Consider the following 53,041-nt stretch of genomic DNA (forward strand, 5'->3'; position numbering starts at 1 on the left):
GGTGGCAGCCACTCGGAGACGAAGAGCACCACCGTGAGGAAGATGAGCGTGAAGACGAGGAACGTCCCGGTCGGCATCCCGAGGAATCCAGCGGACTCGGAGACGACCATGCCCCTCAGAGAACGTCAGAGGGCTTAGTGGTTCGTACCCGTCAGTTCGCTCGGTGTCGAATCCGAGCCTCCCGCGCCCGGGGCGACGACGCTCCACAGACTCGCGGGACTTAACTGCCGAAGTCGTCTATCCTCGGGTATGCGTGCATCGATGGGCATCATGGACACGGTTGGGCTGGCCGCCTCGCTCGTCTTCGCCATCCCCGTCGCCATCTTCGGCATGAACCGACTCCTCGACGGGCAGCAACTGTTCGGTGCCGGTCTCCTCCTCGTCGCCGCGCTGATGGTCTTGCTTCCACAGAAACTCACGACGCCGATGGACATCCCACAGAAAGTCGCCGGGAAAGCCGTCGGCAAGGCGGTCAAAGAACCTGACGACGAAAAGAACTAGGGAGTCAGCGACGTCGAACAGTCGGCGAGCAGTTCACAGCCCTCCTCGGTGACGACTGCGAGGTCCGAGAGCGCAATCGTCCCCTTTTCTTCCTCTGTCGCACTCGGTTCGAGCGCGACGACGGTGCCGACGACGGCGTCGTCTGCGAGCGACGGCGCTTCTCGTCGTGTGAGTCCGACGCCGTGCACTCGGTCGCCCGGCGTCGCCGTCAGGCCGAACGAGGACGCCTCGGCGACCGTCTCGGAGTGAATCCACCGGAGCGACTCGCCGGGTTCGAGTTCACCCAGTGCGACGCGGCGGGCCGACTCGACGCCGACGTGGGCGCGACGCTCCCACCCACCGTCGCTGTCGACGACGACGGTTCGGGTCAACGTCCCGTAGTAGCCGTGTGGCCCGCGCGGCGCGAGCGAAACGACGAGCGGGACCCCCACACGGAGTTCGATGGGTGTGTCAGAGCTGTCGGACACGTCAGGACCGCACCGAACCCGCGTGTGCGTCACGTCGACGACGCCCTCGGCCGCGAGCGTCGCGTTCACCTGTCGCCGCAGGCGCTCCGTCGAGAGGGGGGCGTCCTGCCAGTGGAGTACGTCGTCTCGAACGTCCGCCTCCCGCAGAATCGACCGCGCACGTTCCATTCCTCTGACGGCCGCCCGCTGGACGGCCCGCAGTCGGTCGAGTTCCCACTCGCTCTTCATCGCCCGCTGCTCTCGGACTGCCGGTGTCGACGTGACGGCGTAGCCCGCACGTTCGAGGTAGACGGCCGTGTCGTGTGGGAGATGTCGTGGAACGAGCACCGTCGCCCCGTCAGGGACAGTGGACCCGTCGAGGACGGCGACGACGCGCGTGCCGAGTGGGTCCCCGGCGGAGTCGCGACGCACCTCGCCCGTGAACGCCCCGACGCGAGCGTCCTCCGACACACAGAGCGTCGTCGCGCCGTCCGCGTAGACGAAGCCGTAGTCGGACGAACTCGTGGAACTCGTGGAGACGCGAGTGAGATATCGAAGGTCGGCGTCGGCGTCGCTTCCGACGTGGACGAACGCGTCGGCGTCCGCCGCGTCGAGCGCATCGGCGAGAAAGCCGTAGTCGGCGGGCGGTTCGGCTGGCATCACGCTGGCGTCTACGGTTCGGGTGCGAGCGGTTCCTGTGCCTCCGCCAGCATCTCTTCGAGTGGCTGGTCACGAACCTCGTTGTGCAGGAGGACACTGACGGGCAGTGTCGGCGCACCGTCGACGAGGTTCTCTAGGAGGACGAGTCGTTCCCGTGCACGCGACATGCCGACGTAGAAGACACGACGCTCGTTGTCCGTCAGGATGGGGACGGGGTTCGTCGACTTCGTGAACTCCTCGACGCCCTCGACGTCTTCGTTGTCGATGATGGCGGCCATCTGCTCGACGACTTTCTCGGTGAGGTCCGTCGCCACGAAGACGTGGTCGGCCTCGCGACCCTTCGCGGAGTGGATGGTGCCGATGCGGACACGACTCGGGTCCATGTCCTTGTAGTCGCCTGCGAAGTAGGCCTTGATGGTCTTGCGCTGGAAACTGGTGACCTTCCGCACCATGTCGGAGGCGGAGGCTCCGTCGGGCATGAACGGTGCGAAGTTCTTGATCTCGTCCGGCGTGACCTCGATCTCGGTGAGGTCGTCGGCGCCGGACTCCTCTTCGCGGTCGTCGATGAGGTCGTAGAGGTCGTCGCGTTCGTTGGACCCGAACGCCGAGTCCTGCAGCATGTCGGCGAGGCGACGCGCCTGTAGGCCGTTGACGTTCTCGCCGCGTTCCATCCGTTCGACGGCGCGGACGTACTGCGTCAGGCGGTCGGTCCACATCCGCTGGTCGGTGAGCACCTTGAACGGCATCCCCTCACCGATGTACTCGTCGATGAACTGGAACATCTGGTAGCGCGCCCGGAACAGCACCATGATGCTGCCGTCGTCCTGCTGGACGGTGTAGCGGACGTTACGGACGAGGTCCAGCATCGAGGGGCTGTTGACGCCTTCGACCGAGCCACCCTCTTTGCGGGGTTTGAGGTCTTTCTCCTGTCGTTTCTCGATGTGTCGAATCTCGCGGTTGACGACGTTGAGGACGTTCGACGGAAGACGGTAGGAGTTCGGGAGAACGACGTCCTCCTGTCGCTCGGCGTCCAAGAGGAGGTTCGGGTCGGCACCCTGCCACGCGTAGACGACCTGGTCGTCGTCACCGGCGATGAGGACGCCCTCCATGTGCGGTTTCCACTCCTCGTAGACGTCGTACTGCAGTGAGGTGATGTCCTGGAACTCGTCGATGACGAGGTAGTCGACGTTCGGGAGCAGCGAGCGCTGTTTCACGCGAACGAGCATGTCGGCGAAGCCGACGAGGTCGTTCTCGCCCTTGTAGGCACGCCAGCCACGGATGGCCTCGGGGATGTCGAGTCGGTCGTCCGAACTCGGCCACGTCGGCGTGTACTTGTTGCCCTCCTGTGCGTTGGGGTCGATTTCGGGTGGGAGGCGAACCTCTTCGACGTTCCACTGGAACGGGACGTCGTACCAGTCGGAGACGTCGCGACGGGTTCGTTGGAGCCACTGGCTCGTGGCGATAATCTTGTTCCCGAGCGTCGTCGAGCGGGCGGTTCGGCGGCCAGCGCCACCGTACTCGTCTTCGTACTCGATACCGAAGTCCTCACAGAACTCCTTTTTGTGTTTCTCGCCGACGACGTCGCCGCGCGAGAGATTCAGGAGTTCGTAGGCCTTCGCGTGCATGGTACAGACGTTCCCCTGCAGCGACCGAGGGGAGACGTCGAGTCGCTCGGCGAGTCGCTCGCGAACCTCTGCGGCCGCAGCGCGCGTGTAGGAGACGACGAGAATGTCTCGAAAGTCGACGTCGTCCTGTTCGAGGATTTCCTCGACGCGGTCGAGTAACGCAGTCGTTTTCCCGCTCCCCGGCCCGCCGAAGAGCCGGGTGATGTGGGCGTCCGAATCGCTCATTGTCCACGCTCACGCCCTGCCACGTGATAAAAAGCGTGGCTTGCGCTCAACCCTGTCAGCGTAGGTGAGAGACTCGAAAAAGAGGTGACAATCGAACGAAACCGATGGTTGGAGGGCGATACGAGTGACTACGTGCGTCTCGTCGAACGGGCCTGTCGAATCGACCCACCGTCTCGAATCATGTCTTCACAGCGGGGACAGACACGGGGGTGTTCGAGGCCGTCTGGAGCGAAGACCCGGACGTAGTCCACAGTGACGAAGGAACCGCAGTTCTGGCATTCGGGCATTTTTTCTCCGGTAGAAGGTGCAAAATTGTTTCCTATAGTTCTACCGGAAGGTTTGGGCAAAAGTCGCCGTCTACTGGTGGTTCAGGCGTCCGGATACCATCCGCACACCGAGCACTCTGTCGCGGCATCGTCGTGTAAGCCGCCACAGTCAGGACACTGTTTCTTGTTGTACGACTGGTCCCATCGTTGCGGTTCTGTCTCGTGTCCGCGGTCGGTGAGGAACTGGTCGAACAGTTCGTCGGTGTCGCTCGGTGCTGAGGCCATGCACGTCATGGTATGGCATGACACTATTTCAATGTGGTGGCTCGACAGGCCGACCAGTCGAGACGGGCGTATTAATACTGTGGCATGATACCGCCACTCAGTATCAATATCTAGGGCCGCGTAGGCTCACCAGGGGGTAGCAATGAGACACATCGACTACACCTACACGGCCGGGATGAGCGACGACGAAATCCACGAGCGACTGCGCTCACACGAGATGGGTGTCCTCTCGTTGCGACAGGGGGACGATGCACTCGGGTTACCGGTCGCGCATTACTACGACGGCAAACAGCTGTATCTTCGACTCTGCGAGCGACCCGGCGGGAGTAAGTCGGACGCCGTCGCGGCGACGGCAGCGGCGAGTTTCGTCGTCACGGGTGGTGAGACGAGCGAGGAGTCGTGGAGCATCGTCCTCCGTGGTCCACTCGTCGCCGTCGACGATGAGCTATCCGACGCGGTACTCAACGAGTGGTTCGCGCCGGTTCGACTGTTCGACGAAGCCGTCGAAGACGTTGTTCCGACCGTCTACCGGATGGAGATTCGGAACGTCGGCGGTCGTCGGTCCTGCGGCCCACTGACCGCGTGAGGGGTCACACTCGCACCGAGCGCGAGCGGACTTACGCCGAGTCGAGGTCGTAGAGCGTGCCGTACTTCTCGGTGACGTAGTCGAGGAAGTAGTCGGCCGTGAAGTCCTCGCCCGTCGCCTGCTTCACGAGTTCGTTGGTCTCGTAGCGCTGGCCGTGACGGTGGATGTTCTCGGTCAGCCACTCGTGGAGTGCGTCGAAGTCACCCTCGCGAATCTGTCCGTCGAGGTCACCGACGTCGTCCTCGGCGGCGGCGTAGAGTTGCGCGGCCATCACGCTGCCGAGCGAGTACGTCGGGAAGTAGCCGAAGTTACCGTAGCTCCAGTGGATGTCCTGCAGACAGCCTTCGGTGTCCGTCTCCGGCCGGATACCGAGATACTCCTCGTACTTGTCGTTCCACGTCTCGGGGACGTCGGCGACGTCGAGGTCACCCGAGATGAGTTCGCGCTCGATTTCGAAGCGGATGACGATGTGGAGGTGGTAGGTCAGTTCGTCGGCTTCGACGCGGATGAAGTTGTCCTCGTAGACCTGATTGGCGGCCTCGTAGGCTTGCTGCGCCGAGACGCCCTCGGTCTCCGGGAAGTGGTCGGTGAAGGTCGGGAGAAAGAGGTCCCAGAAGGCCTTCGAGCGGCCGACGTGGTTCTCCCAGAGACGCGACTGCGACTCGTGGACCGAGAGGTCCCGCGACTGGCCGAGCGGCGTGCCGTACTGCTCGTCCGGCAGACCGAGCGTGTACGTCGCGTGGCCGAACTCGTGAACCGTCGAGAAGAGCGCACCGAGCGGGTCGGACTCGTCGAAGCGAGTCGTCACGCGAGCGTCGAACATCGTCCCCGTCGAGAACGGATGCGGCGCGACGTCGAGGCGGCCGCGTTCCCACGGGTAGCCGAGCACGTCGAGGGCGTCGCGGACGAGTTCGTCCTGCTCGTCTTCGGGGAAGGTCCCCTCGAAGGCGTCGACGGCGAGGTCCACGTCGCTCTCGCGAATCTCGTCGATCATCGGGACGAGCGTCGCTTTCACTTCGTCGAGAATCTCCTCGGCCTGTGAGAGCGAGAGACACGGTTCGAAGTCCTCGAACAGCACCTCGTAGGGATCTCGGTCGGGGTCGATGTGCTCGGCGTACTGCTTCTTCAACTCGACTAACTTCTCCAGTGTAGGTGCGAACTTCGAGAAGTCGTCTTCGGCCTTCGCCTCTTTCCACGCCGGGAGCGCCTCGGAGGAGGTCGACGAAATCTCTTCGACGAGGTCGGTCGGGACGCGAACTTCGCGTTCGTACCCCCGGCGAACCTCGCGGACGACGGCGGCTTGTTCGTCGTCGAGGTCGGTCGCTTCGAGTTCGTCGAGCAGGTCACCGATGTCGTCGTCGACGAGCAAGTCGTGGGAGATTGCCGAGAGGGCAGAGAGCTGTTTCGAACGAGCGGGCGTCCCCTCGTCGGGCATCATCACCTGCTGGTCCCAGCCGAGGACGCCAGCGGCGTTCTGGACGTTCGAGATGCGCTGAATCTTCTCCAGAAGGTCGTGATAGGCGTCGGGCGCTTCGGTGGCGGGGGTCTCTGTCGACATACTATCACGGTCGACCCCTCGTATTATCAAGGCGGTGTTTTCGGTTATCGGGACGGCGACGGGCCGTTCGACTACGTCTCTCGGCGGTCACGCCACACGGCTTCGGCGTCGCGTGCAGCCGCTTCGTGGTCTTTGTGCCACACGGGAACCTCGTCGAGATGCCAGTACTGTACGTCGGTCGTCTCGTGAGAGGTGGTGAGTTCGCCACCTCGTCGTTCACAGAGATAGCGCACGCTGACCAGCGAGTGCGGGCCGAGATGACCCGGTGGACGATGGTACACGTCGACGAGTTCGACGGACTCGACGTCGAGTCCTGTCTCCTCTCGCGTCTCTCGCACTGCAGTCTCGGCGGGTGACTCGTTCGGTTCGACGTAGCCGCAAGGGAGTCCCCACGTTCCGTCGTCGGCACGCTCGACGAGGAGAACTCGCCCCGCGTCGTCGAAGACGGCCGCCCCGCCGCCGACTTTCGCCGTCGCGTGCCCGACGTCGGCGGCGAGTCGCTCGCGGACCGACTCGGTCGGGAGGTCTAGCAGGTCGCCGTAGCCCTCGCTCGTGAGCGTTAGCAGTCGGTCGTACCGTTCCCGGTCGTAGGGATTCTCCGCGTATTCGAGGCCGTTCTGCGCGATGACACGGAGTTCGTCGAGGAACGCGAGCGCACTCGGTTGTGGGTCGTCACTCATCGGTCGTCTCGACACCGACTCGCTCTGCCGCGTTCAGATAGAGCCGGTAACACCGGTCGAGCACGTCGAGACTGACGCTCTCGGTCTTCGTATGGGCCTCACCGGTCTCGGACGCGCCCGCGACGACGCAGGTCGTGCCGGCCTGTGTGAGCCATCCGGCGTCCGTCGCGTGCGGCTTCGTCGTCAGTTTCGGGTCGCCGTCCTGTGCGTCGCGGGCGGCGGCCAAGACGATGTCCGCGAATGCCTCGTCGTCGCACTCCATCGGCGGCAGGTCCTGGTCGACGGTCCACTGGACGCCGTCGACGTCTTCGACGGCTTCCAACTCGACGCGCACGCCAGGGACGGTTCGCTCGTCGACGGTCACTTCACACCGGTCGGGGACGACGTTCCACGCCGACCCACCGTCGATGCCGGTGACGGCGACGCTCCCGCTGAGTCGTTCGCCGAGCACCTCGGCTTCGGGAAACGGCATCTCGCGGACGAGGTCGACCGCGTCGCAAGCGCGGTAGACGGCGTTCTCACCCGACTCCGGGACGCTCGCATGGGCGGCCTCGCCGTGAGCGACGATGGTACTCCCGCGGCGGCCTTTGTGCGCGACGACGACGTCCGTCACGTCGTCACCCGTGTAGTTCGTCGACCCCTCGCCGACGAGCGCGTAGTCCGGGGCGAACCCGTCGTCGATGGCCGCACGAGCGCCGACGCCACCGATCTCTTCGCCGACGAAACTGGCGAAGGCGAGTTCACAGGACGGGTCGGCGTCGCGGAAGGCGCACATCGCGGCCGCGACAGAGCCTTTCATGTCTGCCGTCCCGCGGCCGTAGAGTCGCCCGTCGCGTTCTTCGACGACGTACGACCCGTCGTCGTCGACCTGCCGGTCTGCCGGGGGGACGACGTCGTGGTGGCCGACGAGTGCGAGCGAGACGTCGCCGTCGCCACGGCGAGCAATGACGTTCCCCGTCTCGTCTCGGTGGACCGTCGCGTCGGTCTCTCGGCGAAGCCACGACTCGATTGCGTCGCCGGCGGCGCGTTCGTCTTCGTGGCTAGGAATCGAAACGAGTTCGCGGGTTAGCTCGGCGACGTCGGACATGGTCGAACGCTCGCTCCGGTCGCTCTTAACCGTCCGGGATGGGGTCGTCTCCCGATTTAGCAGATATCCTTATCACAGTTCGTGGCAAAGTGTTCACGTGACTCCGGGCAGAGATAAACACGCACAGGACGAGTTGTCCGCGGAACTGCTCGAACAGGTGCTCGAGACGAGTCCGATCAACATCGTCGTCGTCGACCCCGCTGGAACCATCACGTTGGTGAACGGACGAACAGCCTCCTCTTTCGAGGACGAGACGAGCATGGTCATCGGAGAGAGCGTCTTCGCGCCGAAGTGGGAACTGACGGACCCGAACGGCGAACCGATAGCGCCGGAGGACCACCCCGTCTCGAGAGCACTCAACGGAGAGGAGACCTACGGGATGCGACTCGCCGTGACACTTCCGAGCGGCGAACGCCCCGTCGTCCGTACCAACGCCGCCCCGATTTACGACGAAGCGGGCAACGTCGTCTACGCCGTCGCCACGCTCGAAGACATCACCGAGATGAACCGGCGACAGCGCGAACTCGCCGCGAAGAACCGGCAACTGGAGTCGCTCGCGAGCGTACTCTCACACGACCTGCGGAACCCACTCGCTATCGCGCGCGGCTACACAGACTTGGCACAGGAGACGGGTGACCTCTCGTTGCTCGAAAAAGTCGACGCCGCTCACGACCGGATGGAGGAACTCGTCGACAGCCTCCTGTTGCTCGCTCGACGCGGCCACGCAATCGGCCCGAAAGAACCGGTCGCACTCGTCACCTCGGCGTACGCCGCGTGGGAGTCGGTCGAGACCGAGGGAGCGTCGTTCGACGTCGGGACCGACCTCGAAACCGTCGTCGCCGACCGTATCCGCCTCCAGCAACTGTTCGAGAACCTCATTCGAAACGCCGTGGAGCACGGCACTACGAGCACTCGGACGGGGAGAGAGGAACTCGCCGACACCGTAGACCACGGCGACGACGAAGCGTCGGTCACTATCACCGTCCGACCGCTCACGGCGACCGAGGGGTTCTCCGTCGAAGACGACGGCCCCGGCATCCCAGAACTCACTACCCCACGCGAACTCGCCGAGTACATCGACCAGTCGGACGACACGAAGGGACTCGGGTTGAAAATCGTCCACGCTATCGCCGACGCACACGGGTGGACGACAACCATCGGTCCCGGTACGGACGGCGGTCTGCGCTTCGAGTTCGACGTCAGCGAGGCCCCGGACGAGGACTGACTCGTCAACGCCAGTATACACCCTTATCAACGCGCCGACCCAACCGGGAGACATGAATATTGTGCCGGACACGAGCGCGGTCATCGACGGCCGTGTGTCCGAGCGAGTCGACGACGGCACCTACGAGGGCGCGACGATTCTCGTCCCCGAGGCGGTCGTCGGCGAACTCGAATCACAGGCCAACGCCGGCCGCGACAGCGGATGGGACGGCCTCGAAGAGTTGCAACGACTGACGAACCACGCCGACGACGGGACGATTACGGTCGACTACATCGGCCGTCGGCCGAGCAGTGGCGAACAGGACGCCGCCCACGAGGGCGACATCGACGCGCTCATCCGTGACCTCGCGGACGACCACGACGCTACACTCCTGACGAGCGACGGCGTGCAGGCGGAAGTCGCGAAGGCGAAGGGACTCGCCGTCGAGTACGTCGAACCCCGCGGTCGAGGGAAAGAGCATCTCGTCATCGAGGAGTTCTTCGACGACCAGACGATGAGCGTCCACCTGAAGGTGGGAACGAAACCGAAGGCCAAACGCGGCGAGTTGGCCGACATGCACTACGAGGCCATCCGAGAAGAAGTCTCGACGGAAGCGGACCTGAAAGAGTGGGCGCACGACATCGAAGAGAGCGCCCGCTCCAGCCCCGAAGGGTTCGTCGAGTTGCAGGAACCGGGGATGACCATCGTCCAGTTCCACGACTTTCGGATTGCTGTTGCCCGCCCGCCGTTCGCCGACGCACTGGAAATCACCGCCGTCCGGCCTATCGCCAAGACGGAGATGGAGGACTACGAGTTCGCCGACGAACTCAAATCTCGTCTCTCCGAGCGCCAGCGTGGCGTGCTCATCTCCGGCGCGCCGGGTGCCGGGAAGTCGACGTTCGCCCAAGCGGTGGCGGAGTTCCTCAACGACAGCGACTACGCGGTCAAGACGATGGAGAAACCGCGGGACCTGCAGGTCGGCCCCGAGATTACGCAGTACACCGCGCTCGGCGGGGAGATGGAGAAGACGGCCGACTCCCTCCTGCTCGTCCGTCCCGACTACACCATCTACGACGAGGTTCGCAAGACCAACGACTTCAGCGTCTTCGCCGACATGCGACTGGCCGGCGTCGGGATGGTCGGTGTCGTCCACGCGACGCGCGCCATCGACGCCCTCCAGCGTCTCGTCGGCCGCGTCGAACTCGGGATGATTCCGCAAGTCGTCGACACCGTCGTCTACATCGAGGCCGGAGAGGTCCATACGGTCTACGACGTGACGACCGAGGTGAAGGTTCCTGCAGGCATGACCGCCGAGGACCTCGCCCGCCCGGTCATCCAGGTGCGCGACTTCGAGACGAAGAAACCCGCCTACGAGATTTACACCTTCAACCGACAGGTCGTCACCGTCCCGCTCGACGGAGACGGCGAGGGTGGCCAAGACGAGTCCAGCGTCGGGCGCATCGCCCGCCAGGAGATAGAGCGCGAGATTCGCTCTATCGCCCGCGGCCACGTCGACGTCGAGCTACAGGGTCAAAACAAGGCCGTCGTCTACGTCGACGAAGACGACATCTCCTACGTCATCGGCAAAGGTGGCGGGCGCATCACCGACGTCGAACAGCGTCTCGGCATCGACATCGACGTCCGCACCCACGAGGAGAACCCGAAGATGGGCGACAGCGCCGGCAGCAGTTCGGGGTCAGTCAGCGGTGCGGGCAGTGCGAGCGGCAACGGACAGATGAGTGACGGAACCGTCGTGACGCCCGAGATAACCTCGCGGCACGTCGTCGTTCGGATGGACGAACACGTCGGCGAGACGGTCGAAGTCCGCGCCGACGGCGAATACCTGTTCACGGCGACGGTCGGCCGCGGCGGCGACATCCAAGTCTCGCGCGGCAGCGCCATCGCCGACGAACTCGAAGACGCCATCGACCGCAAGAAACAGATTACGGTCGTCACGGCCTAACCGACAGCCGACGACTTTTCTCCTGCTTTTTACTGCCGTCCAGAGACGTCGACGAACGCGCCGTCTTCGAGTTTCGGCACCACCGTCCGCTCGCTGAAGGCGGTGATGTACTCGGTCAGGTCGCTCCGTCGCGTCGGATGCGCGTCGGTGAAGTACGCTTCACCCTTCGCCGTCGGAAGATGCTGGCGGAAGATTTCGCGCTCGACGTCCGTCGGCGGGTGGCCCGCGAGGTGGCGGCCGATGAGCGTCGCACCGATGTGGTCCTCGGTGGCGACGTCGCCTTTCGACCCCGCACTCACCAGGTACGTCGGTCTGTCGTCGTCGCGGCCACGGAGATGGTCGGCGAGTGCGCGTGCGTTCGTCGTCGACCCGATGAAGAGGTCCACGTCGTCGGGGTTCGATTCGAGGAGTGCGTTCACCGCCCTGCCGCCGTTGCTCGACGTCATGTAGGCGGGGCGGTCCGTCACGTCGAGGTTCTGGATGTAACTCGGCGAGTTGAAGAAGTCGTAGTCGCCCGCGGCGGTGAACTCCTCGGTCCGCTCGCCGCCCGCGACGACCTGCGGGTTCTCGGCTTTGTGTTCGAGCGTCTGTGGCTTCTCGTCGACGACGTGCAGCGACGTCGCTCCGTGCTCGAACAGTTCGACGACGGTGGTCGAGAAGAAGATGACGTCGATGACGACGTAGTCGCCGGGAGCGGGGTTCTCGGGGATTTCTTCGCAGCGTTCGATGACTCGCGACGCGAGCGTTTCCATCGGTTCACCATACGGTATCACGGACTTAACGCTTTCTGCCGCCCGAATTCGACCGAGAGACGATACGTCGAGATGACACGTAGGGCACTTCGACTCTCGGTCTCGACGACGTGACTGGACGGAAACGGCTCCCGTCGAGCGGTGTCGAGTTGAGTGGCACGTACCACGCACCGAAATCATCACTCTTCTGCCACCAATTCGTGTGCCAGAGAGTCGTCGCGAGTGTGTAGAGCGTGCCGTGTCCGCGGGTGAACAGCCGCCACGTATCTATGCTCGGCGCACCAATAGAGGTGGACAATCAATGAAAGTCATTCTCGACGACGGCATGACCATCGACTGCGGCGGGTACAAGGCACTCGACAGCGGCATCGTCCTCACAGAAGACAAAAAGCGAAAACACGTCATCGGCTTCGTCCCTCACGACGAGGTTCGGTTCATCCTCCCCGACGACGTACTGGCCGAGCGTGAACACGACGACGGAACGACAGAGTTCGTGTACGTCCCCGACGACGAACGCCAGCGACGCATCGAGGAACTCGAAACCGAAGTCGCGAGGCTGGAAGCCGACGTGGCGAACGACGAGGCGACGATTGCGGACCTAGAGGCGCAGATGGCCGAGATAGAGGCTGAGCGGGCCGCCGAGACGGAACCGGAAGACCTCACCGTCATCGACGGTATCGGCCCGAAGTACGCCGAGCGACTCGAAGCGGCGGGTATCACGACGTTCCGGGCGCTCCGCGAGGCGGCAGTCGAAGACGTCGTCGAGGCGACGGGCGTCTCCGACGAGCGTGCCGAGCGGTGGATCACCGCGACGAAGCGAGGCGAGACGTCGTCCGAGGGGGACGAAGAAGCGGCGGCGGAAGGTGGGAAAGCAGAGTCCGAGGAGTCGACGGACTCGACAGAGTCGACGGACGCAGCGAAGTCGACAGAGTCCGCGAGCGCCGAAGCGACCGACTGAATCGGCTCTGTCTCACGGTGGCTCAGCGTTCGACACGCAAGCGAGGCGGGGCCGTCCGGAGACAGTCGACGATGGAGTCGGTGACGGCGTCGGCCAACTCGGCGTCACGGAAACTCATCGTCGGGTTGACGTCGACGGCGTAGTTCGTCCCGTCGGCGACGATTACGTCGACGCCGAGCGCTCGTGCGCCGGTGAGTGCGAGCAGGTGTTCGAGTTTCGGGAGGACGTCGGGGTCCGGGTCGACGAGGCCGAGACACTCTTTCTCGCCGTACAGTTTCGAGCGGGCCAAGACACAGCGGACGTGCTGTGTGAGGCCGTCGTCGACGATGTAGTACTTGAAGTCGAACGGTTCGGCGTCGAGGAGCGGTTCGTAGAAGTCGCCTTCGCCCCCGATGGTGGGGACAGCCTGGGTGTGCCAGTCGAACGCTTCCTTCGCGACGTAGGGGCCGTCTGGTGGCGTGAGAGAGACCGGAGGGACCCGGAACCCCGCTACTTCGAGCGCCTTCTTCGCGACGAGTCGAGCGTTGAGCAGGAACACTGTCGTCCCGTTCCACGTGGGAATCCCGTGCGTCTCGGCGTACTGGAGCGCACGAAACGAGGCGGGTTCGGTCTTCTTGTTGACCAAGAGCGCGAGTGGGTCGAGGTCGACGGGGTACAGTTCGACGCCCGGCTGAAAGAACGCCACCTCGTACCCCTGTGACCGAAGTTGGTCGGCGACGGGGCCGAACGTCTGGTGGTTCTCGTTGCAGATGATGCCCACCAGTTCCGTGTGGTCGGAGACCGGCGAGCCACAGACTGTCACGGTCGTCATCGGACGAAAGATGGTGCGTCGAGAGAATAACTATTTTTTCGGACGAGACCGACTGTCACACCGTTCGTCCAGTCGGACGACTCGGTAGGCGAGTCGAAGAGAATTGAGAGAATAGTGTCGACTGCCGGTCACCGAAGCGCCCACCGGAGTGGGTCGCGTGTGACGCAGCACAGCCGTAGTGGAAAGTCAGTGCCCGGAGTGGTTCGTTACTCTGCGCAGCAGGCTTCTTTGCCGCCGTCGGCTTGGGCCTTCAGTTCGTTGAGTTGATAGAGGTTTTGACGGGCGTCGGCGAAGTATACGTCTTCGTCGACCATCCCGATTCCTTCCAATCGTTCGAGCGCGTATCGGACCGTTCGAGCCGACAACATCGACTCCTGAACGATGCCCTTCTGGGTGAGTGGACCGTTGTATTCGAGCACCTTGAACACCAGTTTCGCGCTCGGTGGGAGATCGTCGAGATTCTCCTCTTCAGTTCCAGCCATCATTACGATTCGAAACGCGCCAGCGGCATAAAGGTTGATGGCCGAGATTCGTCAGTATTCTCGAAATATTCGGGGTATAGACGCTGAGAACGGAAGAGCCGTCGCTGGCGAGTGGGGGCAATCGTGCACACCTGCATCCGATGTTAGGGACGAACTCATATCAGCGTGGTGGGTGTCGACGCAGAGAGCAAACGAACACCTTTTCATTCCTGATACCGCACCTTCGAGCATGGCTACGGAAACGGCAACCGGCTTCTCCGACCACATGCGGGGGGTGACCGTCACGACGCTCGCCTGTCTGGCTGGCGTCGCCGCGGCAGTTACCTCCGGCTTCGTCGTCGGAACGACCGCCGAGGCCGCCCAACAGACCCTCTCGCTGGGTATCCTCGGGGCGTTCATCCTCGGGCAACTCCCCATCTTGCGGGTCGTCGGTATCGACGTCGAGGGGTTCGGCGTGAAGGACTACCTGTACGTCGCCTTCATGACGTTCACCCTCTGGTTCATCTCCTACGGCATCATGCTGACCGCAGAGGTCACGTTCTGAGATGGCCGACGACAGCATCGCCGTCGTCGACCTCGACCGGTGTTCTCCCGACCGCTGTAACTACGAGTGTTCGAACTTCTGCCCACCGAACCGGACGGGCAAGGAGTGCATCACGCTCCGCGGCGAGGACACAGAAGAGGGCGACCCGAACCAGATTCGAATCAGCGAAGAGATATGTCTCGGCGAGACCTGCGGTATCTGCGTCGAGAAATGTCCCTTCGACGCGATCGAGATCATCAACCTCCCCTCGGAGTTGACGGAGGAACCCGTCCACCGCTACGGCGAGAACGCCTTCGCCCTCTACGGACTTCCAGTTCCGGAACCGGGCAAGGTGACGGGGATTCTCGGCCCGAACGGTATCGGGAAGTCGACGGCGGTTCGCTCGCTCGCTCGCGAGATTACGCCGAACCTCGGCGACTACTCGCAGGAACCCGACTGGGACGCCGTCCTCGACCGGTATCGAGGGACGGAGCTCCAGAACTACATCGAACGCCTGCTCGACGGCGAGATGACGGTGGCGAAGAAGCCACAGTACGTCGACCAGATTCCCAAGCAGTTCGACGGCAACACCCGGGACCTGCTCGAACGCACCGACGAGCGAGGCAAACTCGACTACCTCGTCGACGAACTCTCCATCCGGCCAGTGATGGACCAGGACATCGACTCCATCTCCGGCGGGGAACTCCAGCGCGTCGCCCTCGCGGCCACGCTCGCCCGCGACGCCGACTTCTACTTCCTCGACGAGATTACGCCCTACCTCGACATCGGCCAGCGCGTGAAGGCCGCACGCCTGATTCAGGAGTTGGCCGAGGACGAGGAGGCCGACCGGTCGATGCTCGTCGTCGAGCACGACCTGGCAATCCTCGACCTGCTCGCGGACACGCTCCACGTCGCCTACGGTGAACCCGGGGCGTTCGGTGTCGTCACCGACCCCAAGTCGGTCCGCAACGGTATCAACGAGTACCTCAAGGGCTACCTCTCGAACGAGAACATGCGGATTCGCCCCAACGCCATCACGTTCGAGGAGCACGCGCCGCGCGAGACGACGAAGGGCGACGTGCTCGTCGACTACCCGGACCTCGCACACTCGTACGGCGAGGGCGAGTTCTCCCTCGAAGTCGAAGGCGGGTCGATTCACAAGAGCGAGGTGCTCGGCATCGTCGGTCCGAACGGTATCGGGAAGTCGACGCTCGCGCAGTTGTTCACGGGCGACCTCGAACCCGACGAGGGTGACCTTGACTTCCGACTCGACATCTCGTACAAGCCACAGTACATCGAAATCGACCAGCCGATGCGCGTCGACACGTTCCTCTCCTCTATCACCGACGACTTCGGCTCTTCCTACTGGAACACCGAAGTCGCCCAACCGCTCCAGTTGAAGCGCATCATGGAGCAGCAACTCACCGACCTCTCCGGCGGTGAGCGCCAGCGTGTCGCCATCGCGGCCTGTCTGTCGAAGGACGCCGACCTCTACCTGCTGGACGAACCGTCGGCACACCTCGACGTCGAACAGCGGGTGCAGGCGACGACGGCCATCCGCCGCTACGCCGAGAACCACGACGCGACGGTGATGGTCATCGACCACGACATCTACATGATCGACCTGCTCGCGGACCGCCTGATGGTGTTCGACGGCGAACCCGCCCAGCACGGTCACGCCTCGATGCCCCAAGAGATGCGCGCCGGGATGAACGACTTCCTCGCGGACCTCGACATCACGTTCCGCCGCGACGAGCGGACGGGACGCCCTCGCATCAACAAACCCGGTTCGCAGTTGGACCGCCAACAGAAGAAACAGGGCGAGTACTACTACGCGCCGTAACCCGACCGACAGAAGTCGGTCGGTGCTGGCCAATCGACTTTTGCTCTCGTCGCGTGGACTCTCGAATGGAGAGTCTCTATGTCTACCGAACGCAACAGTGGTATCCTCGATTCGCTGAAGCAGTGGTGTTTTCTGACCGGCAGTCGGTCCGCGCTCGCCGCGCTCGTCCTGCTCGGCGTCCTCTGTGTGACGGCGGTTCTCGTCGACACCGGCGTGATGTACGTCGGGTCGGGCAGCGCGCTCCGCGGACTCCTCTCGAGTGGGATGTTCTCGGGGCTGCTCACGCTTCTCACGGTCAGTCTGTCTATCAACCAACTCATCCTCTCTCGCATCTTCGGGTCGCCTTCGGGACTCACAGACCGCCTCGAAGGAAACCTCGACTTTCGCCGTAACATCGAAGAGATTGCGGACGTGCCGACGAGTCCGAACGACCCCGCGTCGTTCCTCGGGATGGTCGCGGGGGAACTCGAATCCCGCGCTGCCGAACTGGAGCGGACCGTCGCGAGGTCGAACCCCGACCTGCACGGCGAGTTCGAGTCGTCTGCGACGGACCTCGTCGACTACGCGGAACATCTCGGAGCAGTCAAAGAGGGCGACGACCCGTTCGAACTGCTCGACCTCATGCTCGGTTCCGAGTACGCAGAGCACATCGACACCGTCCGCGAACTGCGCGCGAAGTACGGAGAGCAACTCTCCGAGGAGGCGTGCGACCACCTCGACGCGATACTCGAACTGCTGAAAGCGGTCTCGGTGATTCGGCAGTTCTTCAAGACGCTCGCCATCCAGCAGGACCTCGCGACACTGTCTCGGCGACTCATCTACACCGGCGTCGTCGCACTCTTCACCGCCTACGTGTCGACCGCCGTGTACACGAGTTCGTCGACGCTCCCGACGACGATTTCGGCCGCACACATGCCCGTCGTCGTCACCGTCGTGACACCCATCCTGTTCACTCCCGTCGTCGTCCTCGTCGTCTACCTCCTCCGCGTGGCGACTATCGCCCTCTACACCACCTCCGTCGGCCCGTTCGTCCCCCCGGTCGAACAGGTCAAACGGGCGTGAGGGAGCGGCGGAGAACGCAAACAGCGATGCTCACAGCACGCGTCTCTCTAGGGATGCGTGCAGGACGCCGAGGTGGACGAACGGGTGAGACAGTAGAGAACGAACTCGGGATGGTCGTCGGCATCGAACTCGACGACGTGACCCTCGACGGGGCACTCGTCGTCCCCGAGGATGCGACCGGAATCGTGGTCTTCAGCCACGGCAGCGGGAGTAGTCGGCACAGCCCACGCAACGCCTTCGTCGCGCAAGTCGCCAGACAGCACGGACTCGCGACACTGTTGTTTGACCTCCTGACCGAAGCAGAAGACGAGAGCGACGAGGGGCGGTTCGACGTCGACCGCTTGACCCGCCGCCTCGTCGACGTGACCGCGTGGGTCGCCGAAGGCGACGAGACGGCCGACCTCCGGGTCGGTTACTTCGGAGCCAGTACGGGCGCGGCATCCGCGCTTCGGGCGGCCGCCGAACTCGGCGACAACGTCGGGGCCGTCGTCTCCCGTGGCGGCCGGGTCGACCTCGCCAGCGACGTCCTCGCCGACGTGACCGCGCCGACACTGTTTCTCGTCGGCGAACGCGACACGGACGTGCTCGCGCGCAACGAAGCGTCGTTCTCGAAACTTACCTGTACCAAAGAGTTGGAAGTCGTGCCGGGAGCGGGCCACCTGTTCGAGGAAGCGGGAACGCTCGACGCCGTCGCTGAACACGCCGCCGCGTGGTTCGAGGAGTATCTGACGGAGCGCTGAGGTCGAGCGACTCAACGTACGACGGTCACGGGGACCGACGAGCGCTCGACGAGTCGCTTCGCGACGCTCCCGAGGAGTCCTTCGTAGCGCTTCGAGTAGCCACGGTGGCCGACGAAGACGCCGTCGAACGCGACCCGTTCGAGGTACGTCGGGATGACGTCCATCGGGTCGCCGTAGAGCAGTTCAGTCTCGACGTCCGTGTCGGTGTCGGTGGCCGAGACGTGGTCGGCGGCAGTGTCGAGGACGCGTTGGCCGCGGTCTTCGGCGTCGGCGACTGCTTCGATGACGAGCCGTCGTTCGGCCTCGCCGAAACTCGTGATGGGCGCGTCACCGCCCTCGGAGTACACCGTCGGTTCGACAGCGTGGACGACAGTGAGCGATGCACCGAGGCCGTCAGCGATAGTGATAGCGTAGTCGAGTGCTCGGGTGCTTTCGTTAGACCCATCGACTGCGACGAGAAATTTCACGGGGATTCACCGAGTGACCTACGCTCGCTGTGGCGATAGCTGTTCGTACAGAGAAGTCAGCCAAGCCGAGAAAGAGACCGCAGATGACGGGTCACTCAGTAGCCGCGGAGGTGGGTTCGAGTGGCGTCGTCGGGGTGTTTCTTACTCTGTGCGTAGGTCTTCCGGTCACGAATCTGTCGGTCGAGGACGTCACGCGCCTCGTGAAGCGCGTGGCGAGCGCCGTAGCCTTCACCGGTCGCGGTGAGCAGGCCCTTGTCGGTGAACAGGCGCATCCTGGCGAGGACGAGCGGCGTCCCGCGTAGTTTCTCGTCGTGTTCCTGCAGGTGGATGGTCGCATCGAGGAGCGTCAGGTCGCTGTCTTTGCTGACGAGTTCGTCGACGAGTGCGGCGACCGCTTCGTACGAGGTGTGTTCGAGGAGGCCGATACCGACCACCTGCACGCCGCGGTGGCCCTTCGGCGTCCACGTGAGCGACCGGAGCACGTCCGTCTTGGTGACGATGCCGATGGGAGCCTCGTCGTCGACGACGACGAGTGACGAACAGCCGACGTCGAGCATGCGTTCGACGGCGGTATCGAGTCCGGCGTCGGCCGTGATACGGTCGACCGGTTCGGTCATCAGGTCGCGAACGGGTAGGTCGAGCATCCGGTCGGTGTCGCCCTCGCGAGCACCGAACCCGCCGTGCTGGCGGCCGGCGGAGACGGTTCCGGTGTCGCCGCCCTTACTCTTCGAGACGCTCCGCGTGATGAACGAGACGACGTCGGCGACGCTGATGATGCCGACGAGTGCGTCGTCGTCGAGCACGGGGAGATGGGTGATGCGTCGCTCGCGGAACAGGTTCAGTGCCGTGCCGAGCGTGTCTCTCGGTGCGACGGTACAGAGGTCGGCCGTGTAGACGTCGTCGACGTCGAGTGCCGAGAGCGACTCCTGAACCGTGTCGAGCAGGTCGTTCGCGTGGACGACACCGGAGAGCGTATCGCCGGCCAGCACGGGCAGGACCATCGACTGTGACTCGACCATGAGTCGTGCGGCCTCCCGGATGTCGGTCGTCTCGCCGATGGTCGGAACGGCGTAGACGAGCGAGCCAACCTTTCCCGCTGGCTTGCGGTGTGAGCCGAGTAACTGTCGGGGAGTCACGACGCCTTCGTAGTCGCCGTCGTCGGTGATGACGACCGCTTTCAGCGTCGGGTCCTCGAACGCACCGGTCAACTTCGAGATGGGCGTCTCAGCGTCGAGGGTTCGGAACTGTCGAGAAACGAGTGGTGAGATGTTCATCGAAAACCTCCAACTGTGTGTATGGGACACACAGTCATGAAGTAGTTGGACAGTTACACGACATGACAAGACCGACTGACGCAGGTACGTCACCGCGAGTTAAGTGGAAAAACGGGAGAACGGCTATCGATAGAACCGACTACAGGTGCCGCAGAGGTTCTCTTCTTTGACGTCGACTTCGCGCACCGTCGGGGAGAAGCTCATCACGCACTTCGAGTTGTCGCAGTGTTCGAGCCCGAACGTGTGACCGATTTCGTGGACGACTTCCTTTCGGACCCTATCGGCGAACACTTCACTCTGGGGTTTCGTCGAGATACCGCCGTCAGAAGACGTCTGGAGTCGATACGTAGAGATGACCGAACCGTTGCCGTTGAGGTAGGCGAGACCGAAGACGTAGTTCCGACGACGATAGAAGAGGTCCTGTGGCGTGATTCCGATGTTCTTGTCGCCGCTGCCGACCCGACTCGCCAGCTCGATGAACTCCTCGGCCCGGTACTGGTTTCGGCCACGGTCAAACGCGCCTTCGGGAATCGACTGCTCGTCGTGGACGGTCACGTCGAGGTCGTAGACGGAGCGGAGAGCGGCCGAGGCCTCCCGCTTGACCTGTGCCGGAACGTCCCCGATAGGCACGATGTCGACAAGCATGAAAGGGGTTAAGCGACCGCCTCTCATAAATATCCCGACGTGAAAAGCGCCCCTCGTGACGCACTGGTTACCCGTCTCGAACGGTACGACACACTGGTCGAGGTAGGTGTCGGTCGTAACCCGTCCGTCGCCGCCGCCCTCGCCGCCGCCGGAAAGTCGGTGACTGCGACGGACATCTACGAGTTCGACGTCCCCGAGGGTGTCCGGTTCGTCCGCGACGACGTCGTCGCCCGTAGCGAGCAGTCTGCCCCCGGCCGTCTCTACTCTGTCGACGCTCTCTACGCGCTCAACCTGCCGGGCGAACTCCACCGACCGGTCAGAGACGTCGCCCGCGCGACCGGTGCGGCGTTCGTCTTCACCACCCTCGGCTACGAAGCGCCGACTATCCCGGTGCGACGGGAGCAGGTCGGCGACGAGACGCTCTATACCGCTGTCGACCGGCGAGACTGACGATGGCGACGGAAGGATTTTAGCACGCGCGCCTCGCACGGTTCCCATGAACGCGGACGCAGTGGTCCTCGACATCGACGGAGTGCTCGTCGACGTCGCCGACTCCTACCGACGAGCCATCGTCGAATCGGTCGACCGAGTGTACGGAAAGACCATCGCTACTGAAGACGTACAGCAGTTCAAAGACGCCGGTGGCTTCAACAACGACTGGGAACTCACCGACGCCGCTGCACTGTTCGTCCTCGCCCGGCGCGAGGGGCTTCGAACGAGCGTCGACGAGTTTACCGACGCCATCGCCGAACAGGGTGGCGGTCTGGAGGCCGCTCGGGCCGTTCTCCGGGAGATGCCCAGTATCTCACAGGCGCGAGTCCGCGACAAGTGGGACAGCGACCGACTCCGCGACGTGTTTCAGACGCTCTATCTCGGCAGCGACCTCTATCGCGAACTCGAAGGCGGCGACCCCGTGTTCGACGCTCCCGGCTACATCCACGACGAACCGGTCATCGTCGAGCCGTCGACCATCGACGACCTGACGAGCCGTTTCGACGTCGGCGTCGTCACCGGCCGTCCCGCCGCCGAGGCGGACATCGCCCTCGAACGCGTCGGACTCGACGTGCCCGACGAACACCGATTCACGATGGACGACTGGGAAGAGGGGAAACCACACCCGTACGCGCTGACGACGCTCGCAGAGCGCTTCGGTGCCGACGCCGTCACCTTCACCGGCGACACCCTCGACGACGTCAAGACTGCCGTCAACGCCGCCGAGACAGACCCCACACGGGAGTACTACGGCATCGGCGTCCTGACGGGGGGGCTCACGGGCGAGGAGGGTCGACAGAAGTACGAGTCCGTCGGCGCGGCGGCCGTCCTCGACTCCGTCAACGACCTGCCCGACCTGCTCGAATGAGTCAGTACGGGCGGTTCCTCGTGACGATGCTCGTCCTCGACGCACTCGGCTACGCGCTCGTCGTCGTGCTCGTACCCTCGAACTCCATCGCCCAGTTGGCCGCGTTGGTTCCGGTGCTCCTCGTCGCACCGCTCGTCGCGCGGCGACTCGTCTACGGCGAGTGGGTCTCGCGGCCGGACGTGAGCGACGAGGAAGAGAACGACAGCGAGGAGAGTCACTGAAGCCAGTCGGTCAGCGCTCCTCGTCCAGTGAGAGCAGTCGCGTTCGACCGCCAGGGTCGAAGAGCGTCACCTCGACACCTCGCTCTCGTGCGCGTCGTCTGAGTTCGCGGGCGAGTTCGACCGTCTCGCGTTTCTCCTCGTTCGACCGGAACCGGACTCGGACGTCGTCGTCGCGCCCCTCGACGCGAAGATGGAGCGAGAACCCGGTCGGGCGAACGAACGGGGCGAGTGCACGCAAGTCAGCATAGCGAATCCGCAGCGTCTCCGGGTCGTGCGTCGCTTCGGTCCGAGAGACGGCGTGCAGACTGAACAGGCCAAGCGACTCGGGGAGGCCGAACAGGAGGCCGTCCGCCGCGTCACCGACGAGGCGCGTGAGTCGACCGTGCCGAGATGTGGCGAGGAGGAGCGAGTCACTCGTCAAGAACGCCCGTCCGGGTCGGTATCGGCTGTCTGGTGTCGGACGGAGGAGGACGTCGTAGGTGGAGGGACCGTCCATACTCGTCTCTTAACCGGACGTGACAAAGTGGTTGGGCCGTCGGCGTCCGTCGTGTGCGCACAGTCGACAGTATTACCTCTCGGCCGTCCACACTCAGCGTATGCGAATCGCACTACTCGGCGGCACTGGCGACATCGGTGAAGGATTGGCGCTCCGGTGGGCGTTCCACACGAACCACGACGTCATCATCGGCTCTCGCGACCCCGAGAAGGCCCGGCAGAAGGCCGAGGAGTACGAGACCGAACTCGACAGTCGTGGCGTCGAGAAGAAGGTCAACGGCTTCGAGAACGCGATGGCGGCAGACCGCGCCGACGTCGTCGTCCTCTCGGTGCCGCCGTACCACGTCGCCGACACCATCGAGGCAGTCGCCGACAAACTCGACGATGGAGACGTGCTCGTCACGCCCGCCGCGGGCATCAAACGCGACGACGACGGGTTTCACTACCACCCACCGAGCGCAGGCAGTGTGACGAAACTCGCCGCCGACGCGGCACCAGACGGCGTCGGCGTCGTCGGCGCGTTCCACAACCTCGCGGCGGCCCGACTGGCTGACCTGGACGCGGAGTTGGAGATAGACACCCTCCTCGTCGCCGACGACGAAGACGCCAAAGAGACCGTTCGGATGCTGGCCGAGGGTATCGAAGGACTTCGCGCACTCGACGCGGGCGGCATCGCCAACGCGGCCGAAGTCGAGTCGGTGACACCGCTTCTCATCAACGTCGCGACGAACAACGACGGGATGCACGACTTGGGCGTCCGGTTCCAGTAAGCCAGTTACGCTTCCGACGCCGGCCGGTTCCGTATCCACGTGTAGACCGCGTAGCCGACGCCGCAGACGCCGAGGACGACGAACCCGTATCCGCTGACGAGAGGCGTCGCCGGTCCGGCGAGGTTGTGTAGTCCCCACAACGTGACGAACAGTCCGAGAACGAGACCGAACAGCCACGACTCACGGAGTCGGCGATGGGCGGAGATGGCCATCACCACGACTCCGAGGACGGCGAGGACGGACGTCACCGGCCCATAGAACTCGGCGGCGAACTGCGCCGGATGGGTCCCGTACCACAGCGCCACGAGTGCCAGAGAGACGAGCGTGAACGCGAGGCTCCGTCTGTCGAACCCCTGTCCGTTCTCGGTATTGGCGGGTACGAGCTAGCATCGACCCGCGACCATCATAACCGTACTCACGGTCACAGCCGACCAGTCCGCTCACGCACGACGGTTCGCACTCGAATCGCGACCCGTCCTCGGTCGACCGGTGCTCGACACATCTATCTCTCGCCCGCGAAACAGTCGGATATGGTCAATCGACGCCTGGCACCGTTGGCCCTCGCCCTCCTCCTCGGCCTCGTCACGTTTCTCGCATGGACCGTCGAGCGGTTCCTCTGGGAACTCGCCGACGTCCGCGTGGTCCTCGGTGTCGCCGTCGAACCCGCGAGCCGTATCGTCCTCGCCGTCGTCGCCGTCACGACACTCGGTCTCGTCGAGTGGTACGCGCTCGGTGGCCGTGGGCCGCGACCGGCCGCGACCGTGCTGGCTGGTCCGCTGCTCGGCGTCGGCGCGTTTCTCGTGCTCGCCACGGTCGTCCTCGGCCCGAGTACGGACTCGCCCACGTGGCTGCTCTACCTCGCGCTGTGTGCCGCCGGAGCGGTCGCTGGTGGCGTCGCTTACGGGCTCGGCGTCCTGGTGAGGCGGCTCAGAACGAGAACGGAAGCGGCGTGAATCAGTGCGGTCGCTCTATGCGCCGGCCTGCTTGAGCGCTGCTTCGATGTCTTCGCGCTGGGTGACACCGACGAAGCGGTCGACGACGCCGTCGTCGTTCTCGACGATGAGCGTCGGCAGCGAACGGACCTGATACTGGTTGGCGATCTCCTGTTCGTCGTCGACGTCGACCTTCTCGAAGGCGACGTCCGGGTAGTCGGCCTCGATTTCGTCGAGAATCGGGTCCTGCGTCTTACACGGGCCACACCAGTCTGCGTAGAAGTCTTTGAGTCGGACAGTCATTGTTCCCTTCTCCGGATACCCTACGAATTCGTAAAAGCGTTTCCAAGGTAGCTATCTGTGCGGTCAGGCAACGTCGGCGGGGGCGAGTCGAGCTGTGAGTCCCGGACACGTCCTCGGTGAGTCTCTCGCCGTCGGCAGTGAGTCTGATTCTCTGGAGAGTCGAAACGTTTACACCCTCAAAGAGCGCACAGAACCAATATGAGCAGTGGACAGAACAGTGGCGGCTTGATGTCGAGTGCCGGACTCGTCCGGTACTTCGACGCAGAGGACCGCAACGCGATTCGTGTCGACCCCAAGACTGTCGTCGCGTTCGGCATCCTCTTCGGTGTCGGTATTCAACTCCTGAACATCGTCGCGCTGTAGTCGGCGATACCCCCGCTTCGTCTCGATAGTCTCCTCGACAGTGTCGACGCCGTGTCGCGCCCTTTTTACCGACTCACTCCACAGAATCAGCCATGCTACGCGCAGGCGTCGTCGCCGTGCAAGGTGACGTGAGCGAACACGCCGACGCCATCGAACGGGCGGCCCGCCTCCACGGCGAGGACGTCGAAATCGTCGAGATTCGACAGTCGGGGCTCGTCCCCGACTGTGACCTCCTTCTCCTCCCGGGCGGCGAGTCGACGACCATCTCTCGACTGCTCCACAGTGAGGGTATCGCCGCGGAGATTCGCGCCCACGTCGACGCCGGTAAACCCGTCCTCGCGACGTGTGCGGGACTCATCGTCGCCTCGACGGACGCCAAAGACGCCCGGGTCGACCCGCTCGGCATCCTCGACGTGACCGTCGACCGCAACGCGTTCGGCCGACAGAAAGACAGCTTCGAGGCCCCCCTCGACGTCGACGGCTTGGCGGAACCCTTCCCCGCAGTGTTCATCCGCGCCCCGCTCATCGACGACGCAGGCGACGTAGCGGTACTCGCGCGGTGGGACGGCGACCCGGTCGCCGTTCGCGACGGACCGGTCGTCGGCACCTCGTTTCATCCGGAACTCACCGACGACGTTCGCATCCATCGACTGGCGTTCTTCGCGTCGTCGGAAGCGCCTGCCGAAGCGGAGTAAGTCGAGACTCGACGAGACGGAAACACACGCTTTTCACCCTCCGCACTCCCAGAGCGAGTATGAGCGACGAGGACATCCTCGACGAACTGTTCGACCTCATCGAGGAGCGGAAGGCGGAGTTGCCGGAGGGGTCGTACACGACGTCGCTTTTCACCCACGAGAAGGGCGAGAACGCCGTGTTGGAGAAGGTCGGAGAAGAGACGACGGAACTCATCTTGGCGGCGAAAGACGACGACACCGACGAGATGAAAGCGGAGGGGGCGGACCTCCTGTATCACTTCCTCGTTCTCCTGTCGATGAAGGACGTGACGCTCGACGAGTTGCGCGACGAACTCGGCGAGCGCTTCGGCGAGCACTGAACGACTCGAATCGTCTCGAGTCGTCTCGCAAGCATTATACAACCGGGCCAGCAAGAGGACTCTATATGCCCAGTTTCGACGCCGCCGTCAAACGGACCCTCGAGAAGCAGATCTGCATGCGCTGTAACGCACGAAACCCCCAGAAGGCCAAGCAGTGCCGTAAGTGCGGCTACAAACACCTTCGCCCGAAGTCGAAGGAACGCCGCGCCGCATAAGCTGGCCGCTCACTTCTCGCGATACAGTACGACGAGCACGCCGACGAGCGCAAGCTGAACGAGTTTGTCGAAGAGGCCGAACGCCGACAGCGGGTCCGGGTTGATGACGAAGTAGGCGGCTATCTGAGCGAGTGTAAACGGAATCCCCACCGCGTAGAGTGCTCGCCGCCGAACGTTGAACAGCAGGAGGGCGATTCCCCCGAAGAACCCGAGTCCGGCGAGCACGAAGCTCACGGCGAGCGGTGAGGGGAGAAATCCGACGCCGAGCACGAGGTGAATCACGCCCGTGATTGCAGCGAGGACGATACCGACGTAGTGAAGCGTCGTCAACGATGCTGTCTCGAACCCGACGCCACGCGTCGTCGATTGGTTGAGGTCTGTTGCCATACCCCACGAACGTACGCAGAGAGAATAACTACTAGGTCGCAGACTATTCGCAGACTACTCGCCGGGGTACTTCGGCTTACGTTCTTCAGCACGGGAGAGTGCGCGTTCGACGACGTCGCGGACGCTGTCGCCGTCGGGGCCTGTCTCCGCGGTGAACGCCTCACCGTGGCCGGCGTACAGCGCCGTCACCGAATCGGGAAGCTGCTCCAACAACCCTTGCAAACTCTGGATGAGTCGCTCGCGCGACTGGCCCGGGAGGTCTGTTCGACCGAAGCTACCGTCGTCGAATGCGCCATCGTTGTAGACGACGACGTCGCCGCTGAACAGCGCCGTCTCGCCGACGAACGAGACGTGGTCGGCGGCGTGGCCGGGTGTGTAGACGACGTCGAACGTCTCGTCGCCCATCTCGACGGTGTCGCCGTCTTCGAGGGTGTGGGTCCGATGCGGATGTTCGGCGTAGGCGTAGACGTCGGCGTCGAACCGCTCGAGTACCGCGTCGAGTTGGTCGACGTGGTCCGAGTGCTGGTGGGTCAGAACGATTGCATCGAGGCTGTCGACGTGGTCGGCCACGACGTCCTCGACGCCCGGCATCGACCCGACGTCGACGAGCACCGTCCGCTCGCCTGTGACGAGATATGCGTTGCAGGTGAACTGCTCCGCACCGGCGGTGACGTTGAATACTTCCATACAGAACGGTTCTCCCCCGAGGCGGAAAACTCACCGGGATGCGGCCGATTCCCCCAGTATTTATCATTGTTCTGACACTCCGTCGGATTTTTCAGGGGCAAACCGCAATGGTGAGATATGGGATTCGGGAGCTACGACGAGTCCGAGCAGGAGAACCAGGAGTACGACGCCAACCTCGACGAGAACGACGGGGTCACCACACGTGAGAACGACCACAAGGGGAGTATGGAGTTCGAGAACGGGGCGTCGAACGACGAACTGCTCAACCGACTGCAGGACATCAAGTCCGACCAGGAGAGCTAGGTGAAACAGGGTTCGAGAGCGCTTGGCGTCGCCGCCTCGGACGGCGACACCCGAAGTGTCCTGTGCGGCGCACTGGTTCGGGCCGACCGAGTCGTCGATGGCTGTACGTTCGGCGAGTGCACCGTCGGCGGCACCGACGCGACGGATGCAGTCGTCGAACTTTTTTCGAAGCTCGGTCGCGAAGACGTCCAGTATCTCCTGCTGTCCGGTGTCGCGCCCGCGTGGTTCAATCTCTACGACTTACACGCCATCCACGAGGCGATAGAGCGGCCGGTACTCGCCGTCTCCTTCGAGGCGAGCGACGGTCTCGACGCCGCACTCCGCGAGCAGTTCACAGGCGACGCCCTCGCCGAGCGTTTCGCCGTCTACGAGTCACTCCCACCGCGTCGACGCGTCGACGTGAACGGTCACACCCTCTTCGTCCGCGGCGTCGGCGTCGACGACGACGAAGCCGAGAGCGTCGTCCGTGCGTTCACGCCCGAGGGCGGGCGACCCGAACCGCTGCGGGTCGCGCGTCTCCTCGCCCGTGCGGGGAGAGCGTTCGACGAGAGGTGTGAGAGCGAAGACGAGACCGACCGAAGCCAGCCGAATTAAGCCACTGCCGCTCCCCGTGAGCGTATGGAGATGGAGAACATGGACGGACTCTGCGTCACCGACTGCGAGCGCTGTCCCGCGCTCGTCGAGTCGCGGAGTCGAATCGTCAACGGGACCGGCCCCGAGGATGCCTCGATACTCTTTCTCGGAGAAGGCCCCGGTGCGAACGAGGACGAACAGGGCGAACCGTTCGTCGGGCGCTCGGGGAGCGTCCTCGACGACGCACTCCGCGACGTCGGACTCGCCCGCGCCGACGTTCGTATCACGAACTGCGTGCGCTGTCGGCCGCCGGAGAACCGCGACCCGACGAAAGAGGAGTTGTCGAACTGCCGTGGCTATCTCGAACGCGAAATCGACCTCGTGGACCCCGACATCGTCGTGACGCTCGGGAAGGTGCCCAGTCAGCACCTCTTGGACCGGTCAGTTGCGGTGACCAAAGAGGCCGGAAGCGTCTCCGATGCACGTCTCGGCGAGTCGTCCCGGCGAGTGTTGGTCTGTCTCCACCCGGCGGCGACGCTCTACGACCGGAGTCAGAAGGAGGCGTTCGAGGAGACGATTCGCCAAGCCGCGGAGTTGGCGGGTGTGAGCGACGAGTCGAGCGGGCAGTCACGACTCGGCGACTACTGAGCGTCGGAGAAAAGAGGGAAAGAGCGGAGAGCGAAAAGAGGAGTAGAGAGAAGCAGAGTCGACTACTTCCAGATGGACTCGGCCATCCGCTGTGGGAACGACGCGATGAGACCGAGAACGCTCTGGCCTTCGTCACTCCCACGGATGTAGGACCGCACGCGCTGGCTGAACACCTCGACGGAGATGACGAGCAGGAAGATGACGAGGATGGTCGCCATCATGTTCGTGTACTTGAACAGGCCGCGCTGGGTCTGCAGCACCTGTCCGAGACCACCGCCGCCGATGAGCCCCATCGTGACGGCGATTCGGACGTTGATTTCGAGGATGTAGAAGGTCCACGCGATGAAGGGCGTGAACACCTGACTGAGCATCCCGAAGACCACTTTCTGCGGGCCGTTCGCGCCCGTACTCTCGACTGCTTCGATGGGGCCGTCTTCGACCTCTTCGAGCGCGTCGGTGAACAGGCGACCGAGATTCCCCATCGTGTCCGTCCCGATGGCGAGCGTCGCCGTGAACGGCGAGACGCCGCCGAGCGGGATGTAGATGAGTGCCCAGACGAGCGCCGGGATGGCGCGGATGACGCTCATCGTCCCGCGGAAGATGAAGTTGAACGGGTACGGCGTCACGCGCTCGGACCCGAGGACGCCGAGGATGAGCGCGCCGGGAACGCCGAGGACGGTGCCGGCGAAGCCCATCGCGAAGGTGACGAAGACGGCACCGAGAACGGGGTTGCCGTTCTCGAACGTCATGAGGAGGTTTCGCTCCTGGATAAACGACCAGTACGCGCTCAGGTCGACGAACGGGAGGAAGCCGAACAGTTCGCCCGGCGGGAAGAACTCCCCGAGGGCGGCGGTGAACTGCGGCCAGTACTCGACGATTTCGCCGATAGAGAAACTGACCTCCGAGAGCGCGCTCTGGAAGAAGAACGCGAAGACGCCCAAGAGGACGAGCGAGAAGACGAGTCGGACGCGCTTGTGGAACTGTATCGCGGAGAGTCGTTGCTGGATGCGGTCGGTGTCAGTACTCATGTGCTCGGGCTCCACTCTGTGCGGGTCGGCCGTCTGGTTCGTCCGCTGTTCGTTCGGTTCGAATCGCGTCCGTCTCGATGTCGCCGTAAATCTCGTCGATGACGTCGACGGTGAAGTCGTCGCGGTAGCCGTCGAAGACGAGTTCGCCGTTCTTCATGCCGAGGAACCGCTCGCCGAACTCACGGGCGATGTTCACCTGGTGGAGACTGGCGATGGTCGAGAGGTCACGTTCGGCGGCGGCGCGGCGGATGTACCGCATCACGTTCTCCGCACTCGCCGGGTCGAGACTGGCGACCGGTTCGTCGGCGAGGAGGAGGTTCGGGTTCTGGACCAGCGCGCGGGCGATACCGACGCGCTGTTGCTGGCCACCGCTCATGTGTCCGGCGCGTTGATTCGCTTGGTCGAGGAGACCCACCGTGTCGAGCGCGCGAAGCGCCTCGTGTTTGTCGTCCGTCTCGTACCGCCCGAAGAGACTCTCGAGGAACGAGGTGCGTCCGAGTGCGCCGGTCAGCGCGTTGCTGTACGCGCTCATCTGTTCGAGGAGGTAGTGCTGTTGGAAAATCATCGCGACGTCGTTACGCGGTCCCTTGACGGGTTCACCGTCGATGGTGATGGAACCGCTGGTAGGCTTCGTAATTCCGTTGAGACAGCGGAGCAGCGTCGACTTTCCCGCCCCCGACTCCCCCAAGAGAACGACGAACTCACCGTCCGGAATGGTGAACGAGACGTCGTCCAGCGCCTGGACACTCCCGTACGATTTGCTGAGGTTCGTTACTTCTATTGTACTCATGTATCGTTACCGGCACGTCACGTGGCCGGTTGTTGTTGATTGATTGTTCAGTTCACCTACGAAAACGATGCGGTTCGGTTCGCGTTACTGGCCGAGCGTCACGCCGAGTTCGTCCAGCACGTTCTGCACGGGCTGGTAGTCTTCGGCGGTTCCTTCTGCGACACCCGTGAACCAGAGTTGCTGGTCGTCACCGAGTTCCTCGTTGATGAGGTCGTCCTCGCTGACGTCGAGGAGCGCTTCCTCGACGTCGCTGTAGACGTCCTGGTCCATATCCTTGCGAGCGAGAATCGGGGCACGCGGGATGGGGTCCGACGTCGCGACCAGGTCTAGTGCGGGTTCTTCGGTGCCGAGGTCGCCGTCGTTCTCCGCGGACATCTCCAAGAACTGCTCCGGGAACTGGTCTTTCGGGACGTGCGGGGCCGTCGAGAACGCACCCGTGCCCGCCGCGACGACTTCGGGGCGGTTGATCATCGTCTCGCGAGCGGTCGAGTGGTCCGACCACTGGCCCGTGAAGTCTTCGGGCGTGCCGTCGGGTGCGCCACCCGTGTCGAGACCGGCCTTGCTGAGCATGTAGAGCGGGAACAGCGAGCCACTCGTGGAGAGTCGGTCGGCGAAGGCGACGGTCTCGCCTTCGAGGTCTTCGAGCGACTCGATGCCGCTGTCGGTCGGCGTCGTGATGAGCGAGAAGTACCGCGATGCACCGTAGGCGATGCGAATACCGACGACCTGCGTCACGTCCTCGTTTGCGCCTTGAATCGCGATTGCGGGGGCGGCGTCGGCGATGTCGGCCTGTCCGCTCTTCAGTGCTTGGAGCACGGCGGCGTAGTCGGCGGCGACCGTCGACTCGATGGTGACGTTCGCTTCACTCTCGAGGTAGCTGAACAGCGGCTTGTACTGCTCTTGGATGTCGACGTCGGACTCGGCGGGCGTCAGCGCGAAGGTCAGCGTCTGTGCTTCCTCGCTGGACCCGGTCGTCGTTCCTTCGCCGGTCTCGTTCGACGTACCGCTCGAGTCGCCCGACGCTTCGTCCGCTCCGTCGCCACCGTCACCGTTCGAGTCGCCGGTACATCCGCTCAGTCCCGTCAGGCCAGCGGCACCCACCGCACCGGCCGTCTTGAGAAAGTTTCGTCGATTTGCCATTGGGCTACCATGGGCTTCGACAGGCCAGAGTTAAGCGTTCCTATTTTTTCTATTGTGTGAACAGTGTGCGGGAGTGACAATATGTGTTCTAGGAATTTTCACAGCTTATACGTTCAGTACGGACGCTCGGCAGGTGGCGACTCGTCACGATACACGGCGACGGCAGGTTCGCCCGAACGGAAACTGACTTGCCTCGGCTTCCTGTATCTCCTCACATGAGCACGACCCACCCTCAGGAGGAGACGCTGGCCGACGTCGTCGTGGTGGACTACGGTCTCGGCAACCTCCGGAGCGCCACGCGCGGTCTCGAACGCGCCGGGGCGAACGTGACTATCTCGGACGACCCCGACAGCATCGACGAGGCCGACGGCATCGTCCTCCCCGGCGTCGGCGCGTTCGGCGACGGGATGGAGAACGCCGGGCCGTTTCGCGAGGCACTCGTCGACGCCGCGGAGAACGGCACGCCAGTCTTCGGCATCTGCCTCGGCATGCAGATGCTCCTGACCTCTTCGGAGGAGGCCGACAAAGCCGGACAGGGCGACGTCGAAGGACTCGACCTCATCCCCGGCACGAACGTCCGGTTCAAAGAGGGTCAGAAGGTGCCGCACATGGGCTGGAACGAACTCGACGTCCAGCGCGACCACCCGCTCGTGGAGGGCGTGGATGGTGAGTACGCCTACTTCGTCCACTCCTACTACGCCGTCCCCGACGACGAGGAGACCGTTCTCGCGACGACGGACTACGGCGTCGACTTCCCGGCGATGCTGGCGAACGAGGCGGGCAACGTGATGGGGACGCAGTTCCACCCGGAGAAGAGCGGCGAGACGGGGCTGCAGATTCTGCGCAACTTCGTCGAGTACTGCGCCGAACGGTAGTTTCGGAACGCGGAACTCGGCTCTCTTCTGTGGTGAAATTCGTCCGGTGCGAGAGTCTCGGACCCGACGCGATGTGAAGGCTACTCGGCAAGCCCTCGTGCCCTTGCAATCCGCCAGGACAGCACAGCACCGCGCCTACCCTTCCCCATTTCTGGCGTTCACGGGCTGCGCCCGTGAGCCGAGGAGAGCTTCGCTCTCCGCTCGCGCATGAAGCGCGCCAAGCGCCCGTGGATTGACCGTCCGACGTGGCGCGTGGCTTCGCGGCGTGTCTCGGCGTCTCCGTGAGTAAAACGAACGGAGGGCAGCGAGAGCTTGCTCTCGCGAGGCGAACCACTCGTGCGAGGGAGCGGTCGGCGCTCGTGCCGACCGCGAGGGTCACGCGAGCGAAGCGAGCGGGACGACGGAAGACGGAGTCTTCCGGAACTGGGGAGGACCGAGGCTGTCGGGTGTCCTCGTGAGCAGAGTGGACGTGACGTAGCCGTTCTGTAAGATACGCGCGCTGTGTTCAACACGACCGGAGAAACATCACCGAACACCGTCGGAAGTCACGTGCGAGACGGAGAGAGTATGCAGCAAGGCGAGACGGTACCGAATCAGCCGGCAGAGAGGGAGTACTCTCGTCTTTGGTGGATGTGGTCAGAGAACAAGCGTTTCTTGTGTGTGGATTTTGAATCGAACAGACGTGACAGAGAAGAACTCCACGAGCCAAACGGCAGATGGTGAGTAGTCAACTCGTCGCCGTCGGTACACTCGTTCTCAGTATCGGCGCGCTGTGGGTCGGGGCGGAAGCGTTCGTCTCTAACGCGGCGCGGGTGGCTCGGCGCTTTGGCCTCTCAGAACTCGTCGTCGGCCTGACGGTGGTCGCGATGGGTACCTCCGCTCCCGAAGCCGCGGTCAGTATCGACGCCGCACTCGTCGGAAACGGTGATATCGCGGTAGCGAACGTCGTCGGCTCCAACCTCTTCAACATCGGAATCGTCCTCGGTGGTATCGCCGCCGTGGTCCGCGTCCGGAGTTCGCCCCGGATGGTTCGTCGAGACGGAGCCGTGATGGTCGCCTCCACGCTCTTACTGCTGGCGCTCTTGTGGGACCTTCGAGTGAGTCGTCTCGACGGAATCATCCTGTTGTCCGTGTTCGCCGGCTACCTCGTCCTCCTGTTCGTTCGTCCAGACGAGCCGACGCCGGCGCCGGACGACGAGAAGCAAATCACGTGGGGCACGGCCGTCTTCCTCGTCGGTGGACTCGGTACTATCGTCGTCGGTGCCCACTTCCTCGTGGAGTCAGCAGTGTTCATTGCCCGGGCGGCGGGACTCTCCGAGTGGGTAATCGGGGAGACCATCGTCGCGGTCGGTACCTCCACTCCGGAGATCGTGGCATCTGTTGCTGCTGCTCGGAAGGGGATGGGCGACATCGCGGCCGGCAACCTCATCGGAAGCAACGTGTTCAACATCTTACTTATCCTGGGAGTGACGTCGACAGTCGCGCCGATTGCCGTCGTCGAGACTGCCATCGGAACGACGACGTGGCTACTCGGACTCTCCGTGCTCACCGCCGTTCTCCTCGGGACGAGGGGGCGCTTAGGTCGGCTCGAAGGAGCGTTGCTCGTGGCTATCAATCTGAGTCGGTGGATACTCGACCTCTTGTAGCCGCAACGCGTGGTTCGACGACCCGTCTCGCTGTTCGGCTCCCCCGACGCACCACCTGTGAGACCGACGCTCTGTGTCCACCAACTCACACCCGTTAGCTGTCGACGGACAGGAACCGACTCGCGCTCCCGATTCAGCACGGTTTCTACAACTCATCCGGCGCTTGCGATTTCGAGAGAGCCATCCCCACCACTATCTATCGAACCCGACGGCCTTTTGCCACACACCGGCAAACCACTGCGTAACATGAAGGCAGTCACGCTCGGCCCGGCGGGGACGTACTCCCACCGCGCCGCCCGCGCCGTCGCAGACGACGTCGAGTTCCGCGAATCGGTCTCCGCCATCGTCGCCGCCGTCGCCGACGGCGAGTACGAACGCGGCGTCGTCCCCATCGAGAACAGTATCGAAGGCAGCGTCACCGAGACGCTCGACGCGCTCTCCGACAACGACGTCTCCGTCACCCAGGAGATAGTCACGCCCATTCGCCACGCGCTACTCGCCCAGAGCGGGAACTTCTCCACTGTCGCCAGCCACTCGCAGGCTCTCGCACAGTGTCGGACCTACCTCGAAGCCGAGTATCCGGACGTGGCGTTGGAAGCCGTCGCCAGCACCGCCCGTGGCGTCGAACGCGCTCGCAACGACCCAGCGGTTGCGGGAATCGGCCACCCGGATAACGCAGGCGACGACCTCGAAATCGTCGCCGAGGACATTCAGGACCGCCAGTCGAACGCGACGCGCTTCTTCGTCGTCGCGCCGCCGAGCGAGCGCTCCGACGCGGGCGGGAAGTCCTCCGTCGTCGTCTATCCCAACGCCAACTACCCCGGCCTCCTGCTCGAACTGCTCGAAGCGTTCGCCGAGCGCAACATCAACCTCTCGCGCATCGAGTCGCGCCCGAGCGGTGACCGTCTCGGCGACTATCTGTTCCACATCGACTTCGAGGCTGGACTGTACGAAGAACGAGCACAGGAGGCACTCGCCGACGTCGAAGCGATTGCCGAGAAAGGGTGGGTCCGGCGACTCGGCTCCTACGACACGCGACACGTGCTGTACTGAGCCAGTCAGCCCGTCCTGTCGCCGCCGTAGCAACAATATTAAAGTGGTAATCGCACCGACAGTATAGTACGATGCCGAATCGTTCAAACCCCTTCAAAGACATCGAAGAGTTGTTCGACCGGATGGGCCGTGGCTTCGAACCGAGCGGAATCGGGATGCGCGACGTCGCCGTCGACGTCTCCGAGACGGACGAAGACGTCGTCGTCACTGCGGACCTTCCCGGGTACGAGAAGTCCGACATCGACGTGACCGCCGCCGACGGTCGACTGACCATCGCCGCCGCGAGAGACGAGACAAGTGAGACCGAAGACACCCACTACCACCGACGTGAGCGAACTCACCGCGAGGTTCGACGAAGCCTGCATCTCCCAGCGGACGTCGAGGAGACGGCGGCGAACGCGACGTACCAGAACGGCGTGCTCACCGTGACGCTCCCGAAGGTCCAGTCCGACGACGAGGAGGAAGGCTTCGACATCGACGTCGAGTAGTCTCTCGTCCTCACGCGTCACCGATATCGTCTCAGTTTTTCCTTCGACTCGCTCAACAGCGACTCAGTCAGCCGACTGCCAGAGCCATACCTGGCAAAATCAGTGGATAGCGACTCTCTCGCGTGCGATTAGATAGCCAAGCTCCGGCAAAATTTAAGCTCCCAAACGGCGTATGATGGTGTCGGAGATATTCATGATGCGACGTTCTAACCCGTTCGATTTCAGCGACTTCGAAAGCATGTTCGACCGAATGAGCCGACAGTTCGAGGAGATGAACCGTCAACTCGGCTCGTGGGACAGCAGTAGTGCTGGCGAAATCGTCGGCCACCGCGGGATGGCCATCGACGTCGCCGAGTACGACGACAACCTCGTCGTCGTCGCCGACGTCCCGGGATTCGAGAAAGAAGATATCGACCTCAAAATCTCCGGACAGGTGCTGACCATCGTCGCCGAACACGAGATGGAGTCGGAGTCCACATCCGACGCCGAATCCGAGTCCGACGACGAACAGGGAGAGTTCATCCGCCGCGAGCGACGGAGCCAGTCCGTCCGACGGAGCTTCCGACTTCCCGTCGAAGTCGACGAGGAAAGCGCGAGCGCCTCCTACCACAACGGTGTGCTCACCGTGACGCTCCCGAAGATGCAGCACGACGACGAAGACGACTCGCACCACATCGACGTCAACTAAGTTCGTCTCCGAGAGACCGAACTCGTCCCGAGCCGACGACATCGTCGGCAATCCCGTTTTTTGTGAGACCACCGCCGGAGTGGCGACGCCGTCGCTTCGGTTCGTGCTCTCGTGGACCCCACTCGAGCGAGTTGCGTGTGACCACCCACCACATTCGATTGGACAGCGGTCTACGTCAGGTATAGGAGTATTTTAGGGTACGACCCGACACACACGACTATGGACTACGACCCGCAGGAACTCGAACAGCGCTGGCGAGAGCGCTGGGCCGAGAGTGGTCGGTACGAGGCCGACCCGAGCGACGTGGCGGCGCACGCTGGCGGCGACGAAGCGGCCAGCGACGACGAGGAACCGACGTTCATCACCGTCCCGTACCCGTATCCGAGCGGCGGGATGCACATCGGTCACGCCCGTACCTACACCGTCCCGGACGTCTATGCTCGCTACCGGCGACAGCAGGGCGACAACGTGCTCTTTCCCATCGGATGGCACGTCACCGGCACGCCCATCATCGGCGCAGTCGAGCGCCTGAAGAAGCGCGAACCCAAGCAGATGTCAGTCCTGCAGGACACCTACAACGTCCCCGAAGAGACGCTCTCGGAGTTGGAGACACCGATGGGCTTCGCGAACCACTTCATCGAGGAGCACTACAAGAAGGGGATGCAGTCGCTGGGACTCTCCGTCGACTGGCGACGCGAGTTCAACACCAACGACGAGCGCTACTCGCAGTTCATCACGTGGCAGTACGAGACGCTGCGTGACCACGGCCGACTGGAGAAGGGTCTGCACCCCGTCAAGTTCTGTACCGACGAACAACAGCCAGTCACGACGCACGACCTACTCGAAGGCGAGAACGCGGAGTTCCAAGAGTACACGCTGGTTCGGTTCGGGTGGGACCGCGAGGGTACTGAGGTCACTGTACCGATGGCGACTCTCCGCCCCGAGACGGTCTACGGCGTCACGAACGCCTACATCGACCCCGAAGCGGACTACGTCGTCGCCGACGTAGATAGTGAGAAGTGGTTCGTCTCCGCCGAGGCGGCCGAGAAACTGCGCTTGCAAGCCCACGACGTCGAGGTTCTGGAAGAATACGAAGGGAGCGAACTGGTCGGTCAGCGCGTCGAGAACCCCATCACGGGCGACGACGTGCTCGTCTTGCCCGCTGGCTTCGTCGACGCCGACAACGCCACTGGCGTCGTCATGTCCGTTCCCGCCCACTCGCCAGACGACTACGTCGCCCTGCAGGAGGCGAAAGCCGACACGGAGTATCTGGAATCCTTCGGCATCGACCCCGCCGACGTGGCCGACATCGAGCCGATTCCGATTCTGGACATCGAGGACGACGACGAGGACTGGGGCGAGGTTCCCGCGCAGTACGCCGTCGAGTCCAACGGCATCGAGTCGTCGGACGACCCCAAACTCGCGAAGGCCACCAAGGACCTCTACAACAAGGAGTTCCACGCGGGCCACCTGAAAGACATGTACGGCGAGTACGCCGGCGAGTTGGTCAAGGACGTCCGCGAGCGGTTCAAAGACGACAACGCCGACACCGGCGCGTTCGACCTGATGCAGGAGTTCTCCGAGGAGGTCGTCTGTCGCTGTGGTGGCGACGTCGTCGTCGCCGAACAGGACACGTGGTTCCTGACCTACAACGACGAGGACTGGAAGCGGATGGCCCACGAAGTCGTCGACGGGATGGACACCATCCCGGACAACACCCGGGGCGAGTACGACCACACCATCGACTGGCTGAACGAGTGGCCCTGCATCCGTAACTACGGACTGGGCACGCGCCTGCCGTGGGACAAGGACTTCGTCATCGAACCCCTCTCCGATTCGACGGTCTACATGGCGTACTACACCATCGCCCACCGTCTGCAGGACGTCCCCGTCGAGGACCTCGACCGCGAGTTCTTCGACGCCCTGTTCTACGGTGAAGACGCCGTCGACGACGCCGACGAGCGCGCACTGAGTCTGCGCGAGGAGTGGCAGTACTGGTACCCGGTCGACTATCGGTTCTCCGGCAACGACCTCATCTCGAACCACCTGACGTTCTACCTGTTCCACCACGCCGACCTCTTCGACGAGTCGATGTGGCCGCAGGGTATCGTCATCATGGGGATGGGCCTGTTGGAGGGCGAGAAGATGTCCTCCTCGAAGGGCCACGTCGTCCTGCCGGGCGAGGCCATCGAGAAGTACGGGGCCGACACCGTCCGGTTCTTCCTGCTCAATTCGGCAGAGCCGTGGCAGGACTACGACTGGCGCGCTGACCAGGTCGGCAGCGTCCGCGACCAACTGAACCGGTTCTGGAACCGCGGGCAGGACCTCATCGAAGGACCGGACGGTGACCGCGACGAGTTGCAGCACATCGACCGCTGGCTGCTGTCGAAACTGCAGGACACCGTCGAGACGGTCACCGAGGCGATGGAGAACTCCGAGACGCGGACGGCGAGTCAGGCCGCGTTCTACGGCTTAGAAGAGAGTCTGCGCTGGTACCGACGACGCGCCGACCTCGACCGTTCGGGCGCACAGTGGACACAGCGACACGTCCTCGAAACGCGCCTGCGACTACTCGCGCCGTTCGTGCCGTTCCTGACGAACGAACTCCACGAGCAGTTGACCGGGACGCCCGCCGAAGACGCCCCGTGGCCGGAGGTAGACGCCGAGTTCGAGAGTACCGTCGTCGAAGTCGAGGAGCGGCAGGTCGAGCGACTGACCGAAGACGTCCACGACATCATCGACGTGACCGACACCGACCCCGAGACGATTCGGGTCTACGTCGCCGCCGACTGGAAGAACCTCGTGTTCGACACCGTCGCCGACGTCGGGACGAACGTCGGCCAGGTGATGGGCGAGGTCATGCAACACGAGAGCCTCCGCGAGCGCGGCAACGAGGTGAACCAACTCGTGCAGGACCTCGTCGACGTCGTCCGTGGCCTGGACGACGACGCCATCGAGGCGATGCGCGAGATGGACGAAGCGACCGTCTACGAGGACGCGACCGGCTTCCTCCGCCGCGAGTTCGACGCCGACGTGGAGATCTACGTCGAGGGGAGCGAAGACATCCACGACCCCGGTGAACGCGCCGACAAGGCGACGCCGTTCCGTCCCGCAATCCACCTCGAATAGCCCGAAAACCACCGGACACGACCCGGTTTCGGAGCTGTTTCCGAATCAATACTTATCCGTGCGCCGATGCTACAGACAGTCATGAGTAGCGAATCAGACGAGTCTGACCCGGGTGTGTTGACGAAAGCCTACCGGACGGTGACGCCGGGGTACAAGAGCCACCCCGACAGCGAGATGAACGTCATCGGGTTGACGTACTTCCTCGTCCTGCTCGTCCTGCTCGTCCCGCTCTTTCCGTTCATCGTCCTCGTCTGGGCCATCAGTAAAGTCCTCGAAGCGCTCACACAGTCGGGCGTCGACGAGTAAGAGACGCAAAAAAAAAACAGTAGAGTGCAGTGAGCGGACGGTGTCGTCGGTCTGAGTTCGTCGTGAATCAGGTTACTCGGCGAGGCCGAGCAGGTCGAACTCGTAGCCGTTGTCGTTCTCGTTCGCGTGTTCGTAGGCGACGTGGGCGGCGGCGACGTCCTGAATCGCGAGACCGGTGGAGTCGAAGACGGAGATGCCGTCGTCGGCCGTTCGGCCCTCCTTCGCGCCGATGACGATTTCGCCGATTGCACCGTAGATGTCCGAGTCCACGAGGACGCCCTCGTGGTACGGGACGTTGATTTCGCCCGAGTGAGTGGTCTGGTCGAAGTCGTCGATGACGAGTTTGGCGTCCAGAAGCACGTCGTCGGCGAGTTCGTGTTTGCCCTCGGCGTCGGCACCCATCGCGTTGATGTGGGTGTGGTCGCCGACGGCGTCGCGGGGGACGATGGGGTCTTCGACGGGCGTCACCGTCGAGAGCACGTCACAGCCAGCGGCCTCCTCGATGGAGCCAGCGCGGACGTCGAAGTCGTCCTCGAACGCGTCGATGAAGTTCGCGACGCGTTCCTCCGAGAGGTCCGAGACGACGACTTCCTCGATGGGACGAATCTCGGAGATAGCGCGCAGTTGCGTGTACGACTGGACACCGGCACCGATGAGACCCATCGTCGTCGCATCTTCGACGGCGAGGTGGTCGGTGGCGACGGCGGCGGCCGCACCCGTCCGGAGCATCGTCAGTTCCGTCCCGTCCATCAGGGCGAGCGGGAACGCGTTCTCGGGGTCCGAGTAAATCATCGTCCCCATGACGGTCGGAAGGTCGTACTTGTCGCCGTTGTCCGGGTGGACGTTGACCCACTTGATGCCGGCGGCGTCCCAGTCACCAGCGTCCAGATAGGCGGGCATCGACCGGAAGTCACCGTTGTACTGCGGGAGGTCGATGTAGGACTTCGGCGGCATCTGTGCGTCGCCGTTCTCGTAGGCGGCGAAGGCGTCTTCGATGGCCGAGATGAGTTCGTCCATCTGGCAGTTGGCGTGAACGTCGTCGCTGTTGAGGAGCAGCGTCTGCATGGACGCAATTTTTGCTGGACCGTATTTAGTTCATGCTAAACACCGGGGCAGCTGTCCTCGACTCCGCTACTAACGACTGGTTACAGTCTGAAAACCCGACGTTATAGATGTTATAATAAAGACACGACAGAGCACGGTTCTGGTCGCAGGCCAAGACATGACAACACACGACACAGAGCCAACGGCGGAACGAGACAGTATCGACGGTGTGCGGCGGAACGTCCTGCGAACGCTCGGGGCAGGAGCAGCCCTCGCGGCGACGAGTGGCGTCGCCGGAGCGACGACGGGAGGAGGGAGACTGTACGACGTCGACGACGACACCTCGGACGCCGACATCGACCCACAGTTCGGATTTCCAGCGGCCTCCGCAGAGGTCGAGCCACCGGTCGAACCGGACCACGAGATACAGATACTCATCCAACCTCGCGAGGGAGCGGAGATTCCGGAGTTCTTCTTCGAACCGACCGGGCTGTACGTCGAACTCGGCGACACGGTGAAGTGGAACTTCGTCACCGGTCACCACACGGTGACGGCCTATCACCCCGGGTTCGGTTACCAGCAACGCGTCCCGGACGGCGTTCCGCCGTTCTCCGCGCCGGCGATTCCACAGGGTGGCTACTGGCTCTACACGTTCGAGACGGAGGGCGTCTACGACTACCACTGCGCGCCGCACGAGATATTCGGGCACGTGGGTCGAATCGTCTGCGGGTCGCCGGAGGGGTTCGAGCCACTGCCGGACCTGTGTGCTGGCGGACCGCCGAGTGAGGAGGGAGCGGGGGACGAAACGAGCGAAGGTGGGGAAGGCGAAGAAGAGGGGCAAGAAGGAAGCGAAGGAGACGGAGAAGATGAAGGCGGTGAAGAAGGTGAGGGAGGTGGCGGCGGCGAACCCGAACTGCGGACGCCCGCGTTCACCGCCTACACCGTCTTCTCGGACGAGTCGCTCGCACCGGAGTGTATCGTCCGCGAGGGTGCCCAACCGTGGAGTACGATAGACCCCGACAACAAGCAACTATTCGTGCGTATCGAAGGGTTCCCGCCCTGCGCTTCCGAGTAGCGCCGGTTACACTCACACGATTTCTTTCGGCGGCGACGAACGCTGTCGCTCCGGGTTCTGAAAAATACGAGAAGGTCGGTCGTCGAGCGGTGCAGTGGTCGGGTCGGATGAGCGGCTTCGTCTACGCCGCACCTCGCGGGCTTCGCCCGCTCGGTTTTAGAGGTTCGTTCCGAACCTCTCTCACATCGCGCCGCCCATTCCGCCCATGCCGCCCATGCCACCCATGCCGCCGGGTGCGCCGCCCTCGTCGTCGTCGCCCTTGGTGGAGAGGTCACCAGCGGCGATGATGTCGTCGATTTTGAGGACGAGGTTCGCAGCCTCGGTGGCCGAGGAGATGGCCTGCTCTTTGGAGTGGGCCGGTTCGACGACACCTGCGTCGAACGTGTCGACGACGTCGCCCGTGAAGACGTTCAGGCCAGCGCGGACCTGTCCGTCCTCGTGTGCGGCGCGGAGGTCGACGAGCGTGTCGATGGAGTCGAGACCGGCGTTCTCGGCGAGGACGCGCGGGACGAGTTCGAGCGCGTCGGCGAACGCTTCGACGGCGAGCTGCTCGCGACCGGAGACGGAGTCAGCGTAGTCGCGGAGTCGCGAGGCGAGTTCGACTTCGATGGCACCGCCGCCCGCGACGACGCGGCCGTCGGAGACAGTCGTCGAGACGACGTCGAGTGCGTCCTGGATGCCACGTTCGAGTTCGTCGACGACGTGGTCGGTGGAACCGCGGAGGAGGATGGTGACGCCGTGGGCGTCGTCGCCCTCGACGTAGAACAGTTCGTCCTCGTCGTCACGCGAGACCGACCCGTGACCGAGGTCGGAGGCCTCGAGACTGTCGAGGTCCGAGACGATGGAACCGCCGACGACGTTCTTGAGGAACTTGATGTCGGACTTCTTGACGCGGCGTACTGCGAGGATGCCCTGCTTCGCGAGGTAGTGCTGGGCGAGGTCGTCGATGCCTTTCTGGCAGAAGACGACGTCGGCACCGGAGTCCTCGATCTGCTGGACCTTCTTCTTCAGCTGTTTCTCCTCTTGGTCGAGGAACTGCTGAAGCTGGTCCGGACTGTCGATGGAGACGTTCGTGTCGGCGGAGGCCTCCTCGACTTCGATTGCTTCGTTGAGCAGGAGGATGTTCGCGTCCTCCGCCTCGGTCGGCATGTTGTCGTGGACCGGGTCCTTGTCGATGACCGCGCCGGTGAGAAGCTCGGACTCGGAGGCCGAGCGACCGGTCTGGGTCTCGAGCTTGACGTTCTCGAGGTCGACGACGTGCGAGCCGTCGTGGGCTTCGACCGTCACCTGACGGACGGCGTCGACGACGAGCTGGGCGAGGACGTCCTTGTTGAGCTCGGTGCCCTTGCCCGTCATGGAGGTCTCGGCGACCTTCTTCAGGAGTTCTTCGTCGTCGGGGTCGACGGATTCAGCGATGTTGCTGATCTCCTCACGAGCCTTCTCGCTCGCGAGGTGGAAGCCCTTGATGACCGCCGTCGGGTGGATGTCCTGTTCGAGGAGGTCTTCGGCGTTCTTCAGCAGTTCGCCAGCGATTGCGACGGCCGTCGTCGTCCCGTCGCCTGCCTCGTTCTCCTGCGTCTCGGCGACTTCGATAATCATCTCGGCCGTCGGGTTGTCGATGTCCATCTCCTTGAGGATGGTCACACCGTCGTTCGTGATGGTGACGTCGCCCATCGAGTCGACGAGCATCTTGTCCATCCCTTTCGGGCCGAGTGTGGAACGTACTGCCTCTGCAACTGCGCGGGCAGCACGGATGTTGTACTCCTGCGCGTCGCGGTCCTTGACGCGCTGGGAATCGTCTCCGAGAATGATCATCGGCTGACCCTGTTGCATTCGCTGACTCATGGTTCATCGCCTGATTGTTTGTCCTTCTATATAAGCGGCACGATTTTTGCCGGAGTCGAGTGACGTGTTGTCAATCGTCGTAGTCGACGAAACCACCAGACTGCTCACCGTTCGCTGGACGTGTTGTGAACGTCTCGCACGTTTTCAATCGACTGACAGTCACCACTCTCGAGCTCATTTATATACTGTTCGAGCAGTCACGTGACGATACAATCCGGCGACCGAGTCGGTCCGAGGCACAGACGTCGAAAAGCTGACTTCGAAGGAACCGACTGCTGAGAAGAGTTCGTAAATCGCGTGACGAGGTCGGACAGGAGCGGTCGCTCTCGCTTCGTCAGACACTCGGTTGCTTATCGTACTCGGTCGAGGGGGACTGCGTTGTCGGCGCGAAGCCACGCGAACTCGTTTCGCGTGTCGTACATCTCGACGAAGCCATCGTCGCAGACAAGCGTCTCGTACCGGCCACGTCGTCCGTTAGTTTCGCCCTCCATGGTCGTCTGCACAGAGAGGGGCGAGTAGACGATATACCCGTTTCGGTCAGACAGTCGCTCACACCTGACGAGCGCCAGTCATTCGTCGACCGGTTGTTTCCAGTGAATCGTCACCGTCCCGACGGCGAAAGCGTCGTCGGTGTTAGTGTCCCGACGGAACTGAATCGTGTTCGTCCCTTCGTGGAGCAACGCTCCAGTGAGCGTATCGACCCAGTACTGCCAGCCGTCGTTGGGCGGGATGTCGAACCCGCTCAACGACTCGCCGTTGACGAAAATCTCGTGGCCGTACTCGGCGACGTCGAACGCTTGAATGCCGACGTAGGCGTCGGTAGCTTGTGCGGTCGGAACGGTGAACTCGAACGTGTCGGTCTCGTCGCCGGCCACTGTCGCCCAGTCGAGGGCGAGATGCTCTCCCGCCGGAGCGAGTTGTGCGCCGACGTAGACGGTTGCGTAGTTTGCACTGGTCTGCACGGCCGTCGCTACTCGGCGGGGTCTCAAAAACACGGTGCCTCCCACGGCGTGTGCGGACGCGCGTGACGTGAAAAATCAGTCCGGGTACCGAAGTCAGTCACCGAGTTCGTCAGTTTCGGCGGGGTCCGTGAGGAACTCGGAGTCGACGTCCGCCCCGAAACGCGGTGGTTCCTCTTGTGTCTCTGCTCCCAGTTCACGTCGAGTGAGTTCGGCTTCGAGCTGTGCTTCTTTGTTGAGGCCTTTCTTCTCGCGGCCACTCTTCGTGTCTGGCATTGTCATGCATGGAATGGCAACGAAAGGTGATGAAGTTTTTTGAAAACATCCTGACATTCTGAAGAGGAAGAACGTCAGGCGAAGAACCGAGACGAACGGATTCGGAGTCGTTCGACGCCGACGCAGTTGTAGGCCAGAAGTGAGCATACGAGGTGCTCGCCGGTCTGTGTGCGATAGAAGTCGGCAGGGTGGAAATTCGAACCACGGTCGGTTCGTTCGCTGACGCTCACGTCACTCTCTGGTTCAAATCCTTGTGTCTCGGTTTTACTCGAAAGACGGTGGTCACAGCGCGATGAAACGCGCTGCTTGGCACGTAGTTTCTCGAGAAACGCCAGGACAGGGATTTGAACCCTGGATCCCAGAGGGAACACGCTTTCCAGGCGTGCGCTTTACCACTCAGCCATCCTGGCTCGTACCCCAACGTACCGGGGTGGGAAGTTTAAGTCCTTCCTTTCCGTGCGACGCGATACTCGGTGACGTAAGCCGCACTCGCGACGACGACACCGAGGACGACGGCGACGCCGAGACGGACCAAGAACGACAGCGGAAGTGGTCCGACGAGGAGGACGTACCCCTGCGTCAGTGCGAGGAAGGTCAGGGCGCCGACCAACCCCCACAGGACGCCCGACTTGGTTCGCGGCCGCACGTCCGACTACTCCAGGGAAGCGATTGCTTCGATTTCGACGCCGGCACCCTTCGGCAGGTTGGCCACCTCGAACGCACTCCGTGCGGGCGGTTCCTCGTCGAAGTACGTCTTGTACGTCTCGTTCATCTCGTCGAACTCTTCGATGTCGTCCAGGAGGACGGTCACTTTCAGCACGTCCGAAGCGTCCGCACCCTCTTCGGCGAGGATGGCCATCACGTTGTCCAGCGACTGTTCGGTCTGCGTCGCGATGTCGGCGTCGTCGAGGAGGTCACCGTCCGGCGTGAGCGGAATCTGGCCCGCCGTGAAGAGCAGGTTTCCGTCTGTCGTCGCCTGACTGTACGCGCCTACCGCCGCGGGTGCATCGTCGGTGCTGATGATTCGCTTCATGTCCGGAGGGTCGGACGGCCCGGACTTATACGGGTGGGGTCGACGCCGGACCGACGACGTTGAGGTGCGGGCGGCCGAGCGAACGAACGTGAACCGACGTCTCGTCGCCGTCGTCTCGGGAGCAATCGGTCTCGCCGCTGCCATCCTCGCGACTCGTCTACGGTGCGCTCGCCGACGCGCCGCGAACGTCCCGCTCAGCCCGCTCACCGCCGGTCGACACGTCGGCGCGGACTGGGTCGAACGGACGGGTGTCGGCACCGACGACCGGCCCGTCGGAGAGATGGACGACTTCGACGCACTCGCTCGACCCGACTTCGACCCCGAGCGCGTGGACCCGGCGGTCCGGCGGTTCTACGAGCGCACGAGCGAGTACGACCTCCAGTATCGAGTGCGCTGGGAACGCGGGTTCCGTCTCGGTGCCGCCGTCGCCACCCGCTTCACGAGCCGTCTCGAACAGTTGAACCTCCCGGCACCGGGCGAACGCGGGTCGGTGACGGGAGACGACAGCACAGACGAACACGGCTGGCGGGGACTCCGGAGTCGGTTCGTCGCGGTCGACCCCGACGCCGATGCACGGGCAGAAGCCCGGGCGTGGGTTCGAACCGACACGGACACTGGTGAGGGAGTGTTCGTCGCCGTCTACGGTGCCCACGAGCGTGACGACGAACGCTTCGTCAACATCGCAGTCCCCCTCCCGTGGACGAACCTGAGTACGGTGCTCCGAGTCGAACACCACGACCGACCGGGTAGCGTTCGGCTGGCGACGGCGGGAGACGGTGAAGTGGGCGACCCGGGACTCTACCTCGTCACCCCCGTCGGGGCGTTCGCACTGCCGATGGAGCAACGATTCCAGGTGTGGCCGGTCGAAAGAGAGACGCGAACAGCGCGAGACGACGGACCGACCACGTCGCTGCGAGCGACCCACGAGATGTGGGTGCTCGGCCAGCGATTCCTCGTCGTGGAGTACCGGATTCGACGGCGGGAGGAGTGACCGCCCCGTCAGCGCGGTTCGAACGTCCCTCGCAACTCCGCCTCGGCGAGGACGTGCCCGGCGATGGCTTCTTGGAGTTCGGCCTTCGTCGACCCTCGGTCGAGTGCGAGTTCGGTGTCGAGGGCGTATAGGTGAAACCGGTATGTGTGCTCTCGGTCCGGTGGTTTCGGACCACCGTAGCCACTGTTGCCGTAGCTGTTTCGTCCTTCGGTTGCACCCGTCGGCGTCGTCCCCTCGGCAATCTCGCCGGTTGCCGGGTCGACGTTCCACACCGTCCAGTGGTTCCACACCTTCCCAGCAGGCTTCTTCGCGTCCGGGTCGTCGACGACGAGCGCCAGCGACACGGTGTCGTCGGGCACGTCTTCGACGGCGAGCGGTGGACTCACGTTGTCGAAGTCGTACCCGTGTTTCTGTGGAATCGGGTCGCCGTCGCCGAACGCCGGACTGGAGAGCTTCATAGTCATGGTACGACGTACCAAACTCTGAGCGTTTCGGCTAGGTCGGTGACGAGCGTTCGGTGAACCGAGACGACGCGTTGGCTGCCCGCAAAAGACGTTATCGCAGTTCGCCGAAACCGCGTCGCCGAGACGCTGCCGATTCCACCGGAAATAGAGGGGTTCGACGGAGTTAGACCAACACTTCGACTTCGTAGCCGTGTTCGCGGAGTCCCGCTAGTAACTCCTCGACGTGGTCCTCGCCACGGGTTTCGAGGTCCAACTCGACCTCCGCGGCGTTCATGGCGATGTTTCTGGAGGTCCGGTCGTGCTGGATAGCGTAGATGTTGGCTTGGTGGGCCGCGATGACCTCGATGAGTCGCTCCAGTGCGCCGGGGCGGTCTTTGAGGACGGTCTGTACTTTCAGGTAGCGCCCCGTCTCGACGAGGCCGCGCATGATGACCGTCGTCAGCACGTTCATGTCGATGTTGCCGCCGCAGAGCGCCGGGACGATAGTCTCACCCTCCTCGTAGTCGAACTTGTCGAAGATGAGCGCCGCAAGGGCGACTGCACCGGCCCCTTCGACCAGCGTCTTGCTCCGTTCGAGGAGATAGGTGAGTGCGACGGCAATCTCTTCGTCGGAGACGGTGACGACTTCGTCGACGCGCTCTTGGATGACTTCGAACGGCCGTGTCCCGACGTTCCGCGTCGCGATGCCGTCGGCGATGGTGTCGACGCTGTCGAGTGGCGTAGTCTCGCCTTTGTCGAGCGAGTTGGCGACGCTGGAGGCTCCTTCGGCTTGCACGCCGATGACGCGGGCATCGGGCACCTGCTCTTTGACGGCCGTGGCGATGCCCGAGATGAGGCCGCCGCCGCCGATGGGGACGACGACCGTGTCGAGGTTCGGGCAGTCCTCGACGATTTCGAGGCCGATAGTTCCCTGTCCGGCCATGACGGAGTCGTCGTCGAAGGCGTGGACGTAGATGCGTCCCTCGTCTTCCTCTATCTCGTGGGCCTTGTCCTGTGCTTCGTTGTAGTCCGCACCGGAGAGGACGACTCGGCCACCGTAGCGCTCGGTCGCTTTGACCTTCGTGATGGGCGCGTGTTCCGGCATGACGATGGTCGAATCCACGCCGGCACGCGTGGCCGCGAGTGCGACACCCTGTGCGTGGTTTCCGGCGCTGGCGGTGACGACGCCTGCGTCTTTCTCTTCTTCGGTGAGCGTGGTGATGCGGTTCATCGCCCCGCGAATCTTGAACGACCCGGTGCGCTGGAAGTTCTCCAGTTTGAGATGGACGTCGGCCCCCGTCATATCGGAGAACGTGTGTGAGTATTCGAGCGGTGTGTGTCGTGCGACTTCGGCGACGCGTTCACGTGCGTCGAGAACGTCAGAGAGCGAGAGCATACCCGTCGCTACTCCACCAGTGTTGTTAATCGTTTAGTCCTAGAGATGCGAGCGACGACGCCGTCGCTCGGTAATGTGGGTCACTGAAGGGGGAATTGTAGGTGCGCGTGACGCGCAAGCAAACCGTTGCCCCGAAAGTATATAAATATCCTCCACGCGGAGTGAAAGTGAAACCGCACGACAGCGTCGACCTAATCGGCGCGTCAGACGCCTGTCGGCCACCCGTCGGCTGGTGTCGATGTCCCTCAATCGGCCGGTCGAACAGTGACGTCGTTGTCGTCGACGTAGCGTTCGACCCGGGCTTCGAGAGAGCCATCACCCGGCCAGTGTACGTCGTCTGCGACGTCGAGAAGCGTCGGGTCGCCGACGTAGACGGCCACCCTGTCGCCGTGTTGAGAAGCGTCGCCGACCCACGGCACCGAGACGCGGACGTAGAGGTCGCGGTCGACCCCTTCGTAGGCGTCGAGTGCCGCGACGTCGGCGGTTCGGAGGAGACGACCACCGACCGACCCACCCGGTGCGAGCGTCGGATAGCGTCCTTCGACCGGGTGGAGTCCATCCAGTACCGCCGCTCCGACGTAGCTGTACGAGTCGACGACCTGTGCGACCTGTTCGGGGTTCGTGAGCGTGCCGTAGACGAAGGTGTCCATGTCCGGTCCTTCGGTGGGCACGTAGTTGAACCTCTCGCGAGAGTCGAGCGGAACACCGGCCAACCCGTCAGGTTCCGGTACGGTGAAATCCGGTGGCTCCGCAGTCACTCTGTGAGCGAGAGCCGACTGCTCGGCGTCTGGAAGCGCGTCTTCGGACTGGCGTGGCCGGTGATGGCCGAGCAGACCTTCCGAACACTGATGCGGACGACGGACATCCTCGTCACCGCGACTATCTCTCCCGTCGCCGTCGCGGCTATCGGCCTCGCAGACCTCTACGCGCGTTTCCCACTTTGGATTGGCCTCGGCACCGGCGGCGGCGCAATCGCCCTCGCCAGTCAGGATACGGGCAGCGGTGCCGACGCCAACCGAGACCAAGCCATCAGTATCGCCCTCCTCCTCGGTGCCCTCTTGGGGGTTCCGTTCGTCGCGTTCGGCCTCCTGTTCGGTCGAGCGGCCATCGCCCTACTCGGTGCACCGGCCGAAGTCGCGACCCTCGGCGGCGTCTACCTGGCCGTCATCTTCCTCACCGCACCGGCCCGTCACGTCGCACTCATCGCCGCACGTTCCTTGCAGGGAACCGGTGACACCAAGACACCGATGTACGTCAACGTCGTCGCCAACCTGTGTAACATCGCCGGGAGCGTCGTGCTCGGACTCGGTCTGTTCGGGACGCAGGGCGCGAGACTCTTCGGTGTCGAAATCACGGGCGTCGTCGGCGTCGGTATCGCTACCTCGGCGGCGAACCTTCTCACCGCCTCCTTGCTGCTCGTCGCCCTCCGAACCGACTGGACCGACGCGTCGATCGTCCGGCCGAGTAACCCCATCGTCGCGAAGCAACTCGTCGTCGTCAGCGCCCCCTCCGTCGCAGAGGGACTCGCCTCGACGCTCGCAGAGTTCCCGCTCAACAGCATCCTGCTCGGGTTCGGCACCGAGGTGAACGCGGCGTTCCAAATCGGACGACGCATCTACCAGCAGGTGACCGGGCCGCTCTCACGCGGTTACAACGTCGCTTCGAGCGTCGTCGTCGGGCAGGCGCTCGGCGACGCCGACCCAGAGAGAGCGCGGTTCGAGGGGTGGGCGACGGTCGGACTCGGTCTCGCCACCGTCGGCGTCGTCGGCCTCCTGCTCGTCGTCGCCGCCGAACCGTTCGTCCGAGCGTTCACCGACGACCCCGAGACGGCCCGCTACGCCGTCGACTTCGCTCGCGTGTACGGCCTGACGGCGGGGTTCCTCGTCGCCTTCTCCATCCTCCAGGGGGCGCTCCGTGGTGCGAGCGAGACGCGACTCCCCTTCCTCGCGCGCACGACGGGGCTGTTCGGGTTCATGGTCGGCTTCACGTACCTCTTCGGCGTCGTGCTCGACTACGGCGTTCTCGGCGCGTACGCCGGTATCGCCCTCTCGTACGTCTGGATGGCCGGCGTCGTCGCCGTGAGTTTCTGGCGGAGCAACTGGGCGAGACGGGCCGCGTCGATGATGGCCGAACGAGGCAGTACAGCGGAGTAACTGGGACAGTCCATCGGCTCTGTGTCGAGAGACGACGAGTGAAAAATCGGCGGAGTAGCGGTCAGCGCGTCAGTTCGACCCGAACCGCCGGCTGAGATAGCCGATGGCGATACCGCCCACGGCGGCACCGGCGACGAACGACCGAAGCATGAGGCTTCGACGGCGTGCCTGATACTCCTCGGGGAAGTATCGAGCCATCGAGTCCAGCATCACGTCGCCGAGGTGGTGATACTCGTCGGACTCGCGGGCGGTCATCGCCGCCTCGCGCGTCAGGTCGCCGACGCGACGTGCGTATCGCTCGCTTCCAGGGTAGCGTTCGCGAATGCGGCGGGCGGGCATATGCTTGAATGCGGCGACGTCGTCGCCACTCGGACGTCTAATTCCGTACGGTGCCATACCGTCCCATGGTCGTCTGTCGGCAAAAGGGTAGCGTCGGGCTGAACAGGTCGAGCGACGGATATCGACTCGAGGAGTCGACGCGCGGAAGCGAGTTGCCGGCGGCGATTATCGCTCGTCGACCGGGACGAACGTCTGGTCTTTGGCGCCGACGTAGCGGGCGCGCGGTCGGATGAGACGGTTGTCCTCGTACTGTTCGAGGACGTGAGCGATCCACCCACCGGCACGCGACATCGCGAAGATGGGCGTGTAGATGTCGATGGGGATGCCCATCTGGTAGTACGTCGACGCGGAGTAGAAGTCGACGTTGGGTGCGAGACCCTTCTCCTCGCCGATGTACTCCTCGATGGCGACGCTCATGTCGTACCACTTCATGTCGCCTGCGGCCTCACCGAGTTCCTCGGACTTCTCGCCGAGAATCTTCGCACGCGGGTCTTTGACGTTGTAGACGCGGTGGCCGAATCCGGGGACGCGGCGGCCCTCGTCGAGTGCGTTGATGACCCACTCGGTGGGTTCCATGTCGGCGGCTTCGACTTCTTTGAGCATCTTCATCACGTTCTGGTTGGCCCCGCCGTGGAGCGACCCTGCGAGGGTGCCGATGGCGCTGGTGACGGCGCTGTGGAGGTCCGACAGCGTCGACGACGTGACCATCGCGGAGAACGTCGAGGCGTTCAGACCGTGGTCAGCGTGGAGCACGAGCGCCATGTCGAACGTCTCGGCGAGCACGTCGTCGGGTTCCTCGTCGTTGAGCATGTAGAGGAAGTTCGCGGCGTGGCTCAGGTCCTCGCGCGGCGCGACGGGGTCGTCGCCCTGTCGGATGCGCTGGAACGCGGCCAGCGCCGTCGGAATCTTCGCGGTGATGCGACGGCCCTGATTGATGTTCTTCTGGCGGTCGGTGACGTCCTCGAAGTCGGCCTCCTCGTCGTACGCCGAGAGGTTCGAGACGATGGTGCGGAGTGCAGCCATCGGGTTCTCGTCGGCTTCGGCGAGTTCCCGGACCGTCTCGTGGACGCCGTCGTCGAGTTCGCGTTCGGCGGCCATCGTCTCCTCGAAGGAGTCGAGTTCCTCCTGTGTCGGAAGTTCCCCGTGCCAGAGGAGGTAGACGACCTCCTCGTAACTCGCGTCACGCGCGAGGTCTTCGATGGGATAGCCCCGGTAGATGAGCTTGCCGGCATCGCCATCGATGTGGCTGAGTTCGGATTCGGCGACGAGCACGCCTTCCAGCCCTCGCTTCAGATCGTCTGACATACTCGAAACGTTCCCGACCGTCTCAAAAAAGCGTTATCGTTTTCGCGTTTCATGCCACCACACGTCGCATCAAACTGACAGTCAC

At 63.6% G+C, this 53,041-nt stretch carries 65 protein-coding genes and 1 tRNA gene (1 of these 66 cut by a window edge); 31 read left to right on the forward strand and 35 right to left on the reverse strand.

The window, feature by feature from the left end; all coding sequences use genetic code 11:
- Positions 1 to 110, reverse strand: partial view of an SLC13 family permease gene (locus BM083_RS14435; RefSeq protein WP_089870185.1) — the 5' end (the start) only. It extends 1,774 nt beyond the left edge of the window; the window shows 110 of its 1,884 coding nt (coding positions 1-110); the start codon lies at positions 108 to 110; the stop codon falls past the left edge of the window.
- Between the two features lie 139 nt (positions 111 to 249).
- Here BM083_RS14435 and BM083_RS14440 point away from each other — a divergent pair, with 139 nt between their 5' ends.
- The gene (locus BM083_RS14440) at positions 250 to 501 is read left to right on the forward strand and encodes a DUF7533 family protein (RefSeq protein WP_009366734.1); all 252 of its coding nucleotides are present in this window, start codon (positions 250 to 252) and stop codon (positions 499 to 501) included.
- On the opposite strand, the gene BM083_RS14445 is transcribed toward BM083_RS14440, so the two are convergent.
- The 4 genes from BM083_RS14445 to BM083_RS14455 all read right to left on the reverse strand — a co-directional run bounded on the left by BM083_RS14445 (position 498) and on the right by BM083_RS14455 (position 4,008).
- Positions 498 to 1,607: a M24 family metallopeptidase gene (locus BM083_RS14445; protein ID WP_089870186.1), complete on the reverse strand. Its 1,110-nt coding sequence runs from the start codon at positions 1,605 to 1,607 to the stop codon at positions 498 to 500. The genes BM083_RS14440 and BM083_RS14445 overlap by 4 nt on opposite strands.
- Positions 1,608 to 1,618: 11 nt before the next feature.
- Positions 1,619 to 3,457 carry a UvrD-helicase domain-containing protein gene (locus BM083_RS14450; protein WP_009366736.1) on the reverse strand — a complete coding sequence of 613 codons (1,839 nt, stop codon included), beginning with the start codon at positions 3,455 to 3,457 and terminating at the stop codon, positions 1,619 to 1,621.
- A gap of 128 nt (positions 3,458 to 3,585) precedes the next feature.
- Positions 3,586 to 3,744 carry a DUF7563 family protein gene (locus BM083_RS24220; RefSeq protein ID WP_449405001.1) on the reverse strand — a complete coding sequence of 53 codons (159 nt, stop codon included), beginning with the start codon at positions 3,742 to 3,744 and terminating at the stop codon, positions 3,586 to 3,588.
- Between the two features lie 81 nt (positions 3,745 to 3,825).
- The gene (locus BM083_RS14455) at positions 3,826 to 4,008 is read right to left on the reverse strand and encodes an HVO_0416 family zinc finger protein (protein WP_009366738.1); all 183 of its coding nucleotides are present in this window, start codon (positions 4,006 to 4,008) and stop codon (positions 3,826 to 3,828) included.
- A 142-nt stretch (positions 4,009 to 4,150) separates the two neighbouring features.
- On the opposite strand from BM083_RS14455, the gene BM083_RS14460 reads away from it, so the two are divergent.
- Entirely contained in the window at positions 4,151 to 4,594 is a 444-nt protein-coding gene (locus tag BM083_RS14460; RefSeq protein WP_089870187.1) for a pyridoxamine 5'-phosphate oxidase family protein, read from the forward strand.
- 31 nt (positions 4,595 to 4,625) lie between these two features.
- Here the strand turns inward: BM083_RS14460 and BM083_RS14465 are convergent, their stop codons facing one another.
- The 3 genes from BM083_RS14465 to BM083_RS14475 all read right to left on the reverse strand — a co-directional run bounded on the left by BM083_RS14465 (position 4,626) and on the right by BM083_RS14475 (position 7,919).
- Positions 4,626 to 6,152 carry a carboxypeptidase M32 gene (locus tag BM083_RS14465; protein ID WP_089870188.1) on the reverse strand — a complete coding sequence of 509 codons (1,527 nt, stop codon included), beginning with the start codon at positions 6,150 to 6,152 and terminating at the stop codon, positions 4,626 to 4,628.
- Positions 6,153 to 6,223: 71 nt separating this feature from the next.
- Positions 6,224 to 6,832, reverse strand: coding sequence for an NUDIX hydrolase N-terminal domain-containing protein (locus BM083_RS14470; protein WP_089870189.1), 609 nt, complete (start codon positions 6,830 to 6,832; stop codon positions 6,224 to 6,226).
- Positions 6,825 to 7,919, reverse strand: coding sequence for a M20 family metallopeptidase (locus BM083_RS14475; protein WP_089870190.1), 1,095 nt, complete (start codon positions 7,917 to 7,919; stop codon positions 6,825 to 6,827). Before BM083_RS14475 ends, BM083_RS14470 begins: the two co-directional genes overlap by 8 nt.
- Positions 7,920 to 8,016: 97 nt before the next feature.
- On the opposite strand from BM083_RS14475, the gene BM083_RS14480 reads away from it, so the two are divergent.
- Together BM083_RS14480 and BM083_RS14485 are read left to right on the forward strand one after the other, a co-directional pair.
- Entirely contained in the window at positions 8,017 to 9,144 is a 1,128-nt protein-coding gene (locus BM083_RS14480) for an ATP-binding protein (protein WP_177197651.1), read from the forward strand.
- Positions 9,145 to 9,196: 52 nt separating this feature from the next.
- Positions 9,197 to 11,086: a PINc/VapC family ATPase gene (locus BM083_RS14485; protein WP_089870192.1), complete on the forward strand. Its 1,890-nt coding sequence runs from the start codon at positions 9,197 to 9,199 to the stop codon at positions 11,084 to 11,086.
- 29 nt (positions 11,087 to 11,115) lie between these two features.
- Here BM083_RS14485 and BM083_RS14490 read toward each other — a convergent pair whose 3' ends face one another.
- A complete protein-coding gene (locus BM083_RS14490; RefSeq protein WP_089870193.1) occupies positions 11,116 to 11,838 on the reverse strand; it encodes a 2-phosphosulfolactate phosphatase in 723 nt (240 codons plus the stop codon).
- Between the two features lie 301 nt (positions 11,839 to 12,139).
- On the opposite strand from BM083_RS14490, the gene BM083_RS14495 reads away from it, so the two are divergent.
- Positions 12,140 to 12,796 carry a helix-hairpin-helix domain-containing protein gene (locus BM083_RS14495; protein ID WP_089870194.1) on the forward strand — a complete coding sequence of 219 codons (657 nt, stop codon included), beginning with the start codon at positions 12,140 to 12,142 and terminating at the stop codon, positions 12,794 to 12,796.
- A gap of 22 nt (positions 12,797 to 12,818) precedes the next feature.
- On the opposite strand, the gene BM083_RS14500 is transcribed toward BM083_RS14495, so the two are convergent.
- Together BM083_RS14500 and BM083_RS14505 are read right to left on the reverse strand one after the other, a co-directional pair.
- Positions 12,819 to 13,607, reverse strand: a complete 789-nt coding sequence (locus BM083_RS14500) for a hypothetical protein (protein WP_177197652.1) — start codon at positions 13,605 to 13,607, stop codon at positions 12,819 to 12,821.
- A gap of 206 nt (positions 13,608 to 13,813) precedes the next feature.
- Positions 13,814 to 14,089, reverse strand: coding sequence for a MarR family transcriptional regulator (locus tag BM083_RS14505; RefSeq protein WP_049893663.1), 276 nt, complete (start codon positions 14,087 to 14,089; stop codon positions 13,814 to 13,816).
- Between the two features lie 229 nt (positions 14,090 to 14,318).
- Here BM083_RS14505 and BM083_RS14510 point away from each other — a divergent pair, with 229 nt between their 5' ends.
- The 4 genes from BM083_RS14510 (at position 14,319) to BM083_RS14525 (ending at position 18,257) form a co-directional block, all read left to right on the forward strand.
- Complete coding sequence (locus BM083_RS14510) at positions 14,319 to 14,633, forward strand: EMC6-like membrane protein (protein ID WP_049893664.1); 315 nt, start codon at positions 14,319 to 14,321, stop codon at positions 14,631 to 14,633.
- A gap of 1 nt (position 14,634) precedes the next feature.
- Positions 14,635 to 16,455: a ribosome biogenesis/translation initiation ATPase RLI gene (locus tag BM083_RS14515; protein ID WP_089870195.1), complete on the forward strand. Its 1,821-nt coding sequence runs from the start codon at positions 14,635 to 14,637 to the stop codon at positions 16,453 to 16,455.
- 78 nt (positions 16,456 to 16,533) lie between these two features.
- Positions 16,534 to 17,517 carry a DUF7972 family membrane protein gene (locus tag BM083_RS14520; RefSeq protein WP_089870196.1) on the forward strand — a complete coding sequence of 328 codons (984 nt, stop codon included), beginning with the start codon at positions 16,534 to 16,536 and terminating at the stop codon, positions 17,515 to 17,517.
- A 110-nt stretch (positions 17,518 to 17,627) separates the two neighbouring features.
- Positions 17,628 to 18,257, forward strand: coding sequence for an alpha/beta family hydrolase (locus BM083_RS14525; RefSeq protein ID WP_089870527.1), 630 nt, complete (start codon positions 17,628 to 17,630; stop codon positions 18,255 to 18,257).
- Between the two features lie 11 nt (positions 18,258 to 18,268).
- Here the strand turns inward: BM083_RS14525 and BM083_RS14530 are convergent, their stop codons facing one another.
- The 3 genes from BM083_RS14530 to BM083_RS14540 form a co-directional block, all read right to left on the reverse strand.
- Positions 18,269 to 18,724 (reverse strand): universal stress protein, encoded by a 456-nt coding sequence (locus BM083_RS14530; RefSeq protein WP_089870197.1) that lies wholly within the window; start codon positions 18,722 to 18,724, stop codon positions 18,269 to 18,271.
- A gap of 95 nt (positions 18,725 to 18,819) precedes the next feature.
- Positions 18,820 to 19,998, reverse strand: coding sequence for a CBS domain-containing protein (locus tag BM083_RS14535; RefSeq protein WP_089870198.1), 1,179 nt, complete (start codon positions 19,996 to 19,998; stop codon positions 18,820 to 18,822).
- A gap of 123 nt (positions 19,999 to 20,121) precedes the next feature.
- Positions 20,122 to 20,643, reverse strand: coding sequence for an archaemetzincin family Zn-dependent metalloprotease (locus BM083_RS14540; protein WP_009366756.1), 522 nt, complete (start codon positions 20,641 to 20,643; stop codon positions 20,122 to 20,124).
- A gap of 39 nt (positions 20,644 to 20,682) precedes the next feature.
- On the opposite strand from BM083_RS14540, the gene BM083_RS14545 reads away from it, so the two are divergent.
- From BM083_RS14545 to BM083_RS14555, 3 genes are read left to right on the forward strand one after another with little or no spacing between them, the layout of a single operon-like run.
- Positions 20,683 to 21,093, forward strand: a complete 411-nt coding sequence (locus BM083_RS14545; RefSeq protein ID WP_089870199.1) for a UPF0146 family protein — start codon at positions 20,683 to 20,685, stop codon at positions 21,091 to 21,093.
- Positions 21,094 to 21,139: 46 nt separating this feature from the next.
- Complete coding sequence (locus tag BM083_RS14550) at positions 21,140 to 22,003, forward strand: TIGR01548 family HAD-type hydrolase (protein ID WP_089870200.1); 864 nt, start codon at positions 21,140 to 21,142, stop codon at positions 22,001 to 22,003.
- Positions 22,000 to 22,224, forward strand: a complete 225-nt coding sequence (locus tag BM083_RS14555) for a DUF7534 family protein (protein ID WP_009366759.1) — start codon at positions 22,000 to 22,002, stop codon at positions 22,222 to 22,224. The genes BM083_RS14550 and BM083_RS14555 overlap by 4 nt, the downstream gene beginning before the upstream one ends.
- 10 nt (positions 22,225 to 22,234) lie before the next feature.
- Here BM083_RS14555 and BM083_RS14560 read toward each other — a convergent pair whose 3' ends face one another.
- A complete protein-coding gene (locus tag BM083_RS14560; RefSeq protein WP_089870201.1) occupies positions 22,235 to 22,720 on the reverse strand; it encodes a hypothetical protein in 486 nt (161 codons plus the stop codon).
- A 100-nt stretch (positions 22,721 to 22,820) separates the two neighbouring features.
- Between BM083_RS14560 and npdG the strand changes: the two genes are divergently transcribed.
- On the forward strand, positions 22,821 to 23,489 hold the full coding sequence (gene npdG / locus BM083_RS14565; protein WP_089870202.1) for an NADPH-dependent F420 reductase: 669 nt from the start codon (positions 22,821 to 22,823) through the stop codon (positions 23,487 to 23,489).
- A 5-nt stretch (positions 23,490 to 23,494) separates the two neighbouring features.
- Here the strand turns inward: npdG and BM083_RS14570 are convergent, their stop codons facing one another.
- Positions 23,495 to 23,794: a hypothetical protein gene (locus tag BM083_RS14570; RefSeq protein ID WP_089870203.1), complete on the reverse strand. Its 300-nt coding sequence runs from the start codon at positions 23,792 to 23,794 to the stop codon at positions 23,495 to 23,497.
- Between the two features lie 225 nt (positions 23,795 to 24,019).
- Here BM083_RS14570 and BM083_RS14575 point away from each other — a divergent pair, with 225 nt between their 5' ends.
- Positions 24,020 to 24,442 (forward strand): hypothetical protein, encoded by a 423-nt coding sequence (locus BM083_RS14575; protein ID WP_089870204.1) that lies wholly within the window; start codon positions 24,020 to 24,022, stop codon positions 24,440 to 24,442.
- Positions 24,443 to 24,457: 15 nt separating this feature from the next.
- On the opposite strand, the gene BM083_RS14580 is transcribed toward BM083_RS14575, so the two are convergent.
- Positions 24,458 to 24,724, reverse strand: coding sequence for a thioredoxin family protein (locus BM083_RS14580; protein WP_009366764.1), 267 nt, complete (start codon positions 24,722 to 24,724; stop codon positions 24,458 to 24,460).
- 198 nt (positions 24,725 to 24,922) lie between these two features.
- Here BM083_RS14580 and BM083_RS14585 point away from each other — a divergent pair, with 198 nt between their 5' ends.
- The 4 genes from BM083_RS14585 (at position 24,923) to BM083_RS14600 (ending at position 26,356) form a co-directional block, all read left to right on the forward strand.
- The gene (locus tag BM083_RS14585; protein WP_049893666.1) at positions 24,923 to 25,087 is read left to right on the forward strand and encodes a preprotein translocase subunit Sec61beta; all 165 of its coding nucleotides are present in this window, start codon (positions 24,923 to 24,925) and stop codon (positions 25,085 to 25,087) included.
- A 92-nt stretch (positions 25,088 to 25,179) separates the two neighbouring features.
- On the forward strand, positions 25,180 to 25,782 hold the full coding sequence (gene pdxT, locus BM083_RS14590) for a pyridoxal 5'-phosphate synthase glutaminase subunit PdxT (RefSeq protein ID WP_089870205.1): 603 nt from the start codon (positions 25,180 to 25,182) through the stop codon (positions 25,780 to 25,782).
- A 59-nt stretch (positions 25,783 to 25,841) separates the two neighbouring features.
- A complete protein-coding gene (hisE, locus tag BM083_RS14595) occupies positions 25,842 to 26,141 on the forward strand; it encodes a phosphoribosyl-ATP diphosphatase (RefSeq protein ID WP_009366767.1) in 300 nt (99 codons plus the stop codon).
- Between the two features lie 65 nt (positions 26,142 to 26,206).
- Positions 26,207 to 26,356, forward strand: coding sequence for a 50S ribosomal protein L40e (locus BM083_RS14600; protein WP_009366768.1), 150 nt, complete (start codon positions 26,207 to 26,209; stop codon positions 26,354 to 26,356).
- Between the two features lie 9 nt (positions 26,357 to 26,365).
- On the opposite strand, the gene BM083_RS14605 is transcribed toward BM083_RS14600, so the two are convergent.
- Positions 26,366 to 26,743, reverse strand: a complete 378-nt coding sequence (locus BM083_RS14605; protein WP_089870206.1) for a DUF7475 family protein — start codon at positions 26,741 to 26,743, stop codon at positions 26,366 to 26,368.
- A 54-nt stretch (positions 26,744 to 26,797) separates the two neighbouring features.
- On the reverse strand, positions 26,798 to 27,430 hold the full coding sequence (locus BM083_RS14610; protein WP_089870207.1) for an MBL fold metallo-hydrolase: 633 nt from the start codon (positions 27,428 to 27,430) through the stop codon (positions 26,798 to 26,800).
- Between the two features lie 117 nt (positions 27,431 to 27,547).
- Between BM083_RS14610 and BM083_RS14615 the strand changes: the two genes are divergently transcribed.
- Genes BM083_RS14615 through BM083_RS14625 form a run of 3 tightly spaced genes read left to right on the forward strand, consistent with a single transcriptional unit; the run spans position 27,548 to position 28,954 of the window.
- The gene (locus tag BM083_RS14615; RefSeq protein ID WP_009366771.1) at positions 27,548 to 27,733 is read left to right on the forward strand and encodes a DUF5786 family protein; all 186 of its coding nucleotides are present in this window, start codon (positions 27,548 to 27,550) and stop codon (positions 27,731 to 27,733) included.
- Positions 27,734 to 28,327: an endonuclease dU gene (locus BM083_RS14620; protein ID WP_089870208.1), complete on the forward strand. Its 594-nt coding sequence runs from the start codon at positions 27,734 to 27,736 to the stop codon at positions 28,325 to 28,327. It begins immediately after the preceding gene.
- A gap of 30 nt (positions 28,328 to 28,357) precedes the next feature.
- On the forward strand, positions 28,358 to 28,954 hold the full coding sequence (locus BM083_RS14625) for a uracil-DNA glycosylase (protein WP_089870528.1): 597 nt from the start codon (positions 28,358 to 28,360) through the stop codon (positions 28,952 to 28,954).
- Positions 28,955 to 29,016: 62 nt separating this feature from the next.
- Here the strand turns inward: BM083_RS14625 and phnE are convergent, their stop codons facing one another.
- From phnE to BM083_RS14640, 3 genes are all read right to left on the reverse strand, one after another.
- Positions 29,017 to 29,982, reverse strand: coding sequence for a phosphonate ABC transporter, permease protein PhnE (gene phnE / locus BM083_RS14630; protein ID WP_049893667.1), 966 nt, complete (start codon positions 29,980 to 29,982; stop codon positions 29,017 to 29,019).
- A complete protein-coding gene (gene phnC, locus BM083_RS14635; RefSeq protein WP_089870209.1) occupies positions 29,972 to 30,772 on the reverse strand; it encodes a phosphonate ABC transporter ATP-binding protein in 801 nt (266 codons plus the stop codon). Before phnC ends, phnE begins: the two co-directional genes overlap by 11 nt.
- 84 nt (positions 30,773 to 30,856) lie before the next feature.
- Positions 30,857 to 31,912: a substrate-binding domain-containing protein gene (locus BM083_RS14640; protein WP_089870210.1), complete on the reverse strand. Its 1,056-nt coding sequence runs from the start codon at positions 31,910 to 31,912 to the stop codon at positions 30,857 to 30,859.
- A 215-nt stretch (positions 31,913 to 32,127) separates the two neighbouring features.
- Here BM083_RS14640 and hisH point away from each other — a divergent pair, with 215 nt between their 5' ends.
- From hisH to BM083_RS14675, 7 genes are all read left to right on the forward strand, one after another.
- Positions 32,128 to 32,787: an imidazole glycerol phosphate synthase subunit HisH gene (hisH, locus tag BM083_RS14645; protein ID WP_049893668.1), complete on the forward strand. Its 660-nt coding sequence runs from the start codon at positions 32,128 to 32,130 to the stop codon at positions 32,785 to 32,787.
- Positions 32,788 to 33,503: 716 nt separating this feature from the next.
- A complete protein-coding gene (locus BM083_RS14650; RefSeq protein WP_089870211.1) occupies positions 33,504 to 34,433 on the forward strand; it encodes a calcium/sodium antiporter in 930 nt (309 codons plus the stop codon).
- A gap of 246 nt (positions 34,434 to 34,679) precedes the next feature.
- A complete protein-coding gene (pheA, locus tag BM083_RS14655) occupies positions 34,680 to 35,486 on the forward strand; it encodes a prephenate dehydratase (RefSeq protein ID WP_089870212.1) in 807 nt (268 codons plus the stop codon).
- Between the two features lie 71 nt (positions 35,487 to 35,557).
- Positions 35,558 to 35,974 carry an Hsp20/alpha crystallin family protein gene (locus BM083_RS14660; RefSeq protein WP_089870213.1) on the forward strand — a complete coding sequence of 139 codons (417 nt, stop codon included), beginning with the start codon at positions 35,558 to 35,560 and terminating at the stop codon, positions 35,972 to 35,974.
- A 193-nt stretch (positions 35,975 to 36,167) separates the two neighbouring features.
- Positions 36,168 to 36,662 carry an Hsp20/alpha crystallin family protein gene (locus BM083_RS14665; protein ID WP_089870214.1) on the forward strand — a complete coding sequence of 165 codons (495 nt, stop codon included), beginning with the start codon at positions 36,168 to 36,170 and terminating at the stop codon, positions 36,660 to 36,662.
- A gap of 219 nt (positions 36,663 to 36,881) precedes the next feature.
- Entirely contained in the window at positions 36,882 to 39,791 is a 2,910-nt protein-coding gene (gene leuS, locus BM083_RS14670) for a leucine--tRNA ligase (RefSeq protein WP_089870215.1), read from the forward strand.
- A gap of 81 nt (positions 39,792 to 39,872) precedes the next feature.
- Positions 39,873 to 40,097 carry a DUF7535 family protein gene (locus tag BM083_RS14675; protein WP_009366783.1) on the forward strand — a complete coding sequence of 75 codons (225 nt, stop codon included), beginning with the start codon at positions 39,873 to 39,875 and terminating at the stop codon, positions 40,095 to 40,097.
- Positions 40,098 to 40,169: 72 nt separating this feature from the next.
- Here BM083_RS14675 and BM083_RS14680 read toward each other — a convergent pair whose 3' ends face one another.
- Positions 40,170 to 41,162, reverse strand: coding sequence for an ornithine cyclodeaminase family protein (locus BM083_RS14680; protein WP_089870216.1), 993 nt, complete (start codon positions 41,160 to 41,162; stop codon positions 40,170 to 40,172).
- A gap of 157 nt (positions 41,163 to 41,319) precedes the next feature.
- On the opposite strand from BM083_RS14680, the gene BM083_RS14685 reads away from it, so the two are divergent.
- Entirely contained in the window at positions 41,320 to 42,216 is an 897-nt protein-coding gene (locus BM083_RS14685) for a cupredoxin domain-containing protein (RefSeq protein ID WP_089870217.1), read from the forward strand.
- 180 nt (positions 42,217 to 42,396) lie between these two features.
- On the opposite strand, the gene thsB is transcribed toward BM083_RS14685, so the two are convergent.
- The 7 genes from thsB to BM083_RS14715 all read right to left on the reverse strand — a co-directional run bounded on the left by thsB (position 42,397) and on the right by BM083_RS14715 (position 46,329).
- Positions 42,397 to 44,031 (reverse strand): thermosome subunit beta, encoded by a 1,635-nt coding sequence (thsB, locus tag BM083_RS14690; protein WP_089870218.1) that lies wholly within the window; start codon positions 44,029 to 44,031, stop codon positions 42,397 to 42,399.
- A gap of 380 nt (positions 44,032 to 44,411) precedes the next feature.
- Positions 44,412 to 44,552 carry a DUF7331 family protein gene (locus BM083_RS23395; RefSeq protein ID WP_009366786.1) on the reverse strand — a complete coding sequence of 47 codons (141 nt, stop codon included), beginning with the start codon at positions 44,550 to 44,552 and terminating at the stop codon, positions 44,412 to 44,414.
- A gap of 78 nt (positions 44,553 to 44,630) precedes the next feature.
- Complete coding sequence (locus tag BM083_RS14695; RefSeq protein WP_089870219.1) at positions 44,631 to 45,023, reverse strand: DUF7383 domain-containing protein; 393 nt, start codon at positions 45,021 to 45,023, stop codon at positions 44,631 to 44,633.
- 93 nt (positions 45,024 to 45,116) lie between these two features.
- On the reverse strand, positions 45,117 to 45,296 hold the full coding sequence (locus BM083_RS14700) for a hypothetical protein (protein WP_049893671.1): 180 nt from the start codon (positions 45,294 to 45,296) through the stop codon (positions 45,117 to 45,119).
- Between the two features lie 329 nt (positions 45,297 to 45,625).
- A tRNA-Ser gene (locus BM083_RS14705) sits at positions 45,626 to 45,706 on the reverse strand.
- A gap of 29 nt (positions 45,707 to 45,735) precedes the next feature.
- Complete coding sequence (locus BM083_RS14710; RefSeq protein ID WP_089870220.1) at positions 45,736 to 45,942, reverse strand: DUF7981 family protein; 207 nt, start codon at positions 45,940 to 45,942, stop codon at positions 45,736 to 45,738.
- 6 nt (positions 45,943 to 45,948) lie between these two features.
- Positions 45,949 to 46,329: a RidA family protein gene (locus BM083_RS14715; RefSeq protein ID WP_009366790.1), complete on the reverse strand. Its 381-nt coding sequence runs from the start codon at positions 46,327 to 46,329 to the stop codon at positions 45,949 to 45,951.
- On the opposite strand from BM083_RS14715, the gene BM083_RS14720 reads away from it, so the two are divergent.
- Entirely contained in the window at positions 46,316 to 47,320 is a 1,005-nt protein-coding gene (locus BM083_RS14720; RefSeq protein WP_143085742.1) for a hypothetical protein, read from the forward strand. The genes BM083_RS14715 and BM083_RS14720 overlap by 14 nt on opposite strands.
- An 8-nt stretch (positions 47,321 to 47,328) precedes the next feature.
- Here the strand turns inward: BM083_RS14720 and BM083_RS14725 are convergent, their stop codons facing one another.
- The 3 genes from BM083_RS14725 to BM083_RS14735 all read right to left on the reverse strand — a co-directional run bounded on the left by BM083_RS14725 (position 47,329) and on the right by BM083_RS14735 (position 49,809).
- Positions 47,329 to 47,778: a YbhB/YbcL family Raf kinase inhibitor-like protein gene (locus tag BM083_RS14725; RefSeq protein ID WP_089870530.1), complete on the reverse strand. Its 450-nt coding sequence runs from the start codon at positions 47,776 to 47,778 to the stop codon at positions 47,329 to 47,331.
- A gap of 169 nt (positions 47,779 to 47,947) precedes the next feature.
- The gene (ilvA, locus tag BM083_RS14730; protein ID WP_089870222.1) at positions 47,948 to 49,159 is read right to left on the reverse strand and encodes a threonine ammonia-lyase; all 1,212 of its coding nucleotides are present in this window, start codon (positions 49,157 to 49,159) and stop codon (positions 47,948 to 47,950) included.
- Between the two features lie 245 nt (positions 49,160 to 49,404).
- Positions 49,405 to 49,809 (reverse strand): gamma-glutamylcyclotransferase family protein, encoded by a 405-nt coding sequence (locus BM083_RS14735; RefSeq protein WP_089870533.1) that lies wholly within the window; start codon positions 49,807 to 49,809, stop codon positions 49,405 to 49,407.
- A gap of 111 nt (positions 49,810 to 49,920) precedes the next feature.
- On the opposite strand from BM083_RS14735, the gene BM083_RS14740 reads away from it, so the two are divergent.
- Positions 49,921 to 51,312 carry an MATE family efflux transporter gene (locus BM083_RS14740; protein ID WP_177197653.1) on the forward strand — a complete coding sequence of 464 codons (1,392 nt, stop codon included), beginning with the start codon at positions 49,921 to 49,923 and terminating at the stop codon, positions 51,310 to 51,312.
- Between the two features lie 69 nt (positions 51,313 to 51,381).
- Here the strand turns inward: BM083_RS14740 and BM083_RS14745 are convergent, their stop codons facing one another.
- Entirely contained in the window at positions 51,382 to 51,708 is a 327-nt protein-coding gene (locus BM083_RS14745; RefSeq protein ID WP_089870223.1) for a hypothetical protein, read from the reverse strand.
- A 108-nt stretch (positions 51,709 to 51,816) separates the two neighbouring features.
- Complete coding sequence (citZ, locus tag BM083_RS14750) at positions 51,817 to 52,956, reverse strand: citrate synthase (protein WP_089870224.1); 1,140 nt, start codon at positions 52,954 to 52,956, stop codon at positions 51,817 to 51,819.
- Positions 52,957 to 53,041 lie beyond the last annotated feature (85 nt).

The sequence above is a fragment of the Halogranum rubrum genome, assembly GCF_900114455.1.
GTDB classification, from domain to species: Archaea; Halobacteriota; Halobacteria; order Halobacteriales; family Haloferacaceae; genus Halogranum; species Halogranum rubrum.

Coding starts and splice junctions, on each gene's coding strand:
- BM083_RS14735 (WP_089870533.1), bottom strand. CDS start 49,809: ATGGACACCTTCGTCTACGGCACGCTCACGAACCCCGAACAGGTCGCA.
- BM083_RS14720 (WP_143085742.1), top strand. CDS start 46,316: ATGATTCGCTTCATGTCCGGAGGGTCGGACGGCCCGGACTTATACGGG.
- BM083_RS14455 (WP_009366738.1), bottom strand. CDS start 4,008: ATGGCCTCAGCACCGAGCGACACCGACGAACTGTTCGACCAGTTCCTC.
- BM083_RS14520 (WP_089870196.1), top strand. CDS start 16,534: ATGTCTACCGAACGCAACAGTGGTATCCTCGATTCGCTGAAGCAGTGG.
- BM083_RS14675 (WP_009366783.1), top strand. CDS start 39,873: ATGAGTAGCGAATCAGACGAGTCTGACCCGGGTGTGTTGACGAAAGCC.
- BM083_RS14700 (WP_049893671.1), bottom strand. CDS start 45,296: ATGCCAGACACGAAGAGTGGCCGCGAGAAGAAAGGCCTCAACAAAGAA.
- BM083_RS14445 (WP_089870186.1), bottom strand. CDS start 1,607: ATGCCAGCCGAACCGCCCGCCGACTACGGCTTTCTCGCCGATGCGCTC.
- BM083_RS14605 (WP_089870206.1), bottom strand. CDS start 26,743: ATGGCAACAGACCTCAACCAATCGACGACGCGTGGCGTCGGGTTCGAG.
- BM083_RS14660 (WP_089870213.1), top strand. CDS start 35,558: ATGCCGAATCGTTCAAACCCCTTCAAAGACATCGAAGAGTTGTTCGAC.
- citZ (WP_089870224.1), bottom strand. CDS start 52,956: ATGTCAGACGATCTGAAGCGAGGGCTGGAAGGCGTGCTCGTCGCCGAA.
- BM083_RS14725 (WP_089870530.1), bottom strand. CDS start 47,778: ATGAAGCTCTCCAGTCCGGCGTTCGGCGACGGCGACCCGATTCCACAG.
- BM083_RS14500 (WP_177197652.1), bottom strand. CDS start 13,607: ATGACGACCGTGACAGTCTGTGGCTCGCCGGTCTCCGACCACACGGAA.
- BM083_RS14640 (WP_089870210.1), bottom strand. CDS start 31,912: ATGGCAAATCGACGAAACTTTCTCAAGACGGCCGGTGCGGTGGGTGCC.
- BM083_RS14475 (WP_089870190.1), bottom strand. CDS start 7,919: ATGTCCGACGTCGCCGAGCTAACCCGCGAACTCGTTTCGATTCCTAGC.
- BM083_RS14715 (WP_009366790.1), bottom strand. CDS start 46,329: ATGAAGCGAATCATCAGCACCGACGATGCACCCGCGGCGGTAGGCGCG.
- BM083_RS14465 (WP_089870188.1), bottom strand. CDS start 6,152: ATGTCGACAGAGACCCCCGCCACCGAAGCGCCCGACGCCTATCACGAC.
- BM083_RS14490 (WP_089870193.1), bottom strand. CDS start 11,838: ATGGAAACGCTCGCGTCGCGAGTCATCGAACGCTGCGAAGAAATCCCC.
- pdxT (WP_089870205.1), top strand. CDS start 25,180: ATGCTACGCGCAGGCGTCGTCGCCGTGCAAGGTGACGTGAGCGAACAC.
- BM083_RS14535 (WP_089870198.1), bottom strand. CDS start 19,998: ATGAACATCTCACCACTCGTTTCTCGACAGTTCCGAACCCTCGACGCT.
- BM083_RS14560 (WP_089870201.1), bottom strand. CDS start 22,720: ATGGACGGTCCCTCCACCTACGACGTCCTCCTCCGTCCGACACCAGAC.
- leuS (WP_089870215.1), top strand. CDS start 36,882: ATGGACTACGACCCGCAGGAACTCGAACAGCGCTGGCGAGAGCGCTGG.
- phnC (WP_089870209.1), bottom strand. CDS start 30,772: ATGAGTACAATAGAAGTAACGAACCTCAGCAAATCGTACGGGAGTGTC.
- BM083_RS14575 (WP_089870204.1), top strand. CDS start 24,020: ATGGTCAATCGACGCCTGGCACCGTTGGCCCTCGCCCTCCTCCTCGGC.
- npdG (WP_089870202.1), top strand. CDS start 22,821: ATGCGAATCGCACTACTCGGCGGCACTGGCGACATCGGTGAAGGATTG.
- BM083_RS14485 (WP_089870192.1), top strand. CDS start 9,197: ATGAATATTGTGCCGGACACGAGCGCGGTCATCGACGGCCGTGTGTCC.
- BM083_RS14540 (WP_009366756.1), bottom strand. CDS start 20,643: ATGCTTGTCGACATCGTGCCTATCGGGGACGTTCCGGCACAGGTCAAG.
- pheA (WP_089870212.1), top strand. CDS start 34,680: ATGAAGGCAGTCACGCTCGGCCCGGCGGGGACGTACTCCCACCGCGCC.
- phnE (WP_049893667.1), bottom strand. CDS start 29,982: ATGAGTACTGACACCGACCGCATCCAGCAACGACTCTCCGCGATACAG.
- BM083_RS14450 (WP_009366736.1), bottom strand. CDS start 3,457: ATGAGCGATTCGGACGCCCACATCACCCGGCTCTTCGGCGGGCCGGGG.
- BM083_RS24220 (WP_449405001.1), bottom strand. CDS start 3,744: ATGCCCGAATGCCAGAACTGCGGTTCCTTCGTCACTGTGGACTACGTC.
- BM083_RS14745 (WP_089870223.1), bottom strand. CDS start 51,708: ATGGCACCGTACGGAATTAGACGTCCGAGTGGCGACGACGTCGCCGCA.
- BM083_RS14440 (WP_009366734.1), top strand. CDS start 250: ATGCGTGCATCGATGGGCATCATGGACACGGTTGGGCTGGCCGCCTCG.
- BM083_RS14470 (WP_089870189.1), bottom strand. CDS start 6,832: ATGAGTGACGACCCACAACCGAGTGCGCTCGCGTTCCTCGACGAACTC.
- BM083_RS14515 (WP_089870195.1), top strand. CDS start 14,635: ATGGCCGACGACAGCATCGCCGTCGTCGACCTCGACCGGTGTTCTCCC.
- ilvA (WP_089870222.1), bottom strand. CDS start 49,159: ATGCTCTCGCTCTCTGACGTTCTCGACGCACGTGAACGCGTCGCCGAA.
- BM083_RS14680 (WP_089870216.1), bottom strand. CDS start 41,162: ATGCAGACGCTGCTCCTCAACAGCGACGACGTTCACGCCAACTGCCAG.
- BM083_RS23395 (WP_009366786.1), bottom strand. CDS start 44,552: ATGGAGGGCGAAACTAACGGACGACGTGGCCGGTACGAGACGCTTGTC.
- BM083_RS14685 (WP_089870217.1), top strand. CDS start 41,320: ATGACAACACACGACACAGAGCCAACGGCGGAACGAGACAGTATCGAC.
- BM083_RS14600 (WP_009366768.1), top strand. CDS start 26,207: ATGCCCAGTTTCGACGCCGCCGTCAAACGGACCCTCGAGAAGCAGATC.
- BM083_RS14610 (WP_089870207.1), bottom strand. CDS start 27,430: ATGGAAGTATTCAACGTCACCGCCGGTGCGGAGCAGTTCACCTGCAAC.
- thsB (WP_089870218.1), bottom strand. CDS start 44,031: ATGATCATTCTCGGAGACGATTCCCAGCGCGTCAAGGACCGCGACGCG.
- BM083_RS14550 (WP_089870200.1), top strand. CDS start 21,140: ATGAACGCGGACGCAGTGGTCCTCGACATCGACGGAGTGCTCGTCGAC.
- BM083_RS14665 (WP_089870214.1), top strand. CDS start 36,168: ATGATGCGACGTTCTAACCCGTTCGATTTCAGCGACTTCGAAAGCATG.
- BM083_RS14650 (WP_089870211.1), top strand. CDS start 33,504: ATGGTGAGTAGTCAACTCGTCGCCGTCGGTACACTCGTTCTCAGTATC.
- BM083_RS14510 (WP_049893664.1), top strand. CDS start 14,319: ATGGCTACGGAAACGGCAACCGGCTTCTCCGACCACATGCGGGGGGTG.
- BM083_RS14580 (WP_009366764.1), bottom strand. CDS start 24,724: ATGACTGTCCGACTCAAAGACTTCTACGCAGACTGGTGTGGCCCGTGT.
- BM083_RS14460 (WP_089870187.1), top strand. CDS start 4,151: ATGAGACACATCGACTACACCTACACGGCCGGGATGAGCGACGACGAA.
- BM083_RS14615 (WP_009366771.1), top strand. CDS start 27,548: ATGGGATTCGGGAGCTACGACGAGTCCGAGCAGGAGAACCAGGAGTAC.
- BM083_RS14495 (WP_089870194.1), top strand. CDS start 12,140: ATGAAAGTCATTCTCGACGACGGCATGACCATCGACTGCGGCGGGTAC.
- BM083_RS14525 (WP_089870527.1), top strand. CDS start 17,628: ATGGTCGTCGGCATCGAACTCGACGACGTGACCCTCGACGGGGCACTC.
- BM083_RS14505 (WP_049893663.1), bottom strand. CDS start 14,089: ATGGCTGGAACTGAAGAGGAGAATCTCGACGATCTCCCACCGAGCGCG.
- BM083_RS14585 (WP_049893666.1), top strand. CDS start 24,923: ATGAGCAGTGGACAGAACAGTGGCGGCTTGATGTCGAGTGCCGGACTC.
- BM083_RS14555 (WP_009366759.1), top strand. CDS start 22,000: ATGAGTCAGTACGGGCGGTTCCTCGTGACGATGCTCGTCCTCGACGCA.
- BM083_RS14625 (WP_089870528.1), top strand. CDS start 28,358: ATGGAGAACATGGACGGACTCTGCGTCACCGACTGCGAGCGCTGTCCC.
- hisH (WP_049893668.1), top strand. CDS start 32,128: ATGAGCACGACCCACCCTCAGGAGGAGACGCTGGCCGACGTCGTCGTG.
- hisE (WP_009366767.1), top strand. CDS start 25,842: ATGAGCGACGAGGACATCCTCGACGAACTGTTCGACCTCATCGAGGAG.